Origin of the sequence: Nocardia ignorata NBRC 108230 (assembly GCF_001612905.1) — a bacterium.
Taxonomy (GTDB): domain Bacteria; phylum Actinomycetota; class Actinomycetes; order Mycobacteriales; family Mycobacteriaceae; genus Nocardia; species Nocardia ignorata.
On record NZ_BDBI01000017.1, the window covers coordinates 229,022 to 286,692 of the forward strand.

Sequence of the window (57,671 nt, forward strand, 5' to 3'; positions counted from 1 at the left end):
GGAACTGTCGTCCATCGGGTGTCCTCACTGCGAAACGGTCATTCCGCCGATAGACGATATCCGACCAGCCCGGGGCACGGACGAGCCGCCGGTACCGGTACCGGCGGCTCGTCGACACGCGTGGGTCAGTGGCTGCCTGGGCGGCGCGGCTCGCGCCGATCATCCTGGCCTGCTCGCGTCATCCGCTGCGAGTCCTGCTCTTGCTCCTGCCGCTGCTCCTGCTGCTGGCGGGGCATCTGCTTGGGCATCTTTTTCGGCGTTTTCTTCGACTTCTCAGCCATCTCCACACGGTCCTTTCCGAGGGATGAATACTTCGCCTAATTCGGATGTCCGGCGTAATTCCGCCTTTTTCGAGGCGGGGTACGCCTGACTTGCTCAACGATAGGCATCGAGTCGTCGCGGCGGTAGAGTTGAACGATAAATAGCATTCCTACCAGCGGATATTCGGCGTGTCCCGGCATTTTCGGCAGTCACCGACGGTAATTCCGGCGACATTGTTTCAACTCGGAAGCGGGAGGAATTCCACGAGGTCGCCGTCTTCGGCCGATGGTGCGACCACGACCAGTCCGTCGCGGTCGACGAGACCGCCCAGGTGGGCGGTGCGGATATTCGGGTCACCGATCCAGCCGCCGCCGGGGGCGTAGCGCGCGGGCGTGATGCGGGTGACGGGTGCGGCGATTTCGGCGGCATTGTGCAGCGGGCCGACAACGGTGCGCGGCGGCGCCGACGCGGTGCGGGCCGCGACGATCGCCGGAGTGAGGGCGAGTAGTACGGCGATGGCGGCGAAAGGATTACCGGGCAGGCCGAGAACCGTCGGGCCATCGGGCAATTCGGCTACGACGGTCGAACCACCCGGGCGCAGGGCGAGTCTCGGGACGACGATGCGGGCACCGGTGCGCGCCAGCGCGGTACGCAACTGGTCGGCGGCGCCGCCACCGGTGGCGCCGACCACTACCAGTAGATCGAGACCGGTTGTGACGGTGAGCATGTCGTCGAAGCTGTGCGCGGTGTCGCGCAGGTGCACCCGGTCGACCACGCGGACACCGCAGCCGGTGAGCAGGTCCGGCAGGACGGGGCCGATCGAGTCGCGAGTCTGGCCGGTCTGCAGCGGGCCGGTGCTGCGGATCTCGTCACCGGTCATCACTATTCGAGCGCGGACGGGCCCACGGACGGAACCCGTTGTCACCTCCACCGAGGCGGCGGCCGAGCGCAGCGCCGCCGTCACCCGGGTGCCCGCCGGGGCGACCTGATCACCGACCCGCAGGTCCTCACCGCTGCGCCGCACATCGCCTCGGATCGGGGTGCCGGGTCGCCGTGCCAGATCGTCGCCGGTGACGACGGCGAATTCGTCGCGCAGCACGGAGGTGGTTCCGTCGGGCACGTGCGCACCGGTCGCGATCCGCACCGCCTCACCGGGCAACAGTCCGAGCGGTCTTGCGCCACCAGCGAATCCGACATCGCGGCGCAGTCGCCACGGGCCGTCACCGCACACGGCGTAGCCGTCCATGGCGGAGACGTCGAAGCGCGGCAGCGCGCCCGCCGCGACCACCGGTTCGGCCAGGCCGGCGCCGGGTACGTCGGCGAAAGCGGCGTCGTAGGCGATCAACGGGGTGAGTGCGCCGGCGATGCGATTCCTGGCTTCGGTGAGGTCGAGGCGGGCGTCGTTGTCGACGGACTCGCGTGCCCGGCGCACTTCCTCCTCGGTATCGCAGTCGGTGGTGCCCGGCAGTTCGACCAGTGCCGTCTCGGTGGGGATGATCGCCTTCATCGGCTGGTTCACCAGGGCGTCCAAACCTGCCAGCGCCGCCGTGAGCGCGGTGCGCCGCCACACGCCGACCAGGTACTGCGGGCGCCCCGACGCATCGATGGCGAACACCGCTTCGGCGGTGGATTCGGCTGCGCGGAGCAATAATTCGCGCACGGTGTCGCGTGTGAGGAACGGCATGTCGGCCGCGAGCACAACGATCCACGGTGCCGAATCGGGCCCGAGCGCGGCCAGCCCGGTGCCGATGGCGGACACCGGCCCCGACCCCGGCGGCACCTCACGCACCTGCTTGATCCGCGCGTCGAGTTCGGGTCGCGGCGGACCGACGACAACCACCTCACCGCAGTCGCTCACCGCCCCGAGCGCCGCCTCGAGCATCGACCGCCCACCGATCACGATCCCGGGCTTGTCGATCCCACCCATCCGGCTGGCCCGCCCTCCCGCCAGCACGATCGCATCGGCATCGGTCATGAGACCAGCGAAGTAGTCGACATGTCGGCCATGCTATCCGCGCCGGCCCGCCGGCCCCGACCTGATCGTCAGAGGCGGGCGGTGCGCAGGTCGATGCGGCCGTCGGTGATGCAGACTCCTTCCTCGGCGAGGAGGCGGAGCTGGCGGCCGGCGAGGTGGGGGGCGGGGCGGCCGGAGGCGGGGACGACACGGTGCCAGGGGAGGTCGGAGGAGTCGGTGCGCATGATCCAGCCGACCGTGCGCGGCGAGGACAGGCCTACCGCGGCGGCGAGGTCGCCGTAGGTGGCGACGCGACCGGGTGGGATGGCGGCGACGAGGGCGCGCACCCGCTCCACCTGGTCGTCGGTCGTCGCGGGCACGGGCTACAGCACCGACCCGATGAGCGCGGCCGTCTCGGCGGGACGGGCCTGCGGGACCATGTGGTCGCAATCCCAGTCGTGAGCGGTGAAATCGGCGAGCTCGGCGGCCAGCGCACCACGGAATTCGGCGGTGACGTACGGCGGCTGCACCTTGGCGGCCTGGACCAGCACCGTCGGCACGTCGGCGGGCGGCAGCACGAACGGGCGGGCCAGCTGTCCCCAGTACGAGGTGATCGCCGGCTGGAAGGTGCGCCACCGCACCCGGCCGCCCTCGGCGGGCACCAGGTGCTCGGCGAGCTCGCGCTCGAGTTCGGCCGGGTCGACCTCGTCGGGACCCCACGCGCTCACCTGTTTGTCCGAGCGCGCCTCGTCGACATCGGTGTAGTCGGGTGAGGCCAGGTCGGCGGCGGCCACCTGTTCCATCAGCTTCGGATCGATCCCGATGGCCGGATCCAGCAGCACCAGCGAGCGCACGAGTTCGCGATGGGCGCGCGCCAGATAGATGCCGACCGCGCCACCGAACGAATGCCCGACCACGACGACCGGGCCGTCGGTCTCCGCCCGCACGAGCGCGGCCACATCGGCGGCGAGAGTATCGATGTCCCACGGCGGCAGCGAGGTGGAACGACCGTGTCCGCGCAGGTCGGGCGCGATCACCCGGGCCTGCGGCAGATGCCGGGTGGCGAGGGTTTCCCACCGGTTGCCGTGGCCGGTGAGGCCGTGCAGGGCGAGGACGACGGGACCGTCGGCGGGGCCGAAACGTTCTACATGAAGCGACGACACGACAGCCATTGTGGCCGGTCGCGCACTATCGCGCAGCGTGTCCCGCGATGGGGGTGGGCGGGCGTGTCGGTGGGGTCTGTTGCAATAGCCGATGTGGTGCGATCGGATAGCTCGGTGCGACTCGTGCGCCGGACGACGCGAGCGCCCCGGCCGCGGGCCTGGGGCGCGCCTGTGCGCGCGCTGTTCGCCGAACAAGCCCAACCCGCCCCGCCGCGCCCCGGCTGGTTGCCGTGGCAGGTGCTCGGTGGCCCCGGCACGGGCAAGACCTCGCTGCTGGTCGACCTGGTCGCGGCCCGCATCACCGACGGCGCCGACCCGTCCTCGGTCCTCGTCCTCACCCACACCAAACATGCCGCCGCGGCCTTGCGCGACGCCGTCACCCACCGGCTCGGCCCGCACACCGGCATCCCCGGCGCCAGCCGCGAACCCATGGTGCGCACCCTGCACTCCTACGCCTTCTCGGTGCTGCGCCGCCACGCCGAACGGCACGGCAACCCGCCGCCGCGTCTGCTCACCGGTGCCGAACAGGACGCGGTCCTGCGCGAGATGTTGCGCGGCGACCTCGAGGACATCGAAGACGGTGCGTCTGGTCTGTGGCCGCCGCGCCTGCAGCCCGCGCTGACCCTCGGCGGGTTCGCCGAACAACTGCGCGACCTGATGCTGCGCGCCACTGAACGCGGGATCGGCCCCGAGGACCTGATGAAGCTGGGCCGTGAACACGACAACGACGCGTGGGTGGCCGCCGGTCGGTTCCTGCAGCGCTATGAAGAGGCGTCGATGCTGCGCTGGTCGGTCGGTGTGGCCGCGCCGGAAGCCACCGCGCCCGCCCTCGACGCCGCCGAACTGGTCGGTGCCGCCCTCGACGCGCTCGCGGGCGATCGCAACCTCCTTGCCGCCGAACGTGATCGGATCCGGTACCTGCTCGTCGACGACGCCCAGCACCTGGATCCGCAAGCCGCGACCCTGGTGCGCGCGATCGGCAGCGGTAGCGCGAGCACGGTTGTCACCGGCGACCCCGACCAGGCCGTCTTCACCTTCCGTGGCGCCGACTCGCGGTTCCTCGTCGACCTCGACACGGTCCCCCAACGCCGAATCATCCTGCGCCACAATCACCGCAGCGGTGCGCCGATCCGCCTGGCCACCGCCCGCATCGCCGCCCGGCTGCCGGGCAGTGCGCGACATCGAGTGCTGCCGGGTCACGAGGTGCCCTCTGCGTCGGACGATCCCGAGATGGAGCGGGGCGACTCCCGGCTCGACGAGATTGCCGACCGGCAGGTGCGCGGCAGATCTGAGCCGGTAGCGGCAGATGGTGTTTCGCCGCAAGGTGCCGAGGAGGGTGCCGAACAAGTTGTAACGGAAGATCATTCGGCGCCGCTCGGCGAGAGTCCGACGGCCGGGCCTGCCCTGGACGACGAGTCGAGTGTGCGGGTGCGCGTGTTGTCGACGCCCGCCAAGGAAGCCGCGCTGATCGCGGACCATCTGCGGCGCGCGCATCTCACCGACGGCGTGCCGTGGTCGGACATGGCGGTGATCGTGCGATCGGTGCCGTTGTCGCTTGCGCCGTTGCGGCGGGCGCTGCTGGCCGCCGGGGTGCCGGTGCGCAGGCCCGCCGTGGCCGAACCACTGGCGCGTAGGCGGGGCGCGGCGTGGATGGTGCTCGCGCTGCGGGTGCTGCTGGCCGGTGATCGATCGCGGCCGGGTTCGCGCCGGGCCGTCGATTCGGTGTTCTCCCCCGAAGACGCCATGGATCTGCTGTCGGGACCGCTCGGTGGGGCCGATCAGATCGCGCTGCGCAGGTTGCGCCGTGGCATCCGCCGCACCGTGCTCGACCTCGAACGCACCGGCGCGTTGGCGGGCACGCCGCCCGAAGCGGCCGACCAGTTCCTGCTGTGGGACGAACCGCCGCCACCACCGGAATGGCCGGAGCCCGAACCGGACCCGGTCGACGACGAGTGGCTGCCCCCGCCGCCGGACCCCGACGACCCGTTGCGCCCGGAGCCGGAACCGGACTGGGATGTCGCCGAACGGCTCCCGGACGACATCGACGTCCTCGACGCCGAAACCATGCCGCCCGCACCGGACGTCGTCGCCACGCCGACGCGCCCGGAACCGGCCGAGGTACCGCTGATCGACCAGTCCTCGGCCGAGGTGCTGCGCGACCTCATCGTCGGTATCGGCGAGCCCCGCCTGCTCGACGGTCTCACCGAGGTGGAGGCGGCCCCGCTGCACCGGGTACTGCGCGCCGTCGACAAGGCCAGGCAGGCCCAAGCGCGCGACAAGGGCCTCGAAGACGTGCTGTGGACCCTGTGGACCAGTTCGCGACTGGAACGCCGCTGGTTCCGCCAGTCCCGGCGCGGCGGCGCGGCCGGTATGCAGGCCGACCGCGACCTCGACGCCGCCGTCGAATTGTTCGACGCCGCAGCGGCCTACGTCGACCGGCTGCCCAAGGCGGGTATCGAGGGTTTCGTGGAATATCTGCTGCACCAGCAGATTCCACAGCAGGGCAGGCCGTTGACCGCCGAGACGGAGGCCGTCACGCTGCTCAGCGCGCACGCGGCGGCGGGCCGGGAATGGGACGTGGTCGCGGTCGCCGCCGTGCAGGAGGGCATCTGGCCCAACCCGCGTGCGCGCGGCACGCTGCTGCACACCGAGGACCTGGTCGACCTGGTGGCCGGTGTCGACCCGGCGGCGAAGACGAACCGGGCGGCCCCGATCCTCGCCGAAGAACGCCGACTGCTGCTCGTCGCGTGCAGCCGGGCTCGGCGCTCACTGCTGGTGACCGCCGTCGAATCCGTTGCGGGAGATCAGGACCTGGTGCCGTCGCGGTTCCTCACCGAACTGCTCGGCGACGACGACACCGGCGAGCCGGGCGCCCTGCCCGTCGCCGATCCCGGCCGCGCGCTGGTGATGCACGCGCTGGTCGCCGAATTGCGCGGTGTGGTCTGCGACCCCGGCGCCGACCCGCGGCGCCGCGACCGCGCGGCCCGGCAGCTGGCGCGCCTCGCCGATGCGGGTGTGCCGGGTACCGACCCCGACGACTGGTACGGCACCGCGGCCCTGAGCAGCGAACGCGAACTGTGGGACGACGACGATTCACCCATCGGCCTGTCCCCGTCGACGGTCGAACTGCTGCGCACCTGCCCGCTGCGCTGGGCGCTGGAACGCCACGGCGGGACCGACGGCGACAACCCGCACGCCGTGAAGGGCAACCTCGTACACACCCTGGTGCAGGCACTGGCGGGCAACGTGCCAGAACACCAGGTGCGCGCCGCCCTCGACCAGGCGTGGAAGGCGATCGACCCGGCCACCGGCTGGCACTCCCGCCAGGAACTGCGCCGCACCGAGGCCATGCTCGAGACCTTCCTCGCCTGGGTGCGCACCACCCGTGGCGAACTCACGCAGGCCGGGGTCGAGGTGCCGGTGGACTGCGTGCTGCCGCCGCGCGCGGAAGGGGAACGGCCCGTGCGTATCCGGGGCCGGGTCGACCGGCTCGAACGCGACGCGCAGGGCCGGTTCGTGATCGTCGACGTGAAGACGGGCAAGACACCGATCAGCGCGAAGACCGTCGCCGACCACGCCCAGCTGGCCACCTACCAGGTCGCCGCCGCCCACGGCGCCCTCGACGAGGAGGACGCCGAACCGGGGGAGCCGGGCGGTGCGCGCCTGGTCTACGTCGCCAAACCCCACAACAAGACCGGGGCGACCGAACGCGCCCAGGACCCCCTCGACGCCGAGGGACTCGAGCAGTGGCGAACCACCATTCACGACGCCGCCGCGGCCACCCGCGGCCCCGGCTACCTCGCGGTGCGCAACGACGGGTGCAGGCACTGCCCGGTCGGCGGCAGCTGTCCCGTGCGTGACACCGGACGGCAGGTGACCGACGAGTGAGCGGCGTGCGCGTCACCCCGCAGCGGCTGGCCGACGCGCTCGGCCTGCCGCCACCGACCGACGAACAGGCGGCCGTCATCGCGGCCCCGACAGGTCCGACGCTGGTGGTCGCGGGCGCGGGCGCGGGCAAGACCGAGACGATGGCCGCGCGCGTGGTGTGGATGGTCGCCAATCAGCTCGTCGCCCCCGACGAGGTGCTCGGCCTCACGTTCACCCGAAAAGCGGCACAGCAGTTGACGTCTCGCATCCGCACCCGCCTGGCCCGACTGGCCGGTGCACCGCTGGTCCGCGAGATCGACCCCAGCGGCGCGCTGCGCACCGTCATCGCGGGCGCCGAACCGGAGATCAGCACCTACCACTCCTATGCGGGCAGGCTGCTCACCGCACACGGTCTGCTGCTGCCGGTGGAACCCTCGGCCGCGCTGCTCACCCAGACGCAGCTGTGGCAGCTCGCCCACGAGGTGGTCCGTTCCTGGGACGGCGACCTCGACACCGACCGCACCCCCGTCTCGGTCACCGAGGCGGTGCTCGCGCTGTCCGGGCAGCTCGCCGAACACCTGGTGGAGCCGGAGGAACTCGCCGAAGCGCACGCCGAACTGGAAAAACTCGTCTACACCCTGCCCGCCGGACCACGTCAGCGCGGCGGCCCGAGCCAGAAACTCCAGGACGTGGTCAACGCCCAGCGCGAACGCGTCGCCCTGCTTCCGCTGGTCAATCAGCTCGCCGAGGCACTCGAACGCCGAGGTGCCCTCGACTTCGGCTCGCAGATGTCGCTGGCCGCCCGCCTGGCCGTCGACCACCCCGAGGTCGCCGCCGCTGAACGCGCTCGTTTCAAACTGGTGCTGCTCGACGAGTACCAGGACACCGGCCATGCCCAGCGAGTCCTGCTGTCGGCCCTGTTCGGCAATGCCCGGGCGGTACAACAGAATCGGCGTAGCGAGCCGGTGCGGGTGCGCGCGTCGGCCACGTCCGACCACGCCACGCTGTGGTCCGACGACCCGGCCCCCGGTGAAATCGCGTCCGATGTGCGTCGGGCCGGCAGCCCCGACCTCCACGGTGGTGCGCGCGATGGCGTCGGTGATGGTCGGCGTGGTGATTCGCCGAGCTCCGGCTGGCCCGGCGGGGGCGGCCCTGGTGCGTCCGGGGACGGAAGTAGAGCCGGGGAAGCAGGTTCCGGTGCGCTCGCCGTGACGGCGGTAGGTGATCCGATGCAGTCGATCTACGGGTGGCGTGGTGCCTCGGCGGCGAACCTACCGCGGTTCGCGACGGATTTCCCTGTCGGCGACGGGCTTCCGGCGCCGATTCTGCCGTTGCTCACCAGTTGGCGGAATCCGCCCGAAGCGCTGGCGTTGGCCAACCTCGTGGCCGACCCGTTGCGGTCGCGAGCGCGCGCGGCCGGGGGTGCGACCGTGGATGCCCTGCGTGCCAAGCCCGACGCACATGCGGGCGCTGTCGAACTCGCGCTCACGGAAACTGTTGCCCAGGAACGGGATTGGATCGCCGAGCGGATCGCCCGCGAGTGGATCCAGGCGCGGGAGGAGGGCAGACCGCCGCCTACCTCGGCGGTACTCATCCGGCGCAACGCGGACGCCGCGCCGCTGGCCGAAGCTCTGCGCGAACAGGGCCTTCCTGTCGAAATTGTCGGACTCGGTGGTCTTTTGGCGACCCCCGAGGTGGCCGACATCGTCGCCACCCTGCGGCTGATCGCCGAACCGGGCACCGGGAGCGCGGCGGTGCGCATCCTCACCGGCGCGCGCTGGCGCATCGGTGTCGCCGACCTGGCCGCCCTGGCCAAGCGGGCTCGGATGCTGTCGATCGGGAGCCTGTCCGGCGATGCCTCCACCGCGATCACCGACGCGACCGGCCTGGCGTCCGCCCTGCGTGAGGTGGCCCCGGAACCCACCGAACGGGCGGGCCTGGCCGACGCCATCGCCGATCCCGGTCCGGCGGAGAACTATTCGGAGGCGGGTTACGCGCGCATCCTCGCCCTCGGTGAGGAACTTGCGGCCCTGCGTGAACGCAGCGGGCAGCCACTGGTCGAACTGGTCGCCGACGTCGAGCGGACGATCGGCGTCGGTGTGGAGACCCAGACCCGCCGCGCCATCGCGGGCGGCGGCGCGGGCCGCGAACACCTGGATGCCTTCGCCGAGGTGGTCGCGGGTTATGCCGCCGACTCGCGCGCCTCGCTCAGCGGGCTGCTCGCCTTCTTCACGGCCGCCGAATCCGTCGAGAACGGTTTGGAGCCGGGCGAAGTGGAGGTCGCCCGCGATCGGGTTCAGGTGCTCACGGTGCACGCCGCCAAGGGGCTCGAATGGGAAGTCGTCGCGGTGCCGCACGTGAGCGCCTCGGTGTTCCCCTCCACCACCGCACTGAGCACCTGGCTCGGCGCCCTCACCGAACTCCCCACCACCCTGCGCGGCGACCGCGCCCAGCCCGACGCCGCCGAAGGCGTCCCGGTCCTCGACCTGAGCGGCGTCGGTGACCGCGCCGAACTCGAACAGGCCATCACCGAACACCGCGACGCGCTCAAGAGCCGCCGCCTCGACGAAGAGCGCCGCCTGTTCTACGTCGCCCTCACCAGAACCGAACGGGTACTGCTGGTTTCGGCCTACTACTGGCCCGAAACCGGCACCTCGCAGAAGGGGCCGTCGGAGTTCCTGCTCGAACTCAAAGAGGCCAACGACGACCCCGACAGCCCCGCCTACGGCGTCGCGACCGTCGCCCGCTGGGACGACAAACCACCGGCCGACGCCGTCAACCCCTTCGCCGACAACCCGCCGACCGCCCAGTGGCCCCGCGACCCACTCGGTGACCGCCGCGACCCCATCGAACAGGGCGCCACCCTCGTCCGCGCAGCCCTCGACCAGTTACGCAGCACGCCGGCCGAATCCGCGCCCGAGGACGACGATCCCGAAGGTTGGGCCAACGACGTCGACGCCCTGCTCGCCGAGTTCACCGCCGCCGAACTCGCCGAACAGCAGGTGGAACTGCCCGGCCAGCTCCCCGCCACCGCCCTGGTCGAACTGCGCGCCGACCCCACCCGCCTGGCCGCCCGCCTACGTCGCCCCCTGCCCTACCCGCCGAACCCGATGGCCCGGCGCGGCACCGCCTTCCACGCCTGGGTGCAGTCCTGGTACAGCACCGACCAGTTGCTCGGCCTCGACGAACTACCCGGCGCCGCCGACACGGCAGGCCGCGCCGATCAGGAACTCGCCACCATGCAGGCCGCCTTCCGTCGCTCACCCTGGGCGCACCGCAACCCCATCGACGTGGAGGTGCCCTTCGAAACCAGCATCGCGGGCACCGTCATCCGCGGCCGGATGGACGCGGTCTTCGCCGAACCCGGCGACCGCTGGATCGTCGTCGACTGGAAGACCGGCGCCGAACCCGGTCCCGCCGACGAACCCGCCGTCGCCATGCAGCTCGCCGTCTACCGCCTGGCCTGGGCCCGCCTGATGGCCGCCCGCACCGGCGAATCCGAGGACGCGATCCTCCAACGAGTCGGCGCCGCTTTCCATTACGTACGCTCCGGCCGCACCATCGCCCCGACCGACCTGGCAGGCCCGGACGAACTGGCCCGCCTCATCCACGACGCCGCCCCGGAAAACAAGGACACCGAACAGCAAGACCCCCACTGAGCCGATACTCTTCCCGCGAAGAGGAAACACAAGACCGGTCTCGGCGCTGCGTACCGAGACTCGCGGCGCCAGCTAGTCTTCCCCGCGAAGAGGAAACCACGATCGGTCTCGGCGCGTCGCCGCCTCTGGACTGACCGAAGGGTGCGACGAAGGAGTGCCCGTAGGGAGGGAAGAGGCGGCGCTTAGCGCCGAGACCCGCGGCGCCAGCCGCCAAAAAAGGAGCGCGACGATGTTCGACAAGCGCCGCCCGCTCGGGCTGAGTAGCAGTCCCGACTACGCGCTGGTCGGTTTGTTGCGCATCCCGGTCGAGCAGATCAGTCCCTGGACCTCGCTCACCCGCCGCGTCCTTTTCGCGATCCTGCTGCTGTTCACCGCCGCGGGCGTGGTGTATCTGGGCCGCCACGGCTACCGCGACAACTCCGGTGACGAATTGTCGTTCCTCGATGCGATGTATTACGCCACGGTGTCGCTGTCGACCACCGGGTACGGCGATATCGCCCCGATCACCCCGTCGGCGCGGCTGGTGAACATCATCGTCATCACACCCCTGCGTGTCCTGTTCCTGATCGTGCTGGTCGGCACCACTCTCAGCGTGCTCACCGAGCGGTCCCGGCAGGCGTTCAAGATTCAGCGATGGAGGCACACCGTGCGCAATCACACCGTTGTCGTCGGTTACGGCACCAAGGGACGCACCGCGATCGATGCCATGCTCGGCGACGGTGTGCAGGCGTCCGACATCGTCGTCGTCGATACCGATCCGATCGCGCTGGAGGCGGCGGCGGGTGCGGGTCTGGTCACCGTGCACGGTTCGGCGACCAAGTCCGATGTGTTGCGCCTGACGGGCGTGCAGCGGGCGTCGTCGGTGATCGTGGCGACCAACCGCGACGACACCGCGGTGCTGGTCACCCTCACCGCCCGCGAACTGAACAAGACCGCCAAGATCTGTGTCGCCATCCGCGAGGCCGAGAACACCCACCTCGTGCGCCAGTCCGGCGCCGACTCGGTGGTGGTGTCGTCGGAGACGGCGGGCCGGTTGCTCGGGATCGCCACCACCACCCCGACGGTCGTGGAGATGATGGAGGACCTGCTCACCCCCGAAGAGGGTTTCGCGGTGGCCGAGCGTGAGGTGGAGCCGAGCGAGGTCGGTGGGTCGCCGCGTCATCTGTCCGACATCGTGCTCGGTGTGGTGCGCGACGGTCAGCTGATCCGCGTCGGTGAGCCCGAAGTCGACGCGCTCGACGCGGGCGACAAGCTGCTCTACATCCGCAACGGCGGCAAATAGCGGCAGCGGCTAGGCTCGGCGATGTGTCGTTCCGGCTGAAAAACGTTCCGCTGCTGTCGCGTTCCACCGTCGATCGGGCCGAGCACGTGCGGGTCGATCCCGCCGCGCTGCGCGAGGGGTGGGGAAAGGCCCGGGTGCTGCGGGTGGATCCGCGCGGGCGGGTGCGGGTGGACGGCGGCACCATCGTTCTCGACGCGGCCACCGCGTTCGGTGGTTTCCCCGAGGACCGGGCGGTGTTCCTCGGGGTCGCCGAGGGTGCGCACCTGTGGGCGGTGCGGGAGCCGGAACTCGAGGGCACGCTGAAAGATCTGCGCACACTCGGCGCGGTCGACGACTTCACCGCCGAACTGCTCTCCACGGCCTACGCCCTGCTCAACTGGCACGACCACGCCGGTTTCCACGGCGGTGACGGGACCTCGACCACCCTCGCGCGCGGCGGCTGGTCCCGGTTGACCGGCACCGGCGTCGAGGAATTCCCCCGCATCGACCCCGCCGTGATCGTCCTGGTCCACGACGGTGCCGACCGCGTTCTGCTCGCCCGCCAGCACAGCTGGCCGCCCGCGATGTTCTCGCTGCTCGCCGGCTTCGTCGAAGCGGGTGAATCGCTGGAACGGTGCGTGGAACGCGAGGTCCGCGAGGAGGTCGGCGTCGACCTGCGCGAGATCGACTACCTGGGCAGCCAGCCGTGGCCGTTCCCGCGCTCGCTGATGGTCGGTTTCGCCGCCGTCGGCGATCCCGCACAGGAACTCGCCTTCTCCGACGGTGAGATCGAAGAAGCCCACTGGTTCACCCGCGACGAGGTCCGTGCCGCGCTGAATCTCGGCGACTGGTCGACCCGCGACACGAACGCCCGTCTCTTGGTCCCCGGCTCCATCTCTATCGCCAGAACCATCATCGAATCCTGGGCTGAATCCTAGGAGCGCTGGCGCGCTCGAGTTCGCGGCCCCTCCGGTCCCGACGATCAGGCACCGTGCTTGCTCCTTCGTCGCCTACGCAACGGCACCTGATCGTCGGGACTGCCGCGAACCGCCGCTGCGCGGCGAACCCTCCTCGAGGTCGGGTCGTGGTGGTCCAGATCAGGACTGCGCGGCTAGGGTTTGCTTCACTTGGGCGAGCGTGGGGTTGGTCGCCGTTGAACCGTCGCGGTATTTCACTGTCGGGACGACGTGGTTGCCGTTGTTGACGCTGCCGACGAAATCGGCGGAGGCGGGATCCTCTTCGATGTCGATCACCGTGTAGGTGATGCCCGCCTCGTCGAGCTGGGTCTTGAGGCGGCGGCAGTAGCCGCACCAGGTGGTGGAGTACATCGTCAGGTCAGGGGTTGTTTCGCTCACGCGGTGTGCAACGTCTCGACCGGCCCTGGTGTTCCGGCCGGGTTCTTGTCGGCGGGCGCTGTCATGATGGTGGCCGTGTCAGCACTCGATCTCGCCGCCCTCGACCCGGAACAGGCCGCCGCGGTGCGGGCACCGAGGGGACCGGTGTGTGTGCTCGCGGGGGCGGGTACCGGCAAGACCAGGACCATCACCCACCGCATCGCACACCTGATCGCGGGCGGTCACGTGAAGGCCGACCAGGTCCTGGCGGTGACGTTCACCGCACGCGCCGCGGGGGAGATGCGCGGCAGGCTGCGGGCGATGGGCCTCGGCGGTGACGCCGGGCAGGTGCAGGCACGCACCTTCCACGCGGCGGCGCTGCGGCAGCTGCGGTACTTCTGGCCGCAGGTCGTGGGCGATGTGCCGTGGCGGTTGCTCGACAGCAAGTTCCCCGTGGTCGCACAGGCCGCCAACCGGGCGGGACTGGGCAGCTCGACCGAACTGATCCGCGACCTGCTCAGCGAGATCGAATGGGCCAAAGCCTCGCTGATCGCCCCGGAGGACTACCCGGCGGCCGCCGCGAAATACCACCGCGACGCCCCCGTCGAGGTCACCCGGGTGGCCCAGGTCTACGCGGGGTACGAGTCGGCGAAGACCTCCGCCGACGGCCTGTTGCTCGACTTCGACGACCTGCTGCTGCACACCGCCGCCGCGCTCGAGGACTACCCGGCTGTCGCCGACGAATTCCGCGGCCGGTACCGCAGTTTCGTCGTCGACGAGTACCAGGACGTCACGCCGCTGCAGCAGCGGGTGCTCGACGCCTGGCTCGGCGAGCGCGACGACCTCACCGTCGTCGGTGACGCCAACCAGACCATCTACTCCTTCACCGGCGCCACCCCCAACTACCTGCTCGACTTCTCCCGCCGCTTCCCCGACGCCACCGTCATCCGGCTCGAACGCGACTATCGCTCCACCCCCCAGGTTGTGTCGCTGGCCAACCGGGTGATCGGTGCCGCGCGCGGCCGCATCGCGGGCACGCGGCTGGCGCTCGTCGGCCAGCGCCCCGACGGCCCGGAACCCGAATTCGCCGAGTACCCCGACGTGCCCGCCGAGGCCACGGCCGTCGCGGGCAAGATCAAGAAGCTGATCGCCGCGGGCACACCGGCAGCCGAGATCGCGGTGCTCTACCGGATCAACGCCCAGTCCGAACCGTTCGAACAGGCGCTCAACGAGCGCGGTGTCCCCTTCCAGATGCGCGGCGGCGAAGGGTTCTTCCAGCGCCAAGAGGTGCGCCAGGCCGTACAGAAACTGCGCCAGGCCGATACTCGCGACGACCTGCCCGACGAGGCACGCAGCGGCGGCGGGCTCATCACGCTTGTTCGCGCCGAGCTGGCCTCGGTCGGGCTCACCGCCGAGGAACCCGCCGGCGCTCAGGCCAAGGAACGCTGGTCCGCGCTGCTCGCGCTGGTGCAGCTCACCGAGGAACTCGTCGGCCACGACCCCGAGATCGACCTCACCGGTCTGCTTCGCGAGCTCGCCACCCGCGCCGAGGCCAAACACCCGCCGACCGTCGAAGGTGTCACGCTGGCGTCGCTGCATGCCGCCAAGGGCCTGGAATGGGACGCGGTGTTCCTCGTCGGCGTCAGCGACGGCACGCTCCCGATCCAGCACGTACTCGGCGACGACGGCAGCCCGTCCGACCAAGCGGGCCTGGAAGAGGAACGCAGGCTGCTCTACGTGGGCGTCACCCGCGCGCGCGAACACCTCACGGTCTCCTGGTCGCTGGCCCGCGCCGAGGGCGGCCGACGGGTGCGCAGGCGTTCCCGGTTCCTCAACGGTCTCGTCCCCGACGACTCGCCCGCCTCGCGCATCGCCGCGACGGCGACGGGTCCCAAGGACGCCGACGGCAAACGTCCGCTGTGCCGGGTCTGCGCGAAACCGCTGATCGGCACCTACGCCTCGATGCTCGGCCGCTGCAGACGCTGCCCGGCCGAACTCGACGCCGAATTGCTCGCGGCCCTGCGGGAGTGGCGCGCGGAGAAGGCGGAGGTCCTGCGCGTGCGCGACTTCGTGGTGTTCACCGACACCACCCTCACCGCCATCGCCGAACAGCTCCCCGCCGACGACAAGGGGCTGGCGGCGATCGCGGGCATCGGCCCGAAGAAGATCGAGCAGTACGGCGCCGATGTGCTCGCGATCGTCGCGTCGCGGATGCGGGCAAAGACACAAAACCCCAGGTAGAAAATAGGTTGTCCGCATATCGATCTTTGCCTATGGTGGACAGCACGCACCGAGAGTGATCTCGGCGCGCGGAAACTATCAGCACACGAGTTCAGGAGGGAGGCAGTCAGATGAACAGCAACACCGCATTCGTCGCGATGGGCAATCGCGACCTGGTGAACGAATTCATGGTGTCCGCCTCCCGGGGGGTCCTCGCTCTGCAGGGGACCGGTCTGTCCGGCGTCGATACCAAAGCTGTCCCGATGACTGTCATGCATCAGCACAGCCCTGTTCGTCTCCAGGACAAGCCCATTGTGGGTTGGCAGCCGACCGCCGTTCCGGCATCGGCAGACACGTTCGCCGATGAGGCCGGATACGCACCGGCGATCTTCGGCGGCGCAACCCGCCTCCGCGTCCACCCAGCGACCGTGCTCAGGTCTCGACACAGATGTCGAACTAGGTAGGAATTCCTCCCTAGACCTCCTGGCCACGGATCGCGAGAAGCGAAATCCGTGGCCATTGTTTTCGGCTCCTCAGCCGCAGGCTCCGGGTTCGCACACCGAACACCACGACCGCTGCAACGAGCTGAAGGAGAACGACGTGTTCACCGCCCAGGACTGGCCGACGGCCACTACTGACGTGACATGCCGAACCGTGGCGCAGACCCCTCGCGTCCGTGAGGTCACCACCAAGACCCTGCCCTGCCGGGCCGGAAACCCCGATCTGTGGTTCGCCGAGAGCCCCACCGATCTCGAGCAGGCCAAACAGCTGTGCGCCTCCTGCCCGATCCGTAAGGGCTGCCTGACGGCGGCCATCGACCGTGGCGAGCCGTGGGGTGTCTGGGGCGGTGAGATCTTCGACCAGGGTGTCGTGATCGCTCGCAAGCGCCCGCGCGGTCGCCCGCGCAAGGTCGCGATCCCGGCATGAGTGGTCAGCGGCCGGAGGCGGCAGCGGAGTGTAACCACGTAGGCCGCCCGAACATGCCGCATGAACACCGCATGAACCCGGGGAAAGGGTTGTACCGCAAGCGAACCGCTCACCGTGCGTCGGTGGGCGGTTCGTTTGTTCTGTGCGGCTAGGAGGCTTGCTCGGCGGGGAAGCCGGGCACCCAGGTGCGGACCAGCCGCATGAAACCCAGTTCCGCGTCGAGCTGGGCGAGGATGCCGACGGAGCCGCCGAGTACCCGGAAGACCATCACATATTCCGCCGGGAGTTGCAGCGCCCGAGCGGTTTTCATCTCCGGACTGGAGAATTCCGACGCCTTGCCCGCGACCCGCTGCATCCAGGCCCTGGTGAAATGGAAGGTGTCGGTGCGGATGGGGTCGCTGAACGGACGCAGGTAGGCCTCGATCTCTTCGTGCGTCACCTTGCGACCCGGAATCACCCAGCCGTGCTCGTAGAGCAGCCGAGTGAGGGCCTCGTGGTCGTCGGCGACCGCCAGCGCCAGCATCTCGCCGAGGATGCGGGGGAAGCCGTCGGGCATCGGCGCGCAGGCACCGAAGTCGAGGACCGCCAGCTTGCCGTCGGGCCGCACGAGGAAGTTACCCGGGTGGGGGTCGCCGTGCAGCAGGCCGGCCAGCTCGGGGGAGGAGAAGTGGAAGGTGCCCATCAGCTCGGCGATCCGATTGCGTTGCGCGCGGGTGCCTTCCGGGTCCTCGGCGCCCGCCTTGATCAGCGCGGAGACCGGTGTGCCGTCCAGCCATTCGGTGACGATCACCTTCGGCGCACCCGCCACGACCTTGGGGACCACGATGTGCGGGTGCCCGTCGAAGGCGGCGGCGAAGCGGCGCTGGTTGGCCGCCTCGATGCGATAGTCGAGCTCTTCCTCGGTGCGCTCGGTGATCTCGGCGAGCAGCGGCTTCACGTCCGCGCCGGGGATCACCGACGCCAGCAGACCCGACATCCGCGACAGTGTCTTCAGGTCGGCGCGCAGCGCGTCGTCGGCACCGGGGTACTGCACCTTCACCGCCACCGCGCGGCCGTCCGACCACACCGCCCGGTGCACCTGACCGATGCTGGCCGACGCGGCGGGGGTGTCGTCGAAGGACTGGAAACGATCACGCCACTTGGTGCCGAGCTGCTGGTCCAGGACCCGGTGCACGGTTTCGATCGGCATCGGCGGCGCGGCGGCCTGCAACTTGGTGAGGGCCTCGCGATAGTGCTCGCCGAATTCCTCCGGCACGGCGGCCTCCATCACACTCAGGGCCTGGCCGAACTTCATCGCGCCGCCCTTGAGTTCACCGAGCACGGCGAACAGCTGCTCGGCGGCCTTCTGGTTCAATCCGGCGTTGATCTGCTGCTTGTCACCCCCGACGAGCTTCTTGCCGAACCCGACGGCGGCTCGCCCCGCGATGCCGAGCGGAATTTTGGCCAACTTGGCATTGCGGCTGGAGCTGCGGCGCACGATCTCGGACACGCTACCCATCATGGCCGAACCTGCGGCCGCTGTGCCATGGGAATGCTCACACCGGCGATCATCGGGCCACCTCCGCACGATGACCGGCCAGTGTCCGGCAGCCGCACTCCGGGTGCGGTGGCCACGGTCTGCGGTGCAGTTCGTGCGAATCGAGGTCGAGTTCCATGGTGGCGTCCAGGGTCGCGGGCCGTCGTCGCGGTGAGCATTCGACGATGGCTTCCAGCTCGCCGAGCGCCAGTGCGGTGGTCGCCGCCACGCCGGCGGGGGAGGCGTGGCCGGTGCGGCCGAGCAGTTGCGCCGCCAGGTGCGGCCAGTCGTGGTCGAGGCCCGCACGGGTGAGGTCGGCACACCGCAGGCAGCTGGTCTGACCGGGCAGGACGAGGGGACCGACGACGCCGATACCGTCGCGCACCCGCACCTGCAGGTGCGGCACCCGGCGCAACACCAGGTCGACCGACAGACGCGGGTCGATCATCAGCGCGTCGGTGAGTACCACCAGATCGCAACCGGGGGCACCGACCACCACCTCGGGGCGGAACGTGCGCGATCGAGAGGGCCGGAATCCCATGCGGCGCAACCCGATCGTCACCGCGTCGGACAATGGGCCGAGCCCGTGCACGGTGATCGACCGGATCTTGGCCTGTTTGCGCTCGGGTTGCAGCAGCAGCCCCGCTCGGTCGATCGCGGTGAGCAACGAGACGGTGCGCTCGGGGGAGATACCGAATTCTCCGGCACGCCAGATGATCTGCGGCCGCGACTGCAGACCGTCGAGCAGCCGGAGGAAGGCGAGCACCGTGCCGGTGTCGAGCTCGGTGGTCTCGAGGACGAGCGCGCGTTCGGGGTCCCAGCCCAGTTGCACCGTGCCCGATGGCCGGACCAGGGTGGTCACCCTCGGGTGCAGCATCGGGCCGCGCAGTGGTGTTGTGGTCGTCATGCCAGAAGTATCGGCATCACCTCGGCTGCGACCAGGGCCCGAAAGCCCGGTTATCCACAGGTTTTGGGCGTGTCGTTTCGACGATCTCGCCTTGTGAACAGGCGATGTTCCGCCCGTCGTCACGGCGATTCGAGACGACGCCACGCCGAAAAGCCGTGTCGCGCAACCGCCGACGGAAAGTTGTTCACCGCCGGTGGTCGCGCACCGTCACGAGTGGTCGGAGTCCGGGTCGTCGCCGGTGTCGTCGGACTTCTTCTCGTCCTGCTGCGCCTGGTCGCGCTCGCGGGCCTCGGTCTCGGCGAGCTGGGCCAGCGGATCGTCGAAAGCGCCTGTGCCGCCGCCGATCACGGAGTCGATGAACCCGGCGGGGGAGTCGAGATCGGTGGAATCGGGCAGCAGGTCGGGGTGTGCCCACACTCCGTCGCGACGCTCGATGCCCGCGTCGTCGGTGAGCCTGCGCCACAGCGCCGAGGCCTCACGCACCTTGCGCGGGCGCAGCTCGAGACCGACCAGCGTCGCGAAGGTCTGCTCGGCGGGCCCACCGGTCGCCCGGCGGCGACGCAGCGTCTCCGACAGCGCAGTCGCACCGGGCAACCGCTCGCCGACCGCGTCGGCGACCACCACGTCCACCCAGCCCTCGATCAGCGCCAGCAGCGTCTCCAGCCGTTCCAGCGCGGCCTTCTGCTCGGGCGTGGTCTGCGGTTCGAAGGTGCCCTGCGAGAGCAGTTCCTCCAGCTTGGACGGATCGCTGAGCATCATCGGATCGATGTTCTGGGCGGCGTCCTCCAGCGCGGAGAAGTCCATCTTGATGCCGCGCGCGTACGCCTCGACCGCACCGAGCACCTGCTGACGCAGCCACGGCACATGCGCGAACAGCCGCTGGTGCGCGGCCTCACGCGCGGCGAGGAACACCATGATCTCGCTCTCGGGCTGCTCGAGTCCCTCGCTGAACGAGGCGATAGCGCTCGGCAGCAGCGCCGCGGTTCCGGCCGGTCCGAGGGGCAGACCGATATCGGTGGAGGTGAGCACCTCCTTGGCCAGCTGACCGAGCGCCTGGCCCAGCTGCGAACCGAACGCGAGCCCACCCATCTGACCGAGCATGCCGACCATCGGACCGGCGAACTGCTTGGCCTCCTCGGGCAACTGCGCGGTCCACATGCCCGAGATCTGCTCGGCCACCGGGTCGCACAGGCGCTTCCAGGTGGGCAGCGTCTCCTCGATCCAGTCGTTGGCCGTCCATGCCACGGTCTTGCTCGCACCCGCCGGAAGGACGGTCGAACCGTCGAGCCACAGCTCGGCCAGGTGCGCCGCGTCGGCGACGGCGGAGGAGGTCTTCGCGGCGATCGGTGCGACGGTGGCACCGAGTTGCTGACGCGCCAGCCGCTTGGCCACGTCGTAGTTGACCGGGCCCGACTGGGCGCCGCCCGGGCCGCCACCCTGGCTCATGCCGCTGATCATCTGGCCGAGCTGGGTCAGCATCTGACCCAGCTGCGACGGGTCGAAGCCGCCCGTGCCGCCTGCCCCGAAACCGAACGGATCCGATCCGCCGGGTCCGTTCGCCTCGTCGCGACGCTTACCGGACTCGTCGTCGTCGCGGTTCGAGAAGCCGAAGGGGTGATCGCTCATGCCTCTTACGTTACGCGGGACCTGCCGGTCCACGGTGTTCGCGCATCGCGAAATCCTCGGCAGGGCCGACGGCGCAAAAGCGTGGCACTGCCGTCACCCGCCGAAGGTGATCACTACTGTGGTCGGAGTGAATCGTCGGATCCTCACCCTGATCGTGGCCCTGGTACCCGTCCTCGTGCTCGGCGTGGTCGGCAGTGTGGTCACCGTCCCGTTCGTCGCACTCGGCCCCGGCCCGACCTTCGACACCCTCGGCCAGGTCGACGGTAAACCGGTGGTCGATGTCACGGGCGCACCCCTCGATCCGACCACCGGTCAGCTCAATATGACGACCGTTTCGGTGCGCGACGAACTGAACCTGTTCGAAGCGTTCGGCTTCTGGGTGAGCGGTGAACACGGCCTCGTCCCGCGCGCCGAGGTGTACCCGCCCGGCGTGTCGCGTGAAGAGGTGGACAAGTCCAACCAGCAGGACTTCAAGGACTCCGAGAGCAATGCCGAGGTCGCCGCGCTGCACCACCTGAAGCTGCCGACGGTGGTCCTGGTGCGCGGTGTCGTCGAGGACGGCCCGGCCAAGGACATCCTCGCCGCCGACGATCAGATCATCAGCATCGACGGCAAGCCGATCACCGCGCCCCAGGAAGTGATCGACCTGGTCGGCACCAAGAGACCCGGCGACGTCATCACCGTCGTCTACCGGCGCGGCGACGTCGAGCAGACCACCCCGATCACCCTCGCCGCCCGCCCCGACGACAGCAACAAGGGCTACCTGGGCATCGGCCTCGGCGAGGGCGGGCGCCCGCCGCTGAAGGTGGAGTTCAACCTCGCCGACATCGGCGGTCCCTCGGCCGGGCTCATGTTCAGCCTGGCCCTGATCGACAAGCTCTCACCCGGTGAACTCAACGGCGGCAAGTTCGTCGCGGGAACCGGAACCATCGACCAAGACGGCAAGGTCGGCCCGATCGGCGGCATCCAGTACAAGATGATCGCCGCGCGTGAGGCGGGCGCCGAAACCTTCCTCGTGCCCGCCGCCAACTGCAACGAGGCAGCTCAGCGCATCCCGGAGGGGCTGCGACTGGTGAAGGTCGACACGCTGGACACCGCGATCACCGCCCTGTCCGACATCGAAGCGGGCCGCGAACCCATCAGCTGTGCGTGATGGCGGCTGGCGCCGCGGTTCTCGGCAGTTGATCACTCGAGAGTGTGGTGCAAGGCCTCGACGAGGCCCGGGGCCAGGTTCGGGTAGGTGCGCAGGTCGAGGTCGCCGAAGCCGTCGTCGTCCTCGGGGCGGATCTGCAGCAGGCACAGCGACGCGCCCTGGCGCAACACGCCCGCGATGAGGCGGGCATCGCGGCGGCCCGGGTGGGCGTGGGCGGCGGCGCGCCCGGCCGCGTCGGCGGCTTCGTCGTCGGCGAGCAGCGGAACGAGCGCCTCGTCCAGATCGCTCTCCGCGTCCGGCGGCAGCACCACGATCTCCTGGACGAGCACGCAACCCTCGACCGCGGGCGGCCAGGTGGTGGTGGCCAGGAATTCGTCGAGCGCCATCGAACCGCCGGTGATGTCGTCGGGGAAGGCTTCCTGGGCCACGGGTGTCAGTTCGCTGCCGTCGTCGAGCTGATCCTGCAGGTCCGGTTCGGCCGCGGCGAGGTCGGCGGTCGGCACCAACGCGAACATCTGCGGCGGATTGCCCCAGCCTTCGGCGTCGGCGAACTCGACGACCTCGCGCACACAGCGGGCGAGGAGAACTTCGGCGTGCTCGTCATCGGTCACCCGACCATCCAATCATTTTCGGCCCTGCCGCTTGCACGGTGTCCGATTTCCGTAGAGTGGGCGCCAACGATCCCGAACAGGATCACCCGCAACATCGGACTGCGGTGTCCGCGCCCGGAATCGGTCGCGGAACCGCCGGAGCATGGAGAGTGGCACCGTGGGCATGCGGCCCCCCACCGGCTTACCTTCGTTGTCCCGACGCAGCCGTGTGCTGCTGGTGACGGCTGTCGTCCTCGCGGCGCTGCTGCTGCTCGGGCCCCGCCTCACCGACGCCTATACCAACTGGTTGTGGTTCGGCGAGGTCGGCTATCGCAGTGTGTATCTGGGCGTGTTGCGCACCAGATTCATCTTGTTCGTCGTGATCGGCCTGTTCGTCGGGCTCGTGGTGTGGGCGGCGTTGCTGCTCGCCTACCGTTCGCGTCCGGTGTTCGTGCCGGTCGCCGGGCCCAACGATCCGATCGCGCGCTACCGCACCACCGTGATGGCGCGGCTGCGCTGGTTCGGTATCGGCATCCCGGTGCTGCTCGGCCTGCTGTCGGGCCTGGTGGCGCAGTCGAATTGGGCAACGGTGCAGCTGTTCCTGCACGGCGGCGACTTCGGTCAGCAGGACCCGCAGTTCCATCTCGACATCGGGTTCTACACCTTCGACCTGCCGTTCTACCGGATGGTGCTGAACTGGCTGTTCGTCGCGGTGGTCATCGCGTTCTTCGCGAACCTGGTGACCCACTACGTGTTCGGCGGGCTGCGCCTGGCCGGACGCGAGGGCGCGCTCACCCGTGCCGCACGGGTGCAGCTGGCCGTGATCGCCGGCATCTTCGTGCTGCTCAAGGCCGTGGCGTACTGGTTCGACCGGTACGACCTGCTGTCGAGCACACGCAAGGAACCCACCTTCAGCGGTCCGTCGTTCACCGACATCAACGCGGTACTGCCTGCCAAGCTGATCCTGCTGTCCATCGCGGTGATCTGCGCGATCGCGTTCTTCGCCGGCATCGTGCTGCGCGATCTGCGGGTGCCCGCGATGGCGGCGGCGCTGCTTGTGCTCTCCTCGATCCTGGTCGGCGCGGTGTGGCCGATGGTCGTGGAGCAGTTCTCGGTGCGACCCAATGCCGCCGAGAAGGAAAGCCAGTACATCGAGCGCAATATCCAGGCCACGCGCGAGGCGTACGGCATCACCGACGACAAGGTCGAGTATCGCGATTACCAGGGTGTGAGCACCAAGAGCCCGCTCGAGGTCCCCGCCGACGCGGCGACCATCGGCAATGCCAGGCTGCTCGACCCGAACATCCTCTCGCCCACGTTCACCCAGCTGCAGCAGCGCAAGAACTTCTACGGCTTCCCTGAGTCGCTCGACATCGACCGCTACAACGTCAACGGCGAGCTGCAGGACTACATCGTCGCCGCGCGCGAGCTGCACCCGGCGGCGCTGTCGGGTAACCAGAAGGACTGGATCAACCAGCACACCGTCTACACCCACGGCAACGGTTTCGTCGCCGCGCCCGCCAACCGCGTGAACAAGCCGCAGTCCGACGCGCAGAGCGCATCGGGCGGCAGTGATTCGGGGTACCCGCTGTTCACGGTGAGCGACCTGTTCACCGAGAAGGACAAGCAGGTGATCAAGGTCGACCAGCCGCGCATCTACTTCGGCGAGCTGATCTCCCAGACCGATCCCGACTACGCCATCGTCGGTACCGCCGAGGGTGAGGCGCCGCGCGAATACGATTCCGACACGGCGCAATTCACCTACGACGGCAGCGGCGGCGTGCCGGTGGGCAACTGGTTCAACCGGTTGGCCTTCGCCGCCAAGTACGCCGAGCGCAACATCCTGTTCTCCTCGGCGATCAGCGACGACTCCAAGATCCTGTTCAACCGGTCGCCGCGCGACCGGGTGCAGAAGGTGGCGCCGTGGTTGACCACCGATGGCAACGCCTACCCGGCGGTCGTCGGCGAGCGCATCGTGTGGATCGTGGATGCCTACACCACCCTCGACAAGTACCCCTACGCGCAGTCGACCTCGCTCGACGGCGCCGTCGAGGACAGCATCGACAAGAAGACCGGGCGGGCCATCCCGCGCAAGGAGGTCAGCTACATCCGTAACTCGGTGAAGGCGACCGTCGACGCCTACGACGGCACCGTCACCCTGTACGAGACCGACACCAACGACCCGGTGCTCAACGCCTGGCAGGGTGTCTTCCCGGATGCGGTGAAGCCCGAGAGCGAGATCTCGGCGGAACTGCGCGCTCACTTCCGCTACCCGGAAGACCTGTTCAAGGTGCAGCGCGAGATGCTCACCAAGTACCACGTGGACAACCCGCGCGAGTTCTTCACCAACAACGCCTTCTGGTCGGTGCCCAGCGATCCGACGATCGAGGGCGGCACCTTCAACCAGCCGCCGTACTACGTGCTGCTCGGTGATCCGAAGACGAACAAGCCGGTGTTCAACCTGACCTCGTCGATGGTCGGCTACAACCGCGAGTACCTGTCGGCCTACATCTCGGTGCGCTCCGATCCGGAGGGCTACGGCAAGTTCACGGTGCTACAGCTGCCCGGCGAGACGCAGACGCAGGGTCCGCAGCAGACGCAGAACTCGATGACCACCGCCGACGCGGTGTCGCGGGAGAAGACGCTGCTGTCGAACTCGAACAAGATCCGCTACGGCAATCTGCTCACCCTGCCGGTGGCCGACGGCGGCATCCTGTACGTGGAGCCGTTCTACAACGAACGCAACACCGGTTCGTCGACGTTCCCGCAGCTGCTGCGCGTGCTGGTGAGCTACCGCGACTCCGGTGGCGGTGTGAAGGTGGGTTACGCGGCGACCCTGGCCGACGCGCTCAATCAGGTGATCCCGGGCGCCGGTTCGCTGGCGACCCCGTTCGGCGGCGACCCGTCGGTGAAGCCGAAACCGGGGGCGACCCCGCCGGTCGACCAGGGCTCGACTCCGCCCGCCGGTGGCGTCGTTCCGCCGCCGCCCGCGTCGGGTACCCCGTCGACGCCGACTCAGGAAGCCGCCGCGGCCGAGCTGAGCCGCAAGATCGAGGCGGTGCGCACCGCGATGCGCACGGGCAACTTCGCCGATTTCGGTAAGGCGCTCGAGGAACTGGACAAGGCCGTGCAGGCCTACCAGGACGCGGGCGGCCGGTAGCGGTTCGCGACACAAGAAGGCCCCGCCGGAATCGGCGGGGCCTTCTTGCTGCAGGGGGAAACGAGTGGATCAGCCGGCGATCTGTGCGATCAGCGGGGCGTTGGCGTTGAGCAGGTCCTGGTACTGACCGGCGACACCGTACTGCTCGGCCAGGGCGCGGCCCGCGGCGGTCGCCTGGTCGACGGCGGCGCGCACCTCGCTGGGGGCCTCGGCGGGCAGCTCGACCGGCAGCTCGACGGCAGGCTCTTCGATCGGGGCCGGGATGGGCTCGGGCTCGGCGGCCTGGAGGTACTTGCCGCAGTGCGGCCACGCGCCGACACCCTGGGTGGCGAGCACGTTCTCCGCGACGCGGATCTGCTCTTCCTTGCTCGCGGTGTGGGCCGAGCCCTGTCCGCCGTTGGCAGCCCAGGTGCTCTGCGAGAACTGCAGGCCACCGTAGTAACCGTTGCCGGTGTTGATGCCCCAGTTCCCGCCGCTCTCGCACTGGGCGACGCCGTCCCAGTTGTGGGCGGCGGCGGAGGCGGTGCCGGTGGCAAGGCTGAACGGAACGGCAACCAGGGCGCCGGTAACGGCGGCGACGCCGAGGGCACGGGTGCGGAATTTCCGGGTTTCAGTCATGGGGGAGACGCTAACCAAGAATTGCGCGCCGATCACATCTTGATAACGGACCCATTGTGTGATTGGAACAGTTGTCTTTTCGAGGTTTATGCGGTGTATTCGGCGGGAATGCATAGGTGCCGAGTGGTCTGTAATCGCACCGTTATGTGCCCGAGATCACGGCGAAATAGTGATCCCGGTCACCGATCCGGATGTGCGGTCCGGGTTTGACCAGATTTTGGTGATGGTCATCACAATTCGACGCTCTGTCGACGATCCCATGTCGGTGAAGATCGCTCCGCAACCGCGAAAAACCCTGCCTGACCTCACGATTTGGCATCTGCGCTAACCCATGTGTAATGTTGTATTCACCGACGCGGGGTGGAGCAGCTCGGTAGCTCGCTGGGCTCATAACCCAGAGGTCGCAGGTTCAAATCCTGTCCCCGCTACAAACGAAGACGGTCCTGACCACAAGGTCAAGACCGTCTTCTTTTTTGTCCAGGCGTCGTACGGCTGAGCGACCCTGTTGACCGTCACTGTTCCCGCTGTTCACCGTCGGTGACATGTACAAGGACGCAGCCGACACCGTGTTCCCCAGGGATTCCCCGGCATAGGTTCGAGACGGCCTCGATGGCCGCGCGGGGTCGACCGCCCCACGCTTCGGCTGATGCTTCTGGGGAGGGACCACATGTCGCGGCCCGGTAGTTTGCGAACCTGCGCGATCACCGCGCTCGCCGTCGCGGCGGCGCTCACGACAGCTCCGGCCTGGGCAGGGCCGTCGCTGGTCGACGATGTCCTGCCCGCCCCCTCGCTGCCCGCGGAATCCACACAACTGGTCAAGGAGCTGCCCGCCGACGTCGCCGCCCTGTGGCAAGCCACCCGCGCCACCCCGACCGGCGACCCCCTTTTCGACGCCTGGCCCGCCGACCTCGCGGACCGGCGCCCGGGGGAGATCATCGAACAGCGCGACGTAACGGCCACGGCGGCGCCGTTCGCGGTCGTGCCGATCCAGCAGGCCGTGCTGCTGAAGTTCCGCACGACCGACTCGCGCGGCGCGCCGTCCTTCGCGACCGCGACCCTGCTCATTCCCACAGCCGTGCCCCCGCCCGGGACGACCAGACAGGTGGTGGTCAACGCGCTGCCGATCAACTCGCTCGGCGCGTCCTGCACGCCGGGATACGGGCTCGCGCACGGTGCTCACCCGAAATTCAATATGGGCGACCTCTTCCCGCCGACGATGGCCTGGGCGCTGAACCGGGGCCATGCGGTGCTCGTGCCGGACCACGAGGGACCGTTGATGGCCTACGCGGAGCCGACGGTCGCCGGGCACGCGGTGCTCGACGCGATCCGCGCGGTGCGTGCGGTGCGCCCCGAGGTATTCGGCGACAGCCGGTTCGCCGTCGGCGGGTACTCCGGCGGCGCGATCGCCGCCTACGGCGCCGCCGTGTTGCAACCCGAATACGCACCCGAACTCGGCGACGCGCTCGCCGGCGTCGCTATGGGCGGCCTGATCAGCGACTATCCCGCCATCGCCGCCCGCTTCAACGGCAGCTTCGCCTCCGGAATCCTGATGGCCGCGGGCTTCGCCGTCGCCCGCGAACACCCCGCCCTGCTCGCCCAGCTGAACCATCTCGGTCAGTGGGTGGCGACCTCGCCGATTCGCGACCTCTGCGGCGACAGCAACGGCCCGCTCGGTCTGCTCGGCCTGCCGGTGGACGTCGGGATGTCACGACCGAACCCCCTCGCCTCCGACGCGATCCGGGAGATCTTCACACGCACCGACCTGAGCGGCCGCACCGCCGACGCGCCGCTGTACATCTATCACGGCCAATTCGATTTCGGCGTACCACCGGAACAGGGCCTCGCCGTCGCCAGGCGGCTTTGCGCCGGCGATACGCAGGTGGTCTTCCGGTCGTTGCCCACCGAACACAGTCTCGGGATGATGGCCGGTTGGCCCGGTGCGATGGAGTGGATGGATGCCCGGCTGACCGGGACACCGGCGCCGCGGGAGTGCCCCTGACCGTGGCCGTGCGGCAAAAGCCGACGGCGCCGCCCCTGGTGGGAGTCGGCGCCGTCGGCGTTAGCGCGTGTGGTCAGGCGTCGAGGTCGCTGGCCACCAGTTCCGCGATCTTGTCGAGTGTCGGCTGGTCGTCGGAGCTGATGACGACCTCCGCGCCCTGACCCGCGCCGAGGGTCATGATCATCAGCGCCGACCCGGCATCGACCGGATCACCGCCCGTGAGCGCGATGGTGACGGGCACACCCGCCGCGCCCACCGCCTCCGCGATCAGGGCGGCGGGGCGCGCGTGCAGGCCGACCGAGGAGCCGACGGTGACGGTGGTGCTTGGCATAGGTTTCTCCTTGTTGTGCGAGGTGACTTTGTGCGAGGGGGACTTACGCGGTGGCCAGAGCGGGTGACTTCTTGCCGGTGAATTCCTTGGCGAGGGTGACGCAGGCGGCGCCGACGACCGTGCCCGCCAGCACCGACACGATGAACCACAGCACGTGGCCGATGGCGAAGAACACGAAGATCCCGCCGTGCGGTGCGCTCAAGGTGACCTCGGTGGCCATGACCATGCCACCGGTCACCGCGCCGCCGACCATCATCGACGGCAGCACCCGCAGCGGGTCGGCCGCGGCGAACGGGATAGCGCCCTCGGAGATGAACGAGGCGCCGAGCAGCCAGGCCGCCTTGCCGTTCTCCCGCTCGGCCTCGGTGTAGAGCCGGGGCCGCAGCGTGGTCGACAGCGCCATCGCGAGCGGCGGAACCATGCCCGCCGCCATCACCGCGGCCATGATCCGCAAGGTGGTGTTGTCGGTCACCGACAGGCCCGCGGCGGCGAACGAGTAGGCCGCCTTGTTCACCGGCCCGCCCAGATCGAAGCACATCATCACACCGAGAATCACCCCGAGCGCGATCGCCGAACTACCCGAAAGACCGCCGAGCCAATCGGTGAGCGCGTCGGTGACCGCCGCCAGCGGCTTGCCGAGCAGCACGAACATCAGCACACCGACGATCAGCGAGGCCAGCAGCGGAATCACCACCACGGGCATCAGTCCGCGCGCCCACGTGGGGACGGGCAGTTTGCTCACCCACAGCGCCGCGAAACCACCGATCAGACCGCCGACGAGGCCGCCGAGGAAGCCCGCGCCGACGACGAGGGCGATCGCGCCCGCCGTGAAACCCGGCGCCAGACCCGGCCGGTCGGCGATGGCGAAGGCGATGTACCCGGCCAGCGCCGGAACGAGGAAGCCGAACGCGAGCACACCGATCTGGTTGAGCACGGCCGCGAAATAGGTGGCCAGACCGCCGTCGGGCAGGTCGGTGAGCGAGTTGTTCAGCACGATGTCTTCGGCGCTGTCGGAGATCTCGTAACCGCCGAGCAGGAAACTCAGCGCGATCAGCAGACCGCCCGCCGCGACGAACGGGATCATGTAGCTCACGCCGGTCAGCAGGATCTGCCGCAGCCGCGTACCCCACCCGATGCCCTTGGCCGCCGGCTCACCCGTCGTGGGTGCTGCCCCGCCGACCGTGGCGGCGCCGGGGGTCCCTGCGGCCGCGACCGCCTCGGCGATCATGGTGTCCGGTTCGTTGATGGCCCGTTTCACGCCGGATTCGATGACCGGTTTCCCCGCGAACCGGCTCCGATCCTTCACTCCCACATCGGTGGCGAAGATGACCGCGTCGGCGCCGGTGATGGTGCCCGGATCGAGTTTGTCCCCACCGCTGGATCCCTGCGTCTCCACCGCGAGGTCGACGCCTGCCCGCTCTGCGGCGGCGGCGAGGGAATCGGCGGCCATATAGGTGTGGGCGATGCCGGTCGGGCACGCCGTGACCGCCACGATCTTCGTCGGTGTTCCTGCGCCGACAGTCTCACTCGCGTCGCCTCGACGAGTCGTGCCCTCGGCACCCGCCGCAGCAGCGGCTGCCGCAGCTCCACCGGTCGCCGACTTGTTCAGGTCGGTCGCGTCAGCTGGGGTACCCGCGTCACCGCTCGATTCCGCATGACCGGCGGCATCGGATGAGTCGGCAGCATCTTCACCGGATGCGGAAGTCCCTCCCGTATCGGTCGCGCCCGCGCCGGACGATGAGGCAGTAGCCGCACCCGCACCGACTGCATCGGTCGTGTCGGCTGCCGCTGATGCCGCGGCAGAGCTCGCACCCGTGGCGCTGGGCGCGCCCGTTGCCGAAACGCCCGCACCCGTGGCCGTGGGGGCGCTGGACGCGGGCGGGGGATTGATCACCCCGTCGACCAACGCGACAATTTCGGCGGGCGTGGCGGCCGAGCGAAGGTCGTTGACGAAGGCAGGGCGGACCAGCGCCCGGGCCAGGGAAGACAGCAGCTTCATGTGGTCAGCACCCGCGCCTTCGGGGGCGGCGATGAGGAACACCAGGTCGGCCGGTCCGTCGGGTGCGCCGAAGTCGACGCCGGGAGAGAGACGGGCGAAGGCGAGCGAGGGGGCGGTGACGGCAGCGGCCCGGCAGTGCGGGATGGCGATGCCGCCGGGTAATCCGGTCGCCGATTGGGCCTCCCGGTTCAGCGCGGCCTCGCTGACGGCGCCGGCGTCGGTGGCCCGGCCCTGCGCGGCCAGGGTGCCTGCCAGTGCGGTGATGACCGATTGCTTGTCGGCGCCGAAGTCGGCGTCGAGCGTGACCAGGTCTTGGGTGATGATCGAATCGGCCATCGTCGTGTCTTTCCGGTGTCGGGTGGAGCGGGATCGAACGGGAGGTCAGCTGGTCGGGGTGTCGCCCAGTGCCTTCGGCAGCGCGTCCGGGAGCGGGTGGGCCATGACGGCTTCGAGCAGGATGTCGGCGGGGCCCGGCAGTTCCGTACCGGGCAGCGCGGTGGCGGCGCTGCCGTAGGCGACGGCGGCGCGCAGCCGACCGGCCGGGTCGAGGCCGGCCAGATCGGCGAGCAGGTACCCCGCCAGTGCGGAATCGCCGGCACCGACCGTGCTGCGCGCGACGATCGGCGGTGCACCGGCGAACCAGGCGCCCTCGGCGGTGACCAGCACCGCTCCCGCCGCACCGAGGGTGGCGAGCACGGCACCGACGCCGTGCTCGATCAGTGACGTGGCGGCCTGCGCCGCGGCCGTGGGATTTTCGAGGTCGACAGCGTCGAGGCCCGTGAGCTGGGCCAGCTCCTCGCTGTTCGGTTTGATGAGATCCGGTGCGGCAGAGCCGGGTTCGTCGAACAGGGCGAGCAAGGGCGCCTCGGAGGTGTCGACCGCGATCCGGGCCGAGCCGGTGGCCGACAGCTCACCCACGAGCCGCGCGTACCAATCCACGGGCACGCCGGGCGGCAACGAACCGGACAGCACGACCCACGAAGCGCCCGCGGCTGCCTCTGCCAGCGCGCGGGCGAGTGCGTCGAGTTCCGGTGCTCGCAGCGGATGCCCTGGTTCGTTGATTTTCGTTGTGGTGCCGTCGATTTCGGAGATCGTGAGATTGGTCCGTGGGGCACCGACGGTCGGCACGGCACGGAACGCGAGGCCCGCGCCGCGCAATCCGCTCACCACCGGGTCGTCCTCGGTGCCCGGCAGGACGGCGAGCGCGGAAACCCCGCCCGAGGTGAGCACGCGGGCCACGTTGACGCCCTTGCCGCCGGGCTGGGAGGTGACGTTCGCCGCGCGGTGCACCTGCCCTCGGCGCAGCGGTTCGGTGAGTGTCACCGTCCGGTCGACACTCGGGTTCGCGGTCAGTGTGACGATCATGCGAGCACCACTTCGATTCCCTCGGCGATCAGTTTGTCGTGTGCGGCGGACGGTATGTCGGTATCGGTGACCAGCACGTCGATATCGGCGGTGGTACCGAAGCTCACGAAGTCCTCGCGCCCGATCTTGGAGGCGTCGGCGACGACGACCACGCGGTCGGCGGCCGCGATCATGGCCCGCTTCACGGCGGCCTCCTCCGGGTCGGGGGTGGACAGGCCGTGCCGAACGGTGAGCGCGTTGGTGCCGACGAACGCGACGTCGACGCGCAATTCGCCGAGTACGCGCAGGGTTTCGGCCCCGACGGCGGCCTGGGTGACACCGCGCACGCGCCCACCGAGCAGATGCGTCCGCACCCCGGCGTACCCGGTGAGGCGCGTGGCGACGGGCAGCGAGTTGGTGACGGCGACCAGATCCAGATCGACCGGCAGGGCGGCCGCGACCCGCGAGGTCGTCGTGCCCGCGTCGAACAGCACGCTGCCACCGGACGCGGGCAGGTAGCGCTGGGCGAGTTCGGCGATGCGGTCCTTCTCGGCGGCGCGGGTGCTGTCGCGTTCGACGGTGCCCAGCTCGATGGTGGTGAGCGCGCCCGCCCCGACCGCTCCGCCGTGCACTCGCCGGATCAGGCCGAGCCGGTCCAGTACGGCCAGGTCGCGCCGGACGGTTTCGGTGGTCACCCCGTATTTGTCGGCGAGTTCGGCGACGGAGACGCGACCGTGCTGCCCGACGAGGGTCGCGATGGCCTGTTGCCGTTCCTCGGCGTACATGGTTCCTCCGGTTCATGAATGTGTACTCATGTTGTTTTATGCCCATTTGTGTGGCTTTGTCAACCACTTTTGGTGAGCGGAGTCACAATTGTTGCCGACGGGCATGACAAGGCCGCAGCAGCCGGGGCGAGAGAGATATCCGCATAACGCGGGCAGAACAGGAGGCGGCCGCACAGTCGGGGCCGGGATGGGGGCGCTCGATGGGCCTGCGCACGGCTGCGCGCTCTACGGCGTGGGAGCCGGAATGGCCGAGCGTCGAACGCTCGGAATCAAGGGGGAGGGTCAGTCGAAGCCGAGGTCGCTGGTGAGCGGATCGCGTAACGCGCCTTCGGCGGCGCGTAGTCGATCGGTGACGGAGGTGAGCAGATCCATCGAATCCTGGGACAGGCCGAGGGCGAGCCGGGTCAGGTGGCGCACGCGGTCGCAGTTGATGCGCTTGGCCAGTGCTACATCCGGATCGGCGGGAGCGGCCGAGTGTTCGACGACGGTCACGACAGGGGCACTCACAATCTCGGAACGCGCTGCTGGGGGTAGGTGCTGCCTACGTTGGAGTATGACGCACCTTACATGGCCCCGGCGGCGCGCGAGGGCGGGTCGCGTGCGAAAGTTCAGCGATGAGTCAGTTCGCCGACTATCAGAACGAGATCTATCTCACCGCGCTCGGGGGCGTTCTGCCCGAATTCCCCATGGACTACGCCACTCTCGAGCGTAAAGCCACCGCCGCCCTGCCCGATACGCTGCTGCATTACATCGCCGGGGGCGCCGGTGACGAGCTCACCCAGCGCCGCAATGCCGAAGCCTTCGCCGACTGGGGGCTGCTGCCCCGCATGCTGGTCGGCGCGACCGAACGCGACCTCACCGTCAGCGCGTTCGGGCACACCTTCGCCAGCCCGTTGTTCCTGGCGCCGGTCGGCGTGATCGGTCTGGTCGGTGAACAGGGGCACGGTGACATCGCGATCGCCAAGGCATCGGCGGAAACCGGTGTGCCCGCGATGTATTCGACGCTGATGGAAGACCCCCTGGAAGAGGTGCGCCCGCACGCGGGTGACACCCCGTCGTTCTTCCAGCTCTACACCCCCAAGAACCGTGAACTCGCGGAAAGCCTCGTGCACCGCGCCGAAGCCGCGGGGTACGCGGGCATCACCGTCACCCTCGACACCTGGGTGCCCGGCTGGCGCCCCCGCGACCTGTCGAGCGGCAACTTCCCGCAGCTGCGTGGCCATGTGCTGAAGAACTACACCAGCGACCCGGTGTTCCAGGCGATGGTCGGTTCCGACGACCCGAAGATGATTGTGCTGCACTGGGTTTCGACCTTCGGTCACTCGCTGACCTGGGACGACCTGACCTGGTTGCGCTCGCTCACCGACCTGCCGCTGATCCTCAAGGGCATCTCGCATCCCGACGACGCACGCCGGGCCATCGACCTCGGCGCCGACGGCATCTACTGCTCCAATCACGGTGGGCGCCAGGCCAACGGCGGGCTGAGCGCGCTGGAAACCCTGCCCGAGGTCGCCGCCGCCTGCGACGGCCGGGTGCCGGTGCTCTTCGACTCGGGCGTGCGTTCGGGAGCCGACGTGGTGAAGGCGCTCGGACTCGGTGCGACGATGGTCGGTATCGGCAGGCCCTACGTCTACGCGCTGGCCCTGGGCGGGGTACGCGGTCTGGTGCATCTGCTGCGGGCCTACGCCGCCGAAGCCGACCTGCTGCTGGCCGTCAACGGCTACCCCGATGTGGCCGCCGTGCGCGCGAACATCCGCCCGAGCATCCACGGCAACGCCACCCGCCGCTGAGGTCCTCGGCCCCCAGAATCCGCTCCCGGGGCGGGTTTTGGGGGCAGGGCAACGGCCTCGACCGGAACTTGTCGGTGGGGTGCGGCATCATCAGGGGCACACCACGCTCTAGCACGCACCAACCTCCCGGAGTCCACGATGTCCTCGCCGAGCACCAAGTCCGCATCCCGTCGATCAGCTCCTCCGGTCCTGTCCGAGGCCGAGCTCGCGCGCATCGCAGGCGAGCTGGCCGAGGGCAAACCTCCGATGGTGTGGTTCACCTCTGCGGCCGTCGGCATCGAGGAGGGCAAGTCCGGCAAGATCGTCGCGCTCGGTGACCCGGCCGACGGCGACTTCCTGCAGGTGCGCCCGACCGGTTCCAAAGATGTGCTCTCGTTCGGCCCGAGCGAGGTGACGCTGACCAAGCCGGCCCGCGGGACTACCGTTGCGCCCGGCGGCGCCAAGCCCGCCACGCACCACGTTCCCGAGCCGAGCAACCGAAAGGACACCCCCGTGACCCAGCCCTCGTCTCCGCCGAGTGCCGCGCCGAAGCCCGCCGCGCCGCGTTCGCTCGCGCCCGTGCCCGACGAGGCCACCGCCGCAGCGAAACCGGCGGCGCCGCGTCCGGCCAAGGCCACGGCGGCGCGCAAGCCCAAGGCACCCGAGGTCACCGTCACGCTCACCGGCACCGCCGACGGCGAATGGACCGTCGACGTCGTCAACGGCAAGAAGCGCAGCGTCAAGGGGCTCGCCGTGAACAGCGGCGCGGTCGCCCAGGCGGCCAAGATCCTGCACCCGGAGGTCGAGGAAGTGGTCGCCGGGATCCTGGAAGCCGCGCGGGAGGTGCAGCAGGCCAAGGTGGCTCAGCTGCAGGCCGAACTGGAGGCGGCCAAAAGGCTGCTCGCCGAACTAGGGGACTGACACCTCACACCGCTGTACTCGTCGGGTCGGCGGCGCGGCGCAGCGCCCGCCGGAAGCCCGGCCGGTGCATGTCGTCGTGAAAAGTCAGGCCGAGGCGGTGTTCCTTGGCGTGATACATGGCCGCGTCGGCCTCGCGGATCAGGTCGTAGACGGTGGTGTCGCTGGGCCGGGTGCGCACGCACGCCACCCCGATACTGGCGGTGATGGGGATTTCCCCGCAGCTCAGCTCGAAGGGTCGCACGAACGCGCCGAGCAGATGTTCGGCGAGGACCGCCGCCTCGGCGCGGGTGCGCGGGGAGAGGACGACGAATTCGTCGCCGCCGTAGCGGGCGGTCACATCGGTGCGCCGCGCCGTGCGACGGATACGGGACGCGGCCCGCGCGATCAGCTCGTCGCCGATCGCGTGGCCGTAACTGTCGTTGACCATCTTGAAGCCGTCGAGGTCGATGAACAACAGGCACAACGGCTTTCCCGCCCACTGCGTGCGCAGCCGCTGCGGTGCGCGCAGCAGCGCCGCCCGGTTGAGCAGTCCGGTGAGCACATCGTGGTCGGCCCGGTACTGGGCGCGGCGCTCGCTGAACTGACTGCGGGCGATGGCGCGTTCGCTGCGCACGAGTACCCCGACCAGCAGCGAGGTCAGCAGCAGGCAGATCACCATCCGGTCGCCCATGCCGAGGTCGGTGCCGACCACGCTCATCAGCGAGGCACCGACCAGAGCCACCGCGATCACGCCCGCCCGCCTGCGCGACCGGTGTGGATGGGCTTCGGCGCCGTCGCGGCTCACGTCCATCGTCGGGTGCAGCGCGGCCAGCCCCGCCAGCAGATAGGCCAGCTGGTGCGGCACCAGACCGAATGGGTTCTGGGTCGCGAGAAAACCTGCCGCCGAAAGACTTTCGACCACTCCCGAGACCAGCACCGCGAGCAGTGCCACATGCAGCAGCCGCAGGGCGATATCCGACCGGGCGACGGTGACGAGCGAATGCGCCAGCGCCGTGAGCAGCAGTGCGTCGATCACCGGGTAGCTCGCGGCGATCACCGCGTCGAGACCGGTGTTGTGGCGCAGAATCGGCGAGATCAGGAACGTCCACGAGGTCAGGAGCGCGCTGATCCCGATGAGGGTCGAGTCGAGCCAGGAATCGCACGCACCGGCGAGCCTGCGCGGCTGCAACCAGCCGACGGCGGCCAGCGCGAGGCACACGTAGGCGGCCAGGGTGCTCAGATCGTCGGCCGGGTGCCAGGTGGTGTGCGTGTCCAGTTCACGGATCGTGGTGCCCGCGGCGAAAAGGGGGATGGACGTGGCGAGCAGACACCACGGCAACCGGTTGGCCGGCCGGAACCGGCGCAGGCCGACGCCGATCATCGTCAGACTGCCCGCGGCCACGATCAAGAGCAGCAGGAACGACAGGGACCGCCCGCCGAGCAGGGGTGTGATCGCGATGACACCCACCGCACCGAGCGAAGGCGTCCACCAGCGCGTACTACCCCGATGTGCTGTGCCGACCTTCATCAGATCCCCCTCGATCCGCCGCGACGCGCCGATGAAACGTGGAGCCGGGAAATTCGGTTCGGGGTGTCGGCCGAGGAGCACCGAGTGTCGTTGTCCGAGTGGAATTCCCGGCCGGCGGGCGCGCCGACGCTGAAAAACCTTTACAACTGAGTCGATCATGACACGTCCCGCGCCGTCGCGATGGGGATTCGGCTGCCGCATGGGTAGACGGTGTTTGATGGTCTGCAGGGGTGGTGATCGGGGGGCGGTGAGAAGGGAGTGTGGGTGGACAGGTGGATCGCGCCGGGCCGGGTCAACATCATCGGCGAGCACACCGACTACAACGACGGTTTCGTACTGCCGATCGCGTTGTCGCTCGGGGTGGTGTGTGCGGCCGGGGCCCGTACGGACGGCCGGGTGCGGGTGGGGTCGGCGCAGCGGCCGGGTGAGGACGTCGAACTGACCCTCGACGATCTTGCCGGGCAACGGGATCAGCTGCCCGGCTGGGCGCGTTATCCGCTCGGTGTGGTGGGCGAGTTCGTCGCGGGTGGGCGCCCGATCACCGGGGTCGACCTCCAACTCGACGGCGCGGTGCCGATCGGTGCGGGCCTGTCGAGTTCGGCGGCGTTGTGTTGTGCGGTGACCATAGCCCTGCGTGATCTGTTCGCGCCCGGCCTCGACGACCGGGCGATGGTGCGGATCGCGCGGGCGGCCGAGAGCGGTTTCGCCGGTGTGCCGACCGGCATCCTCGACCAGTCCGCCGCCATCCTGTGTACCGAGGGCCACGCCCTGTTCCTCGATGTGCGTGCCTACCTGAACGGCGAAGCCGGTGCGGTGGAACAGATCCCGTTCGACCTGCGGGCCGCGGGGCTGGCGCTCATCGTCGCCGACACCGGTCACCCACACGATCTGGCCGACGGCGGCTACGCCGAGCGCCGCAACGAATGCGCGGCCGCCGCCGCCGTCCTCGGCGTCCACGCGCTGCGTGACGCCACCGAGTTGAACATGGCCCGGCTGCACGATCCGGTGCTGCGCCGCAGGGCGACCCACGTCGTCACCGAGAACGATCGCGTCCTCGACGTGGTCTCCCGGTTGCGTTCCGGCGCCGACCCGCGCGCCATCGGCCCGCTGCTCACCGCCTCCCACCGGTCACTGCGCGACGACTTCGAGGTCTCGACACCGGCGCTCGACCTCGCCGTGGACGCGGCGCTCGACGCGGGCGCCTACGGTGCGCGGATGGTCGGCGGCGGTTTCGGCGGCAGCGTGCTCGCCCTGGTCGAACGCGCCGATGCCGAGCGGATCGGCGCTGCGATCGGTCGGCGCTTCGCGGCGGCGGGCCTGGCCGCGCCACGGGTGATCACGGCCGAACCGGGGGCGGGCGCCCGCAAACTGGATTGAACGGTTGCCCAATTGTTCATCCGTTTCGGGTGTGACGCGGGGCACAATCACGCACAGTGGTACCAACCGAAAACAGTTCGGCGGGCGTCGCAGCCCGCGCCGTGTGAACGACGCTCTACGCCGCCCGGTTGCCAGTCCAGAAGGATCCACTGTGCCGCTTGCTCATCCGCCCCGTATCTCGTCTTCACCCACTAGGCCTCGATCGTGCCGGGAATGCCGTCCTGCACGACGAAACTGGCACGGGTGCTGATGGGCGCGCCCGGCGAACGCACGTACGGCACGACCCGGAAGTCGTTGCGCCACAGCTCATGGTCGAGCTCGACCCGCACATAGCCGCGTTGCTTGTTGTAGAACCGCATGTGCGGATTGGCGGCCAGCAGGGCACGGCCGGTGTCGGGGAAGTCCTCGCCGTCCCCGCCCGTGCTGATCGAGGTGCCCGTGAATTCGGTGGCAACCACCGGTGATTCGGGATCGGTGTAGTCGCGGTGCAGATCGGCGACGTAGTTCTCGTGCCGGTCACCGGTGATCACCACCAGGTTGGCCACGTCATGGTCGACCGCGGCGCCGAGCACGGCATTGCGGTCGGCGATGTAGCCGTCCCAGGCGTCGGTGCCCAGCAACAGATCCGGGCCGGGATCGTAGTCGGATTCGGCCATGGCGACCTGGTTGCCGAGGATCTGCCAGCGCGCGGTGGACGCGGCGAAACCGTCGACGAGCCAGTCACGCTGGGCCGCACCGAGAATCGATCGCCCGGTGGAGTACCGGTCGGCGCAGTCGAGCACCGCTTTGCCGTCGCCGCAGGCCTGTTCGTCGCGGTACTGCCTGGTGTCGATCATGGTGAATTCGGCCAGGTCACCGAAGCGGTAGCGGCGATGCAGGCGGATCGAGGAACCCGACGGGAGCTGTGCCAGACGCATCGGCTGATGCTCGTACATCGCCTGGAACGCGGCGGCTTTGCGGCGCCGGAACAGGAACGGAAGGCGGTGCACGTCGTTGCCGAGGCCGGGATGCTCACCGGCCCAGTTGTTGTCGAGTTCGTGGTCGTCGAAGGTGACCAGCCAGGGGAACGCGGCGTGGGCGGCTTGCAGTGGCGCTTCGGCCTTGGCCTGGGCGTAGCGCAGCCGGTATCCGGCGAGGTCGACCGCCTCGCCCTCGAGCTGCGGCGGCAGCTTCACGCCGCGCCGGGCGACCACCCACGAGGACTCGTAGATGTAGTCGCCCAGGTGGACGACGAGATCGAGGTCCTCGGCGGCCATGTGCTCATAGGCGGTGTAGTAGCCCGAGCTCCACGACTGGCACGAGGCGAACGCGAATCGCATCCGCTGCGTCGGCCGGTCCGGCGGCGGCGCGGTGCGGGTGCGTCCGACCGGTGAGATGGCCGAGCCCGCGCGGAAGCGGTAGTAGTACCAGCGATCCGGCGCCAGGCCGGTCACCTCGGGATGCACGCTGTGGCCTAGCGCGCGGGTGGCCACCGCCGAACCCCGCACGACGACCTTGGTGAATCGTTCGTCCTCGGCGACTTCGTAGTCGACCGTCACCGGGTCGACCGGCATCCCGCCGTACCCGTCGGGGGCCAGCGGGTCTGGGGCGAGCCGGGTCCACAGCACGACACCGTCAGGTGTCGGTTCGCCCGAGGCCACGCCGAGGGAGAACGGTTCGCCCAGGAAACGGGGTGCGGGAAACGGTGCGCTGCTCGCCGCCGACACCCCGACCGCCGCCACGATCGACCCGGTCGCGCCGTATCGGAGGAACTGCCGCCGGTCGATCGCCATGCCCCGATCCTAAGCATTCCGCGCCGGGCGGACCGGGCACGCAGGAAAGCACTGGTCGCCGGGCCGAAAAGGCCGTCGGCGAGGCGGTTTCACCTCGCCGACAGCGCACTCAGCTGTTCGGGTAGGCGCGGGAGGCCAGGCCGAGCGCCACGTCGATCAGGAAGAACCCGAGCAGGCTGAGCCCGAGCAGGGGTACGAACCACCCGATCACCACGGCCGCCGCGACGAGCGGAATCGTGATCCACAGCGACGTCTTGCGCAGTACGCCACGCCGCGGCGGCTTCGGCAACGAGTTCGCGCGGGTGGGTCGCCGCTGCCACCACATCCGGTAGCCGAGGACGATCATGACCACGAGACCGAGCATGATCGCCAGCAGCAACAGCTGGTTGGCCAGGCCGAACAGCAGGCCCATGTGGAAGGCGATACCCCAGTTGGTGAGCTTGGCCATCAGCGGCCAGTCGGCGTAGGCGAGTCGATCGGTGACTGTGCCGTTGCCGTCGACCGCTACCGAGTCGATCGTGTAGGTGCCCGGTTTGCGTAGCTCCTTGACCCCGAAAGCGGCGTCCGATTCCGCCGGAACACTGATTTCGGCGGCCTGGGTGATGCCATTGGCCCGCGCGACCTCGTATACCCGGTCGAGTTGTGCGATCCGGAGGTGCTGATCGATCGGTGCGGGTGTGGTGCTACCGCCGCTGTGGTGGTCGCCGCCGGTCGTCGCCGGTGCGGCCGCGCCGGGGAGTGCCACGCTCACCGCCGGGGTGGTCCAGCTCATTTCCTCGCGCAGCTTCGTCACGTTCTCACCGGCATAGACCGACCAGGTCAGACCCGTCGCCGACAGCAACAGGATCACCGGAAGCGTCCACACACCGATCGCGCCGTGCCAGTTCATCTTCCGGCGTTTCGGTTGCGAGAGATCCGGTGCCACCAGCCACCGCGCACCGTTGCGCGCACGACGCTTGCGCACCCGGTTCACCCACAGCACCAGCCCGAACAGGGCGATCACCCACAGCCACGAGGCCGCGAGCTCGCTGTAGAGCCGACCGGGTTCACCCAGGTGCAGGCTCCGGTGGAACTCGCTGAGCCACGCCCGCAACGGCAGCGCGCCACCACTGCCGTAGACGACGGCCTCGCCAACCGGTTGGGCGGTGTGCGGGTCGACGAACACCGAGAGGCGTTCGGAATCGCCCAGCGCGGGATCGTTGAACAGCACCCGCGTGGTTTCCCCGTCGGCCGCGGCCGGGGCGACGGCCACCAACGCCAGGTCGGGCTTGCCGGCGACCGCCGCGCCCACCTGCGCCGACAATGCTCGATCCGGCCCGGAGGTCTGCACTTGAAGCAGATCCCGCGACACGAACCCTTCGATCGTCGGCGCGATCGCATACAGCGCGCCGGTGAGCGCCGCGATCAGGATGAACGGGGCGACGAAGAACCCCGCGTAGAAATGCAGCCGCATGGCCAAGGGAGCGACCCGCATCCCGCGCCGTGCGCGAGGTGTCCGCTCACCGTCCCCGACCGAACTCCCGGCCGGACGAATATCGGTAATACTCATCATCATTCGTTTCTGAAGTAGTGAAACCCGGTGCTCACCATCGCGAGCAGCAGCCACCGCACGAGCTTTCGCCGAAGCAGACATCGGCAGTCGCACAGAATCAGCCACGACATCCGCGCCGGAAGACACGAGCTACCGTGGCTTTCGCCGGCGTGCTCCGCGAACACGAGGTCCGTGTAGTCGGGCACGAGCCCACCGAACCGCATCGAGCGACATGCCTCGACCGCCGCTGCGTGAGCCACAGTGGCCGACGTCGCGAGGCGAGCTGCCAGCTGCCGACCACGATGAACCGCCAGACCGGAGCCGCTCGAGTGCACCGACCACCGCGATCACAGCGAGCGGGTGCGCACGAAGCCGGTCGGCCGATGAGACGCACAGCCGCCGAGCACGGGTGCATGCATTGGTGACCAGTGCGCGAGATCGCGCGCACCGGGAAAGGTCAGAAGGCGAAGGCGAGAGGCGGGGCTCGGGTGCGCAGCGATCGCGCGGTGAGGACGCGCAGGATGACGCGGTCGCGGTGGGTCAGGCGCAGCGGCGCGCGACCGGGAATGCGCGGGGTGCGGTAGCGCTGGGGGAGGGCGCGGGCCAGCAGAGCGCCCGCGGCGCGGTAAGCGGCTTCGGCGCCGATGACGACCACCGCGGCGAGGACGGCCGCGACGGTGTGGGCCGCGAGCATACCGAGGCCGAGCGAATCCTCCACGTGGTGTCCATGACCGGACCAGCTCATCGTGGTGTGACCGACGAGCTGACCACCCAGCAGCACCACCGCGAGTCCGAGCGCATTGTGACGCACCGGCCCGGCCACCAGCGCGCCGACCACCGCCGACACAGCCGCCAGCAGCACGACCGTTGTGCTGCCGGGCATCGCGCTCCCGGCGGCCAACCCGTGGGCGGCCAGCGACAACGCACCCGACATCGAGCCCGCACAGGCACCGCGCACGCGCGCGCCGAGGGCGCGCGACGGCGCGGACGCCTGCCGGAACTCGATGATCACCGGCCGATGATAAAGCACCACCGAGACGGGGCCCGATGGTGCGACGGGATCACTGCCCGTCGATGTCCATCTCGATCAGCGGCTTGCGCAGCAGTTTCCCGGTCGCGTTGCGGGGGAGTTCGTCGAGGAAGATCACTTCGCGCGGCACCTTGTAGCGGGCCAGGTTCTGGCGCACGAAGTCCTTGATCTCGTCGGCATCCCGGGCGGAGTCGGGCCCGGGCACGACGAAGGCGCGCAGACGCTTCCCGTAGTCGCGGTCGTCGACACCGACCACGGCCGCTTCGAACACATCGGGACGGCCCGCGATGAGGTTCTCCACTTCGAGTGGGAAGACGTTCTCACCGCCGGACACGATCATGTCGTCGTCGCGGCCGTCGATGTAGAGCAGGCCGTCATCGTCGAAATGGCCCACGTCACCGCTGGACATCATGCCGTCGACCATTTCCTTGGTGCGGCCGTCGGTGTAGCCGGTGAAGGCGAAACCGTTGTCCACGAAGATGGTCCCGGTGACGTTCGGCTCGGTGATGGGTTTGCGGTTCTCGTCGAGCAGCACGATGCGGATACCGACCGGCGGCTTGCCCGCGGTGGTCGGCGACTTGCGCAGATCCTCGGGGGTTGCCACGGTCATCACCGCGCATTCGGTGGAACCGTAGAGGTTGTAGAGGCTGTCGCCGAAGTAGTCCAGGCAGCGGGTCACCACATCGGGTGCGATGGCCGAGCCGGCCGCGAAGATCACCTCGATCGTGGACGGGTCGTACTTCGCCAGGATCTTCTCGTCCAGGTCGAGGATGCGCTGCAGCATCGTCGGGACGACGACCAGCGAATCCGCCCGGTACTTCACGATATTGGCCAGGGTCTGTTCCGGATCGAACTTGCGCTGCTGGAAGATCACCCGGTTGCCCAACGCCAGACCGAGGGTGAACTGCGACAGACCGGTGCCGTGGAAGATCGGCGCCGCCATGATCATCGTGCCGTTGTAGGGCAGCGGCACCCGGTCGACGAATTGGGCCGACGCGAACGGGCTCACCTTGTCACGCGGGGCACCCTTGGGGGTGCCGGTGGTGCCGCTGGTCAGGATCACCATGCCGCCCGGCTTGCTCGGCGGTGTCAGCGGTTCGACCGAACGCCCCGAGATCAGCGATTCGACCGTCGGGATCGACGGATCCACACCGTGCGCCTCGTCGACCCAGGTCAGGATGCGCGGGATCTCGGCGGGAATGGCGCTCATGAGATCCATGAACTCGCTGTCGTGCAGCACCGCCTTGACCTTCTCGCGGGTGGCCACATCGGCGAACTGCGGTTTGGCGAAGCCGGTGTTCATCAGGACCGCGCGCACGCCGAGCTTGCCCGCCGCGAGCAGGCTCAGCACCATGCCACGGTGGTCGCGCGCCAGCACCGCGATGACATCGCCCTCGCTGATGCCGCTCGCGCGCAGCCCGCGGGCCAACGCGCTCGACTGTTCGTCGAGCAGCCCGAAGGTGAGCTCACCGCGTTCGTCGACGATCGCGCCCGCACCAGGGCGAGTCTGGGCGGCGTGCATGACCACACCGGCGAACGGGCCGAATTTCGACACATTGCGGAACGAGCGCGCGGCATGGTCGAGACGCAGGGGGTTGAACAGCTTGCGGTCGACCATGACCTTGACGCCGAGGGCGAAATCGCCCGCGCGCCGAGCCGTGCCGCCTAGCGCGGGCAGAGACAGAGACATCGAACAGCCTTTCGGCAGACCGAGCCCGCGTCACCGCGGGGCCGGACCGCGTCTTCGAGATCCAGTGCTGGTGCTAACAATAGCAAGCACGGCGCTCTTACTGTGTCGCCCGTCTCAGCGCTGAGACATCACTGTGACACCTCATAATCGATGAGCACCCGGCGCAGGATCTTGCCGGTGGCATTACGGGGCAGTTCCTCGACGAACACCACCTCGCGCGGCACCTTGAAGCGGGCCAGGTTCTCCTTCACGTGGGCCTGCAGCGCGGCGGCGTCCGGCGTCTGGCCGGATTCGGGCACGACGAAGGCGCGCAGGCGTTTTCCGAACTCGGGGTCGTCGACGCCGACCACCGCCACATCGAACACCTGCGGGTGCTCGATCAGCAGGTTCTCCACCTCCTGCGGGTAGACGTTCTCGCCGCCGGAGACGATCATGTCGTCGTCGCGGCCGTCGACCATGAGCAGGCCGGACTCGGTGAAATGGCCCATGTCGCCACTGGACATGAAGCCATCGATGATCTGCTTGTGCCTGCCGTCGGTGTAGCCCTCGAACGGGGCACCGCTGCGCACGAAGATCCGGCCCTTGGCGCCGGGTTCGCGGACCGGCTGGTCGTTCTCGTCGTAGAGGCGGACCTCGCAGGTGATGGGGGAGCGGCCGACCGTGCCCGGCGCCTCCGCCAGCTCGGCGGGGTTGGCGATGGAGGCGATGGCCACCTCGGTGGAGCCGTAGAGGTTGTAGAGCACCGGCCCGAACACCTCGGTGGCCCGGATGCACAGCTCCGGGGTGAGCGCCGACCCGGCGAACAGGATGACCTTCAGCGACGACAGGTCGTACTTCGCCCGGACCTCGGCGGGCAGCTCGGTCATCCGGTGCAGCATCGTCGGCACGCAGACCAGCATCTCCACCTTGTGCTCGGCGATCGAGGCCAGCGTGGCCTCGGCGTCGAAGCGGCGCCGCATCACGATCTTGTTCGACAGGATGGTGCCGACCAGCCAGGTACCCAGACCCGTACTGTGGAAGATCGGCGAGACGATCATCATCACGCCGCGCTTGGGGAAGGGCACCCGGTCGACGAACTGCGCGGTGGCCATCGGCGTCACCTTGGTGCGCGGCGCGCCCTTGGGCAGGCCGGTGGTGCCGCTGGTGAGAATGATGAAACCGCCCGGCTTGCTCGGCGCGGGCAGCGGCTCGGCGGAGTTGGCGGCGATCAGGTCGTCGAAAGTTGTTGCACCGGCGGGGATCTCGGTGCCCTCGTCGACCCAGGTGAGGTAGCGCGGCAGGTCGGCGGGCAGGGCGTCGAGCAGGCCGAGGAACTCGCTGTCGTGCAGGACCGCGCGCACCTTCTCGCGCTCGCACACCTCGGCGAACTGCGGTTTGGCGAACCCGGTGTTCATCAGCGCGATGCGCGCCCCGAGCTTGCCCGCCGCGATCATCGACATGATGAGACCGCGATGGTCGCGAGCCAGGACCGCGATCACCATGCCCTCGCTGATCCCGGCCGCCTGCAGACCACGAGCCACCGCCGTGGACTGGTCGTCGAGTTCGCGGTAGGTGAGTTCGCCGCGTTCGTCGGCCAGGGCGACCTGCTCGGGGGCGACGCGGGCGGAGTGCCGGACCAGGGTGGCCTGCGGGCCGTAGATCTTGGACTCTTTCATCGTCCGCAGGGTCTCGAGCGGCTTCGTGGGATCGGAGACGCCACGCGAACGCAGAACACCGAGGGCTTTCACCGTTTCGAGAAGATGGGCCACGCTCACTCGTCTACCTCCACACATCGTTGGTCTTCGCTGCTCACGGTAGCAGTGTGGTGGCCTGCGTCACAGTGGTAAATCAGGACAATTGGGACAATTCCCAATCATCGCTGCGCGCTCGCCAGCGCGGCGAGCAGCGGAACAAGCCTGCCCTCGGGCACCTCGAAGCGGCCGAGACCCGCGGTCTGCAACCAGCCGACCGCCGCCAGCTGACGCAGATGCTGATAGATCTCGGCCGAGGTGCCCAGTTCGGCGATGGCCGCCAGGTCCGCGGCGGTGCGGCGGCCGTACACGATCTCGCGGAGCAGCCGCAGGCGAACCGGATCGGCAAGGGCGGCAAGGCAATTGGCCGCTTCGATGGTCCAGATGTCGCCGACGATGGCGTCGGTGGCGTACTGCGCCTGCCAGTCCACCCGCTCACCCGTCGGCAGCTTCAGCGCGCCTGCCAGCAGGACGCCGCCGTTGCGGTCGCCCGCGTCGTCGAATTCCGCGCGCAACCGCGCCACCGCCCAGGGCAGCCGCTCGTCGGTGTGCGGGGTGCCTTCGAGGGCGGCGACCCGCCGCTCCAATGCCTCGAGTCGCTCGTCCAGATCCACGCGGTCAACCTACGCCACCGCCGGATCCGCCGTTGCCCCGACGCGAACACCCCGGGACCATGCGGACCCGGGGTGTCGTTGTCGGTGCGAATCAGCGCGTGACGGCGCCGAACGACGGCTGCTGGATGTGGCCGAGCCGGTAGGCGTAACCGTCGGGCTGGCCGGCGTCGGGCCAGCGGTGCCACAGGCTGCCGTACACCGCCGCGACGATCAGGCCGCCGCCGGTGTTCAGCGGCGCGGTGCGGATGGTGGTGTCGACGGGGACGTCCATGTGCTCGGTGAGCACGGCGGTACCGCTCTGCCCGTTCGACAGGTTCAGCCACATCACCTCGAGCTTGGCGCCGTTCTGATTCGGCGAGATGGTGCCCGGTCCGCCGAAGAAGCCGAAGCGGAAACCGTCGACATCGAGCGCGATACCCGAGCCGTACACGCCGGGACCGCCACCGTTCTGGCCGATATCGGAGGTGGCGGGGATCTGGAACGGCTGGGCGGGCAGGGCGACATCGACCGTGCCGTCGGCGACGAGCTGGTCGAGGGCGGCGAGCGCGCCGGGGTTGTCCGCGACGGAGGTGCGCAGCTGGGACACGGCGGCAGCCACGTCGACGGTCTGGGTCTCGGTGGGTTCGGCGACGGCGGGGCCGGCGAAAACAATGGCGGCGGCGACCGAGGTCGCGGCTACCGCGGTGGTGAAACGACGCATGAAACTCTGCATAACCAGCTCTCCTAGAGTGTTCCTGGTACAGCTTTTCCTGTCGCTGGCACCGTAACGGAGACCTGGATCACGTTTATCGCCCGCCCCGCGAAAATACAGTTCAGGGCATCGGGGCGACGTGCACTTTGTACCCGCGATACAACTCGGGTTTCGCGGTGAGCACCGGCATATCGAGATTCTGCGCGGTGAAGACGACCGGGGCGATGAGTGGCCAATCGGTGTGATTGTCGGCGATGGGAACGGTGGTTCCCGTGCGAATGGCGCCCGCCGCGTCGAGATCGGCCCAGCGCACCGCGACCCGGTTGTCGAGCAGGCGGCCGAGTTCGTCGACATTGTCGACCGCGCGCATGGCGGCCATCAGGCTCACCGTCGGCACCACCATGATGCGGCGCTGCTGGGTGAACTGGCGCATGATGACCTGCCCGAACAGCGGGGACAGGGCAAGCGAGGTGAGGGCGGTATGGTCGGCGACGCTCACCGGCGGCTCGCGCTCGTGCCGTCGAGCGCGCCCATCACCTTGCTCAGTTTCGCCTCCGCCTCGGCGATGTCTTCGGCGGAATGCTGTTTGATCCGGTCGTCGAGTCTGCCGAGGATCTGTTCGCGCAGGTCGTCGTTGAAATAGGCGGGCGGCAACGCCGCGTGCCGCAACACTTCCGCCGGTACCACTGCGACCAATTCTTTCCCCTCCCTGGTGACGATCACCGGTCGTCCGCTCGCGGACACCCCGTCGAAAACACTACCGAGCTGACCGCGTAATTCGGTCAGCGGAACACTCTCGTAATCGGCCATATCCCACTGTACATCGCTGTGTACAGTGGGATGCGGCGAATTCGACTCAGGCGGCCTTGCGGGCCGGTTCGCTACGGTACCGGGTGACGGGGCCGTCGATACCGAGCAGCCGCCACGCCAGGCGTGAAACCGGGTTCATCAGGCCGCTGTTGGTGGCCAGCGCGCGCACATCGCCGAAGATGTTGCGCATCATGGTCTGCGATTCCGGGTTCGACCAGTAGGCGTCGCGCATCACCTCGGCGGGGATGTCGAACTTCTCGACGAACTCCTTGGGCGGGGTCATGATCATGTCGAGCATGATCCGCATCGCGAGCGGGAACAGCACCGACAGCAGGGATTTGGTGACCACGTTCATGCCCGGCACGTTGCGGCGCAGGTACTCGTGGGCGAAGGAGATGTGGCGGGCTTCCTCGGCCACGTGGATCTGCATCACCCGGTGAACCATCGGATGCAGGTCCACACCGCCGCGCAGCAGCGACTTCTGCAGGTGATCGATCGGTTCCTCGCCGCCGAGGATCATCGTGAAGAACAGCTCGGGGAAGTACTTGACCGCGGGCCAGATGATCATCGTGAGCTTGCGGTCGATCGTGCCCATGCCGATCACATCGCGGTAGCCGATGCGGTTGATCATCTCCTGGAACATCATCGTGTGGTTGCACTCTTCGGCAGCCTCGTGCGTGACGTACCGGAATTCCGGATCACCGTTGGGGACCGAGATCAGGTACTGCATCAGGCCGCGGATGAGCAGCTGCTCGAAATCCAGGCCGACCTTGGCGATACCGGCCTGGCGCCACATCCCGATGGCGATCTGCTTCTCGAGCGGTTGCGCCTTGTACCAGGGGTGACGGCCGAGCGGGTCCTCGTCGGGCATGACCCAGCGCGGGTCGTCGCTGTGCACGGCGAACTCGGGCGAATCCCAATCGATGTCGACATAGGGATCGAAGTGCCGGTTCACCGAGCCTTCGGACAGGTTGCGCAGGATCTCGTGGTACTCGGGATCGGTCGCGGTGTTCTTGGCTGTCGACAGCATCAGCGGTGTCTCCTTCGTGTGGCGCAGCTCGCACGTTATATGAGACCCAGGGTCTCAGACAAGTGCCGACTCGCCGTAGGATGAAAGCTGCTCCACGGAATCCGACCGCCCGCCGCGTACCGAAGGAGTGAGAACCCGATGGCTCGACTGACACCGGAGAAGGCCCGCTGGCCCGCACTGAAGGTCGACACCTGGTCCGATACCCGCGACACCCTGCACATGTGGTCGCAGATCGTCGGCAAGCTGAAGATGGCCGGCACGCCGCTGATCAACCACTGGTGGAACGTCACGTTCACGGTGAGCGCGCGGGGGTTGGCCACCGGCGCCATCCCGGTCGACGGCCGCATTCTCGACATCGAATTCGATTTCGCCGCACACGAACTCGTGCTGCGTACCAGCGACAGTCGCCGGGCCACGCTCGCGCTGCGACCACGCACGGTCGCCGATTTCTACGCCGAGCTCGTCGAGGTGCTCGAACGCTTGGACATCACGGTCGATATCGAGGCCTCACCGAACGAGGTCGACCCCGCGATCCCGTTCGCCGAGGACACCGTCCATCAGTCCTACGACGCCGATGCGGTCGGCGTCTACTGGCAGCAACTCGTGCAGGCGAATCGGGTGTTCCAGCTGTGGCGAGCAGGCTTCGCCGGAAAATCCAGCCCGGTGCATCTGTTCTGGGGCTCGCTCGACCTGGCCTGTACCCGCTTCTCCGGGCGTAGCGCGCCGACGCATCCCGGCGGGGCGCCCAACTGCGCGAACTGGGTGATGGAGGAGGCGTATTCGCGTGAATGCGCCAGCGCGGGTTTCTGGCCCGGCGGCACCGAAGGCATGTTCTACGCCTACAGCTATCCGGCCCCCGACGGATATTCGTCGCGGTCCGCGGGACCCGACGGTGCGCACTGGGACGCGGCACTCGGCGAGTTCGTCCTGCCGTACGAGGTGGTTCGTGAGTCGGACGACCCCGACGCCACCCTCCTGCACTTCCTCGATACGACCTACGCCGCCGCTGCCGATCTGGCCGATTGGGATCGGGCGCTGCTCGACGTGAACCCGCACCGCCTGGACCGCCGCCTCCACGCCGACGACACGGCAACCATCTGAGGTCACTCCCGTTCGGCGGTCTTCTCCGCTGTTTCCCGGCGCTGCCGATAGAGCAGAATCCCCGCCGCGACCAGCCAGATCACCGCGTAGACGACCGCCCGCATCGCACTCCAGTTCGCGACGAGCAAACCGATCGCCGCGCCACCGGCCGCGCCGAGGATGATGACGGCATTCGGCTTCGAGTTCTTCCCCACGGTGGGAATCATCGCACGTCGATGAGTTTCGTGCGTTCGTGTCGTCGGTACCGGTAGCGAACGACGAATGGGAGACGTGGTCATGGACGACGCGCAGGTGCGGAACTGGGTGCGAGCCGAACGGCTCGCCCTCGCCGACTTTCTCGAAACCCTCACCCCCGGCGATTGGGCCACCCCGTCACTGTGCCCGGGCTGGACGATCCACGACGTCCTCGCCCACGTCAGCACCACCGACACCCTGCGCGAGACCCTCGTTGCCGTACTGCGCGCCAAGGGCAACTGGAACCGGATGAACGCCGAGCTGGCCACCACCCGCGCAGCCCGCCACGCCCCGGCCGAACTGCTCACCGAACTCCGCGCCTTCGCCGACTCGACCCGCCGCGCACCCGGCGCGGGCGTCCTCGACCCCTTGGTCGACATCATCGTCCACGGCCAAGACGTGGCCCGCCCCCTCGCGCGCCCCTACGACACCCCCGTCGAACGCGTGCTCCCCGCTCTCGACTACACCATCGCCAGCCGCTTCTACGGCGCGAAGAAACGCTTCCGCACCAACCGCCTGATCGCCACCGACATCGACTGGGCCTACGGTACCGGCCCCGACGAAATCAAAGCCCCCGCCATCGACCTGCTGCTCCTGGCCACGGGCAGACAGGTCTGAGAAAAACGAAACCGGTGCGAATCAGCCTGATTCGCACCGGTTTCGGCGTCAGCGACTCACTTCAGTTCGGCGCTCGTCTTGCCGAGGATGCGCCGGGCGACGATGAGCTGCTGGATCTGCTGGGTGCCCTCGAAGATGTCGAGGATCTTCGAGTCGCGGCCCCACTTCTCCAGGAGCAGGCGCTGCGAGTAGCCGAGCGCGCCTGCGAGTTCCACCGCCTTGAGGGTGACGTCGGTGCCGGTGCGGCCCGCCTTGGCCTTCGACATCGAGGCCTCGAGCGAGTTCGGCTTCTTGTTGTCGGCCATCCACGCCGCGCGCAGGGCGAGCAGGTAGGCCGCCTCGTAATCGGCTTCCATCCGCAGGAATTCGGCCGCCGCGGCGTGCTGGTTCATCGCGGGGGTGTCGTAGGAGATGTCGACGCCTGCCTCGGTGAGGATGGTGCGCAGCTCCTCGAGCGCGGCGCGGGCGACACCGATGGCCATCGCGGCCACCAGCGGGCGGGTGTTGTCGAAGGTCTGCATGACCCCGGCAAAACCCTTCTCCACGTTCACTTCCGGCGAACCGAGGATGTTGTCCTTCGGAATGCGGCAGTCCTGCAGCAGCAGCACCGCGGTGTCGGAGGCCTTGATGCCGAGCTTGTGCTCGAGCCGCGCCACCGAAAGACCAGGAGCGTCACGCGGGACGACGAACGACTTGATCGCCGCCCGGCCGAGGCTCTTGTCCACCGTCGCCCACACCACGATGTGGGTGGAGCGCTCACCGGCGGTGACGAAGATCTTCTCGCCGTTGAGCACCCACTCGTCACCGTCGAGGACGGCGGTGGTCGACACGGCGGCCGAGTCGGAACCGAAGGACGGCTCGGTGATGGCCATCGAGGCCCACACCTTGCCGAACCGCTCCAGCTGCTCGTCGGTGGCCACCGCGGCGATCGCGGCATTGCCGAGGCCCTGGTAGGGGATGGTCAGCAGCAGGCCGACATCGCCCCACGCGGTTTCGAGGGTGTTCATCAGCGACGACATGTTGCCGCCGTTGGCGTTGGCTGTCAGCAGGTCGGCCGCGGTGTCACCACGGCCGCCGGACGCGCCGCCGATCTGCTGGGTGCCCGAGTCGGCGAGACCCTCGACCATGGCCGACATGGTGTCGAGTTCGACCGGGTACGCGTGCTCGGCGAGGTCGTACTTGCGCGAGATCGGGCGGAAGATCTGGGCGGCGACCTGGTGGGCCTGGTTGGCGCTCGCCTTCAGCTTCTTGGGGAGTTCGAGATTGATCATGGGAAGTCTCCTGGAAGGTAAGAAAAGCGGCCGCTACACCAGCACGATGCCCTCGGCGACGCCGATGGCACGAAGATCGCGATACCAGCGCTCGACCGGGTGCTCCTTGGTGAAGCCGTGGCCACCGAGCAGCTGCACACCGTCGAGGCCGATCTGCATGCCCTTGTCGGTGGCGAGCTTGCGCGCCAGCGCCGCCTCACGGGCGAACGACAGGCCCTGCTCCGCGCGCGAGGCGCCGCGCAGGGTGACCAGGCGCAGACCGTCGAGCTCGATCGCGATATTGGCGACCATGAACGCCACCGCCTGGCGGTGCGAGATCGGCTCGCCGAACGCCTCACGCTCGTTGACGTAGGGGATCACGTAGTCGAGCACGGCCTGACCGGTGCCGACCGCGAGGGAGGCCCAGCCGAGGCGGGCCAGCTGCACGGCGTCGGCGTACTCGGCGGCGCGGGCGGCGGCGTCACCGTCGCCGAGGATCGCGTCGGTGCCGACCGCGACGTTGTCCAGGATCAGCCGACCCAGACCGGCGGCGCGCAGGCCCATGCTCGGGTCGGCCTCCACCACCAGACCCGCCGCGTCGGACTCGACGATGAACAGCGCCGGGCGCCCGTCGAGCTCGGCCGCCACCAGGAACAGTTCGGCGTCGGCGGCCGCCGGGACCAGGCTCTTCACGCCGTTGAGGCGGTAGCCGCTGGGAGAGCGGGTGGCCTTGGTCTGCAGGGCGAACGGGTCGAAAAGGGCGCGCGGCTCGCTGATGACCACGGAGGCCTGCGGCACGTTCTCGCCGGTGAAGGCGGGCAGGTAGGTGCGCTGCTGGGCGTCGGTGCCCCACTGCGACAGCGCGACGGCCACACCGCTCGGCGCGAGAATCGGCAGCGCGAGACCCATGTCGCCGTAGGCGAGGGCCTCGGCCACCAGCGAGTTGGTGACCGCGCCGCGCTCGGCGGCCGCGCCCTCGAGCTCCTCGGGAACGTTGATCAGGGTGATGCCGAGTTCGGCGGCGCGGTCGAGCAGATCGCGCGGGGCCTCGGCGGCCGCGTCGGCCTCGTAGGCGGCCGGGCGCAGGATCTCACCGGCGAAATCCTTCACCGTCTCGACGATCATCTTCTGATCGTCGGTGGGGGTGAGGTCGAAGTAGTCCTTGGTCTTGGCCTCGTTGTCGGGTAGTCGCTTGGGCTCGCCGCCGCCGGTGACCTTGCCGAAGGTGCGGGTCGCCGCGCCGAGAGTCCGGAATCCGGTCTTGGTGCCCTCGTAGGTGATGCGTTCGATGGGCTTGCGCAGCTTGTACTTGCCGGCGAACTCCGACCCGGTCACGGTCGTCAAAGCGCGCATCGCAGCGCCCATCCAGTCCCGTTTGGGCTGGTTGAGGCCGACCGCGGACGTGTCGTTCGGACGTCGCTTCGTCGCGCTGTCTCGAGTGCTCATCATCACCTGATTTCCTCGGCTGTCGGGACGCTCCGTGGCCCCACTATCTTACTCTCCGGTAAGACTATCTTACTCTGGAGTAAGAAGTGCAAGGACGAACCGGGAAATCGCCGGATTCTGTCACGCTGCACAGGTGCGCGTCCTGGTATCGGTGTTCGCGCTCGTCTTGCTGGTGACCTCGGGCCGCTACGGCTATCACCGCGACGAGCTGTACTTCCTCGCGGCGGGTAGGCGGTTGGCCTGGGGCTATCCGGATCAGCCACCGTTCGTGCCGCTTCTCGCGCGGGTGATGTCGGCGATCGACCCCGACGCGCTGTGGGTGCTCCGGCTGCCCTCGGTCGTCGCGGCGGCGGTGGTTGTCGTCTGCGCGGGCTGGATGGCGGGGGAGTTGGGTGGTGGGCGTGGTGCGCGGGCGCTGGCGGCCGCGGCGGTCGCGAGCGCGGCGCTGGTGCAGGGCGTCGGGCACTTGCTCACCACGACCGTGTTCGACCTCGCCGTGTGGTCGTTGGTGTGCCTGCTCGTGCTGAAACTGCGTCGGGCGAAGGGGGACTCGTCGTCCTCGTCGGTAGTGGTCGACGGCGACACCACCGGTGATCCCCGCTGGTGGCTGCTGATCGGCGTGCTCGTCGGTGTCGGATTGCTGAACAAGGTGCTGTTGATCGTGCCGGTCGTGGCGCTCGTGGTGGCCCTACTGCTCACGGGGCAGCGAAAGGTGTTCGCCACCAAGTTCTTCCCGTGTGCGGTCGTCGTCGGCGCGCTGCTGACCCTGCCCTATCTGTGGTGGCAGGCGCGCAACGGCTGGCCGCAGTGGGAGCTGAGCCGGGCCGTCGCGGGCGGTTCGTCGGGGACCTCGGATTCGCCGATCATGTTCGTGCTCTTGCAGTTCGGCTTGTTCGGTCCGCTGCTGGTACCGCTGTGGGTCTACGGGCTGTGGCGGCTGTGGCATTCGCGGTACCGCGCGTTCGCGGTGGCCTACATCCTGCTTTTCGTGTTGTTCCTCGTGACCGGCGGCAAGGCCTACTACCTCGGCGGGATGTATCCCGTGCTGCTCGCGGCCGGATCGGTCGGCCTGGCCGGTTGGCTCGGGCAGACCGGAAGGCGCTGGTTCGCAGTGTCTTCCGTGATCGCGCTCAACGCGGTCATGTCCGCCTCACTGTTCCTTCCGGTGCTACCCATCGAGGCGATCCCACACTCGCCGACCCTGGCGATCAACTACGACGCGGGCGAAACCATCGGCTGGCCACGCTATGTCGAACAGATCGCCGCCGCCCATCCGCCCGGCGCTTCGATCCTCACCGCCAACTACGGCGAAGCGGGCGCCATCGAACACCTCGGCACCGAATACGACCTGCCCACACCGCATTCCGGCCACAACGCCTACTGGTGGTGGGGTCCGCCACCCGATACGGCGACGGAAGTCCTCACCGTCGGCATCGATCGCGAGCGGCTCACCGGGCTCTGTGCGAGCATCGAACCCCGGGGCGCTCTCGACAACGGCCTGGGTATCGACAACGACGAACAGGGCGAACCGATGTTCCTCTGCGGCAATCCACTTCGTCCCTGGTCACAGGTGTGGCCGGAGCTGCGGAATCTCGGCTGACTCGCTCAGGTCGTGGGATTCAGAGTCCGTGCCGGTCCAGGAAGTCGGTCAGCAGCTTCTGCCACTCCTCGGGCCGCTCGACCATGACCACATGCCCGGCCGCGATCTCCGCGTATTCCGCGCCCGGGATCGCGGCGGCGAGGGTTCGTGAGTTCGCCGGGTCGACGAGCAGGTCGGCGCTGGTCGCCACGACGAGCGTCGGCACCGCGATCGCGGCGAGATCGGCGGTGGTATCGACGGTTTCGACCAGCGCGGCCTGTGCGCGGGTCCCGCCGGGGATCGCGGCGGCGGTCTGGCGGACGACATCGTCGACGACGTCGGCGGGCAGACCGTTCACGAAGTCGGTGGAAAAGCCGGTGAGCAGGACCAGGCGGGCGAACGTCTCGTGGGCGCCTAGGTCGAGGAGGTCCTGCCAGGTCTGCACGGCGAGGCGGGCGCGATGGTCGGGTGTGGCCAGGCCTGCGGTGAGCAGCAGCCCGGTGACTCGCTCGGGATGGCGGGCGGCGGCACGCACGGCCACCGCGGTGCCGAGGGAGAAACCGACGATGGTGAAGGTCTCGACGCCCGCGTCGACGGCGGCCGCGACGAGCGCGTCGGCGAGGGCGTCGAGGGTCAACGGGGTGTCGTCGCCGGGGTAGTCCGAGGCGACCACGGTGTGACCGGCGGCGAGCGCGGGGATCACGGGGCCGAAATTGCTCTCGATGCCACCGCCCGCGCCGTGGGCGAGCACGATCCCGGGGCCGGAGCCGTGAACGGTGGTGTGCAGCGGAATTGTCGTCATGACGGCGACGTTAGGGATTGACATGGGTGTGAAGGTCAAGCCGAACGTGCCGGTGATCACATGCTGATCGGCGAACTCGCGCACCGTACCGGGGTCGCCACCCGGCTGCTGCGCTACTACGAGGAACAAGGTCTGCTGCATCCGCGCCGCGACACCAACGGCTATCGCAGCTATCCCGAGGCAGCGGTCGCCCGAGTCGCCCGTATTCGGGACCTGCTGGCGGCGGGCCTGAACACCGAGGAGATCGCCGACCTGCTCCCGTGCGCCGAGCACGACGGACCGGTCCAGGCCTGTGAGAAGTCGGTGCGCATCATGGCCGATCGGACCGCCGAGCTGGACCGCCGCATCGCCGACCTCGACCGTCAGCGTTCGCACCTCGCCGCCCAGCTCGACGCCAGTCTCGCGAACAGCGGCGCACCGATCCCGAGTGTGAGCCGTTAGGCGGACACGCCTCGGGCGGCACCGCCGACCGTGGTCGGCCGACCCGTTCTCGCACCGCCCCGGACGCCCAGGGCGGTGCCGAACTCATTCGCGTACGTAGAACCGCAGCGTGAGATAAGCGGTGACGGCCGCGAAGACGATGCCGACCGGTGCGATGGTCAGGGCGACCACCGCGATGTCGTCACCGGTGATGCGCGGGAACACATTGCTGTCGAACAGCGGGCCCAGTGCTCGGTCGATCACCAACGGTCGCGCGATCACCAGCCCGAGGACCGCCAGCACCGAACCCACGAAGGCGGCCGCGACCGCCTCGAGCAGGAACGGTAGCTGCGTATACCAGCGCGTCGCACCGACCAGGCGCATGATGCCGACCTCCGTGCGCCGGGTGAACGCCGCGATCTGCACCATGTTGAGCACCAGCAGCATCGCGGCCAGCGCCATCACCAGCGCCAGACCGAACGCGGCATTGCGCAACCCGTCGAACAGGCTCACCAGCCGGTCGACGAACTCCTTGTCGTTGGCGACGATCCGCACGCCCTCCCGGGTCGCGAACGCATCGTAGATGTGCTGGTACTGGTCGGCGTCGGTCATCTTCACCCGCAGCGAGGCGGGCAGGGGAGAGTCGGCGATGTACTGCACCATCTCCGGCTGGTCCTCGAACAGCTTCTTGGCCTCCTCGAGCGCGTCGGCGCGGTTGAGGAACTGGACGCTCTCCACCCCGGAGGTCTGCTTCATGTCGGCCAGCAGGGACTTGCAGGGCTCGGCAGCGCAGTCGGGGTCGGTCTCGGAGACCGAATCGTCGAGGTAGAAGCGCACCTCGAGGCGGCCGATGAAGAAGTTCTCGGTCTTGTCGGCCATCCGCACCGACAGCATGCCGCCGCCCAGCATCATCAACGACACCGCGGTGGTCAGGATCATCGCGACGGTCATCGTCAGGTTGCGGCGCAGGCCGTCGGCGACCTCGGTGAACAGGAAACTCAGTCGCATTATCGCCCCACCCCGTAGACACCGGTCGCCTCGTCGCGCACGAGTCTGCCGTGGTCGAGTTCCACCA

50 protein-coding genes and 1 tRNA gene (2 of these 51 running past the window's edge) are annotated in these 57,671 nt (G+C 69.0%); 18 read left to right on the forward strand and 33 right to left on the reverse strand.

The window, feature by feature from the left end; translation table 11 throughout:
• The 5 genes from NI2_RS16055 to NI2_RS16070 form a co-directional block, all read right to left on the reverse strand.
• Window positions 1–15, reverse strand: partial view of a bifunctional S-methyl-5-thioribose-1-phosphate isomerase/methylthioribulose 1-phosphate dehydratase gene (locus tag NI2_RS16055; protein WP_067491563.1) — the 5' portion only. The gene continues 1,881 nt to the left of window position 1, outside the view; the window shows 15 of its 1,896 coding nt (coding positions 1–15); its start codon is at window positions 13–15; its stop codon lies off the left edge, out of view.
• A 110-nt stretch (window positions 16–125) separates the two neighbouring features.
• Entirely contained in the window at window positions 126–281 is a 156-nt protein-coding gene (locus NI2_RS33850; protein ID WP_157104667.1) for a hypothetical protein, read from the reverse strand.
• Window positions 282–499: 218 nt separating this feature from the next.
• Entirely contained in the window at window positions 500–2,236 is a 1,737-nt protein-coding gene (locus NI2_RS16060) for an NTP transferase domain-containing protein (protein ID WP_067491565.1), read from the reverse strand.
• Window positions 2,237–2,304: 68 nt separating this feature from the next.
• On the reverse strand, window positions 2,305–2,595 hold the full coding sequence (locus tag NI2_RS16065; RefSeq protein WP_067491567.1) for an MGMT family protein: 291 nt from the start codon (window positions 2,593–2,595) through the stop codon (window positions 2,305–2,307).
• Window positions 2,596–2,598: 3 nt separating this feature from the next.
• Complete coding sequence (locus NI2_RS16070; protein WP_067491582.1) at window positions 2,599–3,387, reverse strand: alpha/beta fold hydrolase; 789 nt, start codon at window positions 3,385–3,387, stop codon at window positions 2,599–2,601.
• A 114-nt stretch (window positions 3,388–3,501) separates the two neighbouring features.
• On the opposite strand from NI2_RS16070, the gene NI2_RS16075 reads away from it, so the two are divergent.
• The 4 genes from NI2_RS16075 to nudC all read left to right on the forward strand — a co-directional run bounded on the left by NI2_RS16075 (window position 3,502) and on the right by nudC (window position 13,103).
• Entirely contained in the window at window positions 3,502–7,266 is a 3,765-nt protein-coding gene (locus NI2_RS16075) for an ATP-dependent helicase (protein ID WP_084476468.1), read from the forward strand.
• The gene (locus NI2_RS16080; protein ID WP_067491583.1) at window positions 7,263–10,904 is read left to right on the forward strand and encodes an ATP-dependent helicase; all 3,642 of its coding nucleotides are present in this window, start codon (window positions 7,263–7,265) and stop codon (window positions 10,902–10,904) included. The genes NI2_RS16075 and NI2_RS16080 overlap by 4 nt, the downstream gene beginning before the upstream one ends.
• A gap of 229 nt (window positions 10,905–11,133) precedes the next feature.
• Window positions 11,134–12,186, forward strand: a complete 1,053-nt coding sequence (locus NI2_RS16085; protein ID WP_067491584.1) for a potassium channel family protein — start codon at window positions 11,134–11,136, stop codon at window positions 12,184–12,186.
• 23 nt (window positions 12,187–12,209) lie between these two features.
• Complete coding sequence (gene nudC, locus NI2_RS16090; RefSeq protein ID WP_067491585.1) at window positions 12,210–13,103, forward strand: NAD(+) diphosphatase; 894 nt, start codon at window positions 12,210–12,212, stop codon at window positions 13,101–13,103.
• A gap of 159 nt (window positions 13,104–13,262) precedes the next feature.
• Here the strand turns inward: nudC and NI2_RS16095 are convergent, their stop codons facing one another.
• Window positions 13,263–13,493: a mycoredoxin gene (locus NI2_RS16095; protein WP_133733916.1), complete on the reverse strand. Its 231-nt coding sequence runs from the start codon at window positions 13,491–13,493 to the stop codon at window positions 13,263–13,265.
• 90 nt (window positions 13,494–13,583) lie between these two features.
• On the opposite strand from NI2_RS16095, the gene NI2_RS16100 reads away from it, so the two are divergent.
• The 3 genes from NI2_RS16100 (at window position 13,584) to NI2_RS16110 (ending at window position 16,646) form a co-directional block, all read left to right on the forward strand.
• The gene (locus tag NI2_RS16100; protein WP_067491739.1) at window positions 13,584–15,740 is read left to right on the forward strand and encodes an ATP-dependent DNA helicase UvrD2; all 2,157 of its coding nucleotides are present in this window, start codon (window positions 13,584–13,586) and stop codon (window positions 15,738–15,740) included.
• A 110-nt stretch (window positions 15,741–15,850) separates the two neighbouring features.
• Window positions 15,851–16,183 (forward strand): hypothetical protein, encoded by a 333-nt coding sequence (locus NI2_RS16105; protein WP_133733820.1) that lies wholly within the window; start codon window positions 15,851–15,853, stop codon window positions 16,181–16,183.
• Between the two features lie 136 nt (window positions 16,184–16,319).
• Entirely contained in the window at window positions 16,320–16,646 is a 327-nt protein-coding gene (locus NI2_RS16110; protein WP_279537537.1) for a WhiB family transcriptional regulator, read from the forward strand.
• Between the two features lie 148 nt (window positions 16,647–16,794).
• On the opposite strand, the gene NI2_RS16115 is transcribed toward NI2_RS16110, so the two are convergent.
• The 3 genes from NI2_RS16115 to NI2_RS16125 form a co-directional block, all read right to left on the reverse strand.
• On the reverse strand, window positions 16,795–18,144 hold the full coding sequence (locus tag NI2_RS16115) for an ABC1 kinase family protein (protein ID WP_371851985.1): 1,350 nt from the start codon (window positions 18,142–18,144) through the stop codon (window positions 16,795–16,797).
• Between the two features lie 49 nt (window positions 18,145–18,193).
• Window positions 18,194–19,069 carry a TOMM precursor leader peptide-binding protein gene (locus tag NI2_RS16120; protein WP_067491589.1) on the reverse strand — a complete coding sequence of 292 codons (876 nt, stop codon included), beginning with the start codon at window positions 19,067–19,069 and terminating at the stop codon, window positions 18,194–18,196.
• Window positions 19,070–19,276: 207 nt separating this feature from the next.
• The gene (locus NI2_RS16125) at window positions 19,277–20,695 is read right to left on the reverse strand and encodes a zinc-dependent metalloprotease (protein ID WP_067491590.1); all 1,419 of its coding nucleotides are present in this window, start codon (window positions 20,693–20,695) and stop codon (window positions 19,277–19,279) included.
• Window positions 20,696–20,822: 127 nt separating this feature from the next.
• Between NI2_RS16125 and NI2_RS16130 the strand changes: the two genes are divergently transcribed.
• On the forward strand, window positions 20,823–21,848 hold the full coding sequence (locus tag NI2_RS16130; protein WP_067491591.1) for a YlbL family protein: 1,026 nt from the start codon (window positions 20,823–20,825) through the stop codon (window positions 21,846–21,848).
• A 32-nt stretch (window positions 21,849–21,880) separates the two neighbouring features.
• Here the strand turns inward: NI2_RS16130 and NI2_RS16135 are convergent, their stop codons facing one another.
• Complete coding sequence (locus tag NI2_RS16135; protein ID WP_067491592.1) at window positions 21,881–22,459, reverse strand: PPA1309 family protein; 579 nt, start codon at window positions 22,457–22,459, stop codon at window positions 21,881–21,883.
• A 157-nt stretch (window positions 22,460–22,616) separates the two neighbouring features.
• Here NI2_RS16135 and NI2_RS16140 point away from each other — a divergent pair, with 157 nt between their 5' ends.
• Window positions 22,617–25,598, forward strand: a complete 2,982-nt coding sequence (locus tag NI2_RS16140; RefSeq protein ID WP_067491743.1) for a UPF0182 family protein — start codon at window positions 22,617–22,619, stop codon at window positions 25,596–25,598.
• 69 nt (window positions 25,599–25,667) lie between these two features.
• Here the strand turns inward: NI2_RS16140 and NI2_RS16145 are convergent, their stop codons facing one another.
• The gene (locus tag NI2_RS16145) at window positions 25,668–26,216 is read right to left on the reverse strand and encodes a transglycosylase family protein (protein ID WP_067491595.1); all 549 of its coding nucleotides are present in this window, start codon (window positions 26,214–26,216) and stop codon (window positions 25,668–25,670) included.
• Window positions 26,217–26,570: 354 nt separating this feature from the next.
• Between NI2_RS16145 and NI2_RS16150 the strand changes: the two genes are divergently transcribed.
• Together NI2_RS16150 and NI2_RS16155 are read left to right on the forward strand one after the other, a co-directional pair.
• Window positions 26,571–26,644, forward strand: a tRNA-Met gene (locus NI2_RS16150).
• Between the two features lie 239 nt (window positions 26,645–26,883).
• Entirely contained in the window at window positions 26,884–28,215 is a 1,332-nt protein-coding gene (locus tag NI2_RS16155; protein ID WP_067491597.1) for a lipase family protein, read from the forward strand.
• 73 nt (window positions 28,216–28,288) lie between these two features.
• Here the strand turns inward: NI2_RS16155 and NI2_RS16160 are convergent, their stop codons facing one another.
• The 5 genes from NI2_RS16160 to NI2_RS16180 all read right to left on the reverse strand — a co-directional run bounded on the left by NI2_RS16160 (window position 28,289) and on the right by NI2_RS16180 (window position 33,166).
• Window positions 28,289–28,546, reverse strand: a complete 258-nt coding sequence (locus NI2_RS16160; protein WP_067491599.1) for an HPr family phosphocarrier protein — start codon at window positions 28,544–28,546, stop codon at window positions 28,289–28,291.
• A gap of 43 nt (window positions 28,547–28,589) precedes the next feature.
• Window positions 28,590–30,881 (reverse strand): PTS fructose transporter subunit IIABC, encoded by a 2,292-nt coding sequence (locus NI2_RS16165; protein WP_067491601.1) that lies wholly within the window; start codon window positions 30,879–30,881, stop codon window positions 28,590–28,592.
• Window positions 30,882–30,926: 45 nt separating this feature from the next.
• On the reverse strand, window positions 30,927–31,910 hold the full coding sequence (locus NI2_RS16170) for a 1-phosphofructokinase family hexose kinase (RefSeq protein ID WP_067491603.1): 984 nt from the start codon (window positions 31,908–31,910) through the stop codon (window positions 30,927–30,929).
• Complete coding sequence (locus NI2_RS16175; protein ID WP_067491605.1) at window positions 31,907–32,674, reverse strand: DeoR/GlpR family DNA-binding transcription regulator; 768 nt, start codon at window positions 32,672–32,674, stop codon at window positions 31,907–31,909. The genes NI2_RS16170 and NI2_RS16175 overlap by 4 nt, the downstream gene beginning before the upstream one ends.
• Before the next feature lie 282 nt (window positions 32,675–32,956).
• Window positions 32,957–33,166, reverse strand: a complete 210-nt coding sequence (locus NI2_RS16180; protein WP_067491607.1) for a hypothetical protein — start codon at window positions 33,164–33,166, stop codon at window positions 32,957–32,959.
• Window positions 33,167–33,288: 122 nt separating this feature from the next.
• On the opposite strand from NI2_RS16180, the gene NI2_RS16185 reads away from it, so the two are divergent.
• Window positions 33,289–34,464, forward strand: a complete 1,176-nt coding sequence (locus tag NI2_RS16185) for an alpha-hydroxy-acid oxidizing protein (protein WP_067491609.1) — start codon at window positions 33,289–33,291, stop codon at window positions 34,462–34,464.
• A gap of 138 nt (window positions 34,465–34,602) precedes the next feature.
• Entirely contained in the window at window positions 34,603–35,364 is a 762-nt protein-coding gene (locus tag NI2_RS16190) for a DUF6319 family protein (protein ID WP_067491611.1), read from the forward strand.
• Window positions 35,365–35,368: 4 nt separating this feature from the next.
• On the opposite strand, the gene NI2_RS16195 is transcribed toward NI2_RS16190, so the two are convergent.
• Window positions 35,369–36,871: a GGDEF domain-containing protein gene (locus tag NI2_RS16195; protein WP_067491745.1), complete on the reverse strand. Its 1,503-nt coding sequence runs from the start codon at window positions 36,869–36,871 to the stop codon at window positions 35,369–35,371.
• A 264-nt stretch (window positions 36,872–37,135) separates the two neighbouring features.
• Here NI2_RS16195 and galK point away from each other — a divergent pair, with 264 nt between their 5' ends.
• Window positions 37,136–38,248, forward strand: a complete 1,113-nt coding sequence (galK, locus tag NI2_RS16200) for a galactokinase (RefSeq protein ID WP_084476469.1) — start codon at window positions 37,136–37,138, stop codon at window positions 38,246–38,248.
• A 191-nt stretch (window positions 38,249–38,439) separates the two neighbouring features.
• Here galK and NI2_RS16205 read toward each other — a convergent pair whose 3' ends face one another.
• From NI2_RS16205 to NI2_RS16255, 10 genes are all read right to left on the reverse strand, one after another.
• On the reverse strand, window positions 38,440–40,020 hold the full coding sequence (locus NI2_RS16205; protein WP_067491613.1) for an alkaline phosphatase D family protein: 1,581 nt from the start codon (window positions 40,018–40,020) through the stop codon (window positions 38,440–38,442).
• Window positions 40,021–40,129: 109 nt separating this feature from the next.
• Window positions 40,130–41,569 carry a PepSY-associated TM helix domain-containing protein gene (locus NI2_RS16210; protein WP_067491749.1) on the reverse strand — a complete coding sequence of 480 codons (1,440 nt, stop codon included), beginning with the start codon at window positions 41,567–41,569 and terminating at the stop codon, window positions 40,130–40,132.
• A 439-nt stretch (window positions 41,570–42,008) separates the two neighbouring features.
• Window positions 42,009–42,563, reverse strand: coding sequence for a hypothetical protein (locus NI2_RS16220; protein WP_067491617.1), 555 nt, complete (start codon window positions 42,561–42,563; stop codon window positions 42,009–42,011).
• A 49-nt stretch (window positions 42,564–42,612) separates the two neighbouring features.
• Window positions 42,613–44,271 (reverse strand): acyl-CoA synthetase, encoded by a 1,659-nt coding sequence (locus tag NI2_RS16225; RefSeq protein ID WP_067491619.1) that lies wholly within the window; start codon window positions 44,269–44,271, stop codon window positions 42,613–42,615.
• A gap of 128 nt (window positions 44,272–44,399) precedes the next feature.
• Window positions 44,400–46,043 (reverse strand): acyl-CoA synthetase, encoded by a 1,644-nt coding sequence (locus NI2_RS16230; protein WP_067491620.1) that lies wholly within the window; start codon window positions 46,041–46,043, stop codon window positions 44,400–44,402.
• An 80-nt stretch (window positions 46,044–46,123) separates the two neighbouring features.
• Window positions 46,124–46,615 (reverse strand): ArsR/SmtB family transcription factor, encoded by a 492-nt coding sequence (locus tag NI2_RS16235; RefSeq protein ID WP_067491622.1) that lies wholly within the window; start codon window positions 46,613–46,615, stop codon window positions 46,124–46,126.
• A gap of 91 nt (window positions 46,616–46,706) precedes the next feature.
• Entirely contained in the window at window positions 46,707–47,327 is a 621-nt protein-coding gene (locus NI2_RS16240; protein ID WP_067491624.1) for a hypothetical protein, read from the reverse strand.
• Between the two features lie 100 nt (window positions 47,328–47,427).
• Window positions 47,428–47,805, reverse strand: coding sequence for a PIN domain-containing protein (locus NI2_RS34455; RefSeq protein WP_067491626.1), 378 nt, complete (start codon window positions 47,803–47,805; stop codon window positions 47,428–47,430).
• Window positions 47,802–48,116, reverse strand: a complete 315-nt coding sequence (locus NI2_RS16250; RefSeq protein WP_067491628.1) for a type II toxin-antitoxin system Phd/YefM family antitoxin — start codon at window positions 48,114–48,116, stop codon at window positions 47,802–47,804. Before NI2_RS16250 ends, NI2_RS34455 begins: the two co-directional genes overlap by 4 nt.
• 46 nt (window positions 48,117–48,162) lie before the next feature.
• On the reverse strand, window positions 48,163–49,146 hold the full coding sequence (locus tag NI2_RS16255) for an AurF N-oxygenase family protein (protein ID WP_067491630.1): 984 nt from the start codon (window positions 49,144–49,146) through the stop codon (window positions 48,163–48,165).
• Between the two features lie 138 nt (window positions 49,147–49,284).
• Between NI2_RS16255 and NI2_RS16260 the strand changes: the two genes are divergently transcribed.
• Entirely contained in the window at window positions 49,285–50,247 is a 963-nt protein-coding gene (locus NI2_RS16260; RefSeq protein ID WP_067491632.1) for a DUF5996 family protein, read from the forward strand.
• Between the two features lie 2 nt (window positions 50,248–50,249).
• Here the strand turns inward: NI2_RS16260 and NI2_RS16265 are convergent, their stop codons facing one another.
• Window positions 50,250–50,441, reverse strand: coding sequence for a hypothetical protein (locus NI2_RS16265; protein ID WP_133733818.1), 192 nt, complete (start codon window positions 50,439–50,441; stop codon window positions 50,250–50,252).
• A gap of 67 nt (window positions 50,442–50,508) precedes the next feature.
• On the opposite strand from NI2_RS16265, the gene NI2_RS16270 reads away from it, so the two are divergent.
• Window positions 50,509–51,099 (forward strand): maleylpyruvate isomerase family mycothiol-dependent enzyme, encoded by a 591-nt coding sequence (locus NI2_RS16270; protein WP_243749729.1) that lies wholly within the window; start codon window positions 50,509–50,511, stop codon window positions 51,097–51,099.
• A 56-nt stretch (window positions 51,100–51,155) separates the two neighbouring features.
• Here the strand turns inward: NI2_RS16270 and NI2_RS16275 are convergent, their stop codons facing one another.
• Window positions 51,156–52,370, reverse strand: coding sequence for an acyl-CoA dehydrogenase family protein (locus NI2_RS16275; RefSeq protein ID WP_067491636.1), 1,215 nt, complete (start codon window positions 52,368–52,370; stop codon window positions 51,156–51,158).
• A 33-nt stretch (window positions 52,371–52,403) separates the two neighbouring features.
• Entirely contained in the window at window positions 52,404–53,801 is a 1,398-nt protein-coding gene (locus NI2_RS16280; RefSeq protein WP_371851986.1) for an acyl-CoA dehydrogenase family protein, read from the reverse strand.
• 127 nt (window positions 53,802–53,928) lie between these two features.
• On the opposite strand from NI2_RS16280, the gene NI2_RS16285 reads away from it, so the two are divergent.
• Window positions 53,929–55,395, forward strand: a complete 1,467-nt coding sequence (locus tag NI2_RS16285) for a glycosyltransferase family 39 protein (RefSeq protein WP_067491640.1) — start codon at window positions 53,929–53,931, stop codon at window positions 55,393–55,395.
• 19 nt (window positions 55,396–55,414) lie between these two features.
• Here NI2_RS16285 and NI2_RS16290 read toward each other — a convergent pair whose 3' ends face one another.
• The gene (locus NI2_RS16290; RefSeq protein WP_067491753.1) at window positions 55,415–56,176 is read right to left on the reverse strand and encodes an alpha/beta fold hydrolase; all 762 of its coding nucleotides are present in this window, start codon (window positions 56,174–56,176) and stop codon (window positions 55,415–55,417) included.
• 60 nt (window positions 56,177–56,236) lie between these two features.
• Between NI2_RS16290 and NI2_RS16295 the strand changes: the two genes are divergently transcribed.
• The gene (locus NI2_RS16295) at window positions 56,237–56,617 is read left to right on the forward strand and encodes a MerR family transcriptional regulator (protein WP_067491642.1); all 381 of its coding nucleotides are present in this window, start codon (window positions 56,237–56,239) and stop codon (window positions 56,615–56,617) included.
• 84 nt (window positions 56,618–56,701) lie between these two features.
• On the opposite strand, the gene ftsX is transcribed toward NI2_RS16295, so the two are convergent.
• Both ftsX and ftsE read right to left on the reverse strand, forming a co-directional pair.
• Window positions 56,702–57,604 (reverse strand): permease-like cell division protein FtsX, encoded by a 903-nt coding sequence (ftsX, locus tag NI2_RS16300; protein ID WP_067491644.1) that lies wholly within the window; start codon window positions 57,602–57,604, stop codon window positions 56,702–56,704.
• On the reverse strand, window positions 57,604–57,671 hold the 3' end of the coding sequence (gene ftsE, locus NI2_RS16305) for a cell division ATP-binding protein FtsE (protein WP_210740346.1). Its footprint extends 613 nt past the window's final position; the window shows 68 of its 681 coding nt (coding positions 614–681); the start codon falls outside the window, past its right edge — the gene reads right to left on this strand; it ends in the stop codon at window positions 57,604–57,606. Before ftsE ends, ftsX begins: the two co-directional genes overlap by 1 nt.

Bases quoted from the DNA above. Each gene is read 5' to 3' on its own strand.
- NI2_RS16085 (WP_067491584.1), top strand. From the start codon at position 11,134: ATGTTCGACAAGCGCCGCCCGCTCGGGCTGAGTAGCAGTCCCGACTAC.
- NI2_RS16260 (WP_067491632.1), top strand. From the start codon at position 49,285: ATGGCTCGACTGACACCGGAGAAGGCCCGCTGGCCCGCACTGAAGGTC.
- NI2_RS16290 (WP_067491753.1), bottom strand. From the start codon at position 56,176: ATGACGACAATTCCGCTGCACACCACCGTTCACGGCTCCGGCCCCGGG.
- NI2_RS16100 (WP_067491739.1), top strand. From the start codon at position 13,584: ATGATGGTGGCCGTGTCAGCACTCGATCTCGCCGCCCTCGACCCGGAA.
- NI2_RS16225 (WP_067491619.1), bottom strand. From the start codon at position 44,271: ATGTCTCTGTCTCTGCCCGCGCTAGGCGGCACGGCTCGGCGCGCGGGC.
- NI2_RS16060 (WP_067491565.1), bottom strand. From the start codon at position 2,236: ATGACCGATGCCGATGCGATCGTGCTGGCGGGAGGGCGGGCCAGCCGG.
- NI2_RS16175 (WP_067491605.1), bottom strand. From the start codon at position 32,674: ATGTACGCCGAGGAACGGCAACAGGCCATCGCGACCCTCGTCGGGCAG.
- NI2_RS16145 (WP_067491595.1), bottom strand. From the start codon at position 26,216: ATGACTGAAACCCGGAAATTCCGCACCCGTGCCCTCGGCGTCGCCGCC.
- NI2_RS16275 (WP_067491636.1), bottom strand. From the start codon at position 52,370: ATGATCAATCTCGAACTCCCCAAGAAGCTGAAGGCGAGCGCCAACCAG.
- NI2_RS16120 (WP_067491589.1), bottom strand. From the start codon at position 19,069: ATGACGACCACAACACCACTGCGCGGCCCGATGCTGCACCCGAGGGTG.
- NI2_RS16165 (WP_067491601.1), bottom strand. From the start codon at position 30,881: ATGGCCGATTCGATCATCACCCAAGACCTGGTCACGCTCGACGCCGAC.
- NI2_RS16125 (WP_067491590.1), bottom strand. From the start codon at position 20,695: ATGAGCGATCACCCCTTCGGCTTCTCGAACCGCGACGACGACGAGTCC.
- NI2_RS16160 (WP_067491599.1), bottom strand. From the start codon at position 28,546: ATGCCAAGCACCACCGTCACCGTCGGCTCCTCGGTCGGCCTGCACGCG.
- NI2_RS16190 (WP_067491611.1), top strand. From the start codon at position 34,603: ATGTCCTCGCCGAGCACCAAGTCCGCATCCCGTCGATCAGCTCCTCCG.
- NI2_RS16070 (WP_067491582.1), bottom strand. From the start codon at position 3,387: ATGGCTGTCGTGTCGTCGCTTCATGTAGAACGTTTCGGCCCCGCCGAC.
- NI2_RS16105 (WP_133733820.1), top strand. From the start codon at position 15,851: ATGAACAGCAACACCGCATTCGTCGCGATGGGCAATCGCGACCTGGTG.
- NI2_RS33850 (WP_157104667.1), bottom strand. From the start codon at position 281: ATGGCTGAGAAGTCGAAGAAAACGCCGAAAAAGATGCCCAAGCAGATG.
- NI2_RS16170 (WP_067491603.1), bottom strand. From the start codon at position 31,910: ATGATCGTCACACTGACCGCGAACCCGAGTGTCGACCGGACGGTGACA.
- NI2_RS16210 (WP_067491749.1), bottom strand. From the start codon at position 41,569: ATGAGTATTACCGATATTCGTCCGGCCGGGAGTTCGGTCGGGGACGGT.
- NI2_RS16230 (WP_067491620.1), bottom strand. From the start codon at position 46,043: ATGTGTGGAGGTAGACGAGTGAGCGTGGCCCATCTTCTCGAAACGGTG.
- NI2_RS16255 (WP_067491630.1), bottom strand. From the start codon at position 49,146: ATGCTGTCGACAGCCAAGAACACCGCGACCGATCCCGAGTACCACGAG.
- NI2_RS16250 (WP_067491628.1), bottom strand. From the start codon at position 48,116: ATGGCCGATTACGAGAGTGTTCCGCTGACCGAATTACGCGGTCAGCTC.
- NI2_RS16240 (WP_067491624.1), bottom strand. From the start codon at position 47,327: ATGCAGAGTTTCATGCGTCGTTTCACCACCGCGGTAGCCGCGACCTCG.
- NI2_RS16270 (WP_243749729.1), top strand. From the start codon at position 50,509: ATGGGAGACGTGGTCATGGACGACGCGCAGGTGCGGAACTGGGTGCGA.
- NI2_RS16295 (WP_067491642.1), top strand. From the start codon at position 56,237: ATGCTGATCGGCGAACTCGCGCACCGTACCGGGGTCGCCACCCGGCTG.
- NI2_RS16205 (WP_067491613.1), bottom strand. From the start codon at position 40,020: ATGGCGATCGACCGGCGGCAGTTCCTCCGATACGGCGCGACCGGGTCG.
- NI2_RS16195 (WP_067491745.1), bottom strand. From the start codon at position 36,871: ATGAAGGTCGGCACAGCACATCGGGGTAGTACGCGCTGGTGGACGCCT.
- NI2_RS16155 (WP_067491597.1), top strand. From the start codon at position 26,884: ATGTCGCGGCCCGGTAGTTTGCGAACCTGCGCGATCACCGCGCTCGCC.
- ftsX (WP_067491644.1), bottom strand. From the start codon at position 57,604: ATGCGACTGAGTTTCCTGTTCACCGAGGTCGCCGACGGCCTGCGCCGC.
- NI2_RS16095 (WP_133733916.1), bottom strand. From the start codon at position 13,493: ATGTACTCCACCACCTGGTGCGGCTACTGCCGCCGCCTCAAGACCCAG.
- NI2_RS16115 (WP_371851985.1), bottom strand. From the start codon at position 18,144: ATGGGTAGCGTGTCCGAGATCGTGCGCCGCAGCTCCAGCCGCAATGCC.
- NI2_RS16185 (WP_067491609.1), top strand. From the start codon at position 33,289: ATGAGTCAGTTCGCCGACTATCAGAACGAGATCTATCTCACCGCGCTC.